This window comes from Streptomyces sp. WM4235 (genome assembly GCF_001279725.1).
Taxonomy (GTDB): domain Bacteria; phylum Actinomycetota; class Actinomycetes; order Streptomycetales; family Streptomycetaceae; genus Streptomyces.
In genome coordinates, this window is the sequence record NZ_LGDE01000349.1 from 1 (window position 1) to 57,671 (window position 57,671).

Below are 57,671 nucleotides of genomic sequence, written 5' to 3' on the forward strand. Positions count from 1 at the left end.
CCCGCCACGACCGCCTCGCACTTCGTGCCCCACCCCTTCGGTCCGCCCGGCTCGCGCCTCTACCGCACCGGCGACCAGGCCCACTGGGACACCACCGGAAACATGCACTACACGGGACGCACCGACACCCAGATCAAGATCCGCGGCTTCCGCATCGAACCCACCGAGATCGAAACCGTCCTCACCACCCACCCCCTCATCGCGCAGGCGACCCTCGCGACCCACCCGGACCACCGCAACACCCCGCAGCTGACGGCCTATGTGGTGACGACGGGGGAGCTGACCGCGCAGGACGTGCGCCTGTGGCTGCGCACGCTTCTGCCCGACCACATGGTCCCGGCCTTCGTCGTGCCGCTCGACCGGCTGCCGCTGACCCCCAACGGGAAGATCGACAAGACCGCGCTGCCCAAGCCCCAGGCCGTGACCACGCCCGGTGGACGGGCCCCGCGTACAGCGCTCGAAGAGTCCGTGCGGAACTGGTTCGGCGAGGCCCTCGGTACTCCCTCCCCGCTGTCCATCGACGACAACTTCTTCGACCACGGCGGCCACTCGCTCCTCGCCGCCCGCCTCACCAACCGGATCGGCGCAGCCCACGGGGTCACCCTCACCCTGCGCGACATCTTCCAGCACCCCACTCCCGCAGCCCTCGCCCAGCACGTCGAGGCCCTGAAGGCCCCGGCGGGGCCCGCAGCCGCGCCGCGGCGCGGCCGGCCCGCCCTGCGGCGGCGCACCCCCGATCAGGAACGGACTTCCTCATGAACGGCGTGAACGACATGAGCGGCGTGAACGACATCAACGAGGTGTACGACATGCGCGGCACGCACGACGACGACCCGTCGCCGGCCTTCACCCCCGCACCCGACGACGTGGTCTGGGACCTGCCCGGCGAGGGCGAGCAACGGGTCTCGCTGCTGGTGCTCCCGCACGCCGGCGGCAACGCGCACGCGTACGCCGAGTGGCGCGCGTACCTGCCGGCCGACGTACGTCTGCTGATCGGCCAGTACCCGGGGCGCGGCGCCCGCTTCGCGGAGGACCTCCCGCGCGACGTCGCCGATCTCGCCGGCCCGGTGGTGGCGGCCCTGCCGGCCGGGGCCACCGACGAGCTGGTGGTACTGGGGCACAGCATGGGGTCGCTCGTCGCCTTCGAGGTGGTACGCGCCCTCCAGGCGGCCGGCCGCACCCCGCGGGCGCTGGTCGCGTCGGCCTGCCGGGCGCCGTTCCTCGCGAACCCGGCGGCCGTGCACCCCGAACTCCTGGACGACGACGCTTTGGTGGCCGCCATCAAGCAGCGCGGTGGCACCGACGACGGAATCCTCGACGAGCCGGAGCTCCGGGAGATCATCCTGCCGGCCATCCGGGCCGACTTCGCGATCGACGACGTGTACCGCTGCGAGGAGGCGGCGGCCCGGGTGGACTGCCCGGTGACGGTGATCGGCGGCGACGCCGACCCGGTCGCGCCGGCCGCGGCGCTGGGCGACTGGGCGCGGATCACCGACCGGGGGTTCACCTCGTACGTGTTGCCGGGCGGCCACTTCTACTTCCAGACGCGGTTGCCGGAGTTCTTCGCCGTGCTGGCCTCGGTCGTCGGCGGGCACGTGCAGGCCCCGACCGCCGTCTGACCCGCGCCCCGCCTCCGCGCAACCGAGCCCGTCGCCGGCTCCGGCCCGTGCCCCGCCCTTCCCCCGTTCTTTCGTTCCGCACCCTTGAAGGACTCCTCATGACCTTGACCACCGTGGCCCAAGCGCAGGTCTCCGCCGGGATCACCCCGGTCCGCGAGCCCGGCAGGCCCGTCGTCGTCCACACCCCCGCCGGCGCCGACCTGGACGCCTCCGTCGCCTGGCTGACCACCCACCGGGATTCGATACAGGCCGAGTTGCACCGCTCGGGCGCCGTCCTGCTGCGCGGGTTGCCCGTCACCGACGCGGCCTCGTTCGCCGTCGCGCGGGATGCCCTGATCCGGCAGCGGGCCGGCTACAAGGAGAAGGCCACCCCGCGCACCGACTTCGGCGAGGGCGTGTTCTCCTCCACCGATCTGCCGGCGGTGCAGCCGATCCGACTGCACAACGAGAACAGCTACACCCTCGACTTCCCCGGCGTGCTGCTGTTCGGTTGCGTGATCGCCCCCGAGGAGGGTGGCGCGACCACGGTCGGGGACATGCGCGAGGCGCTGCGCCTGCTGCCGCCGGAGCTGGTCGAGCGGTTCGAGCGGGCCGGCTGGCTGCTGGTGCGCAACTACTCCGAACTGGCGGGCCTGCCCTGGTACAAGACCTTCGCGACCGAGGACAAGGCCGTGGCGGAGGCGTACTGCGAGGAGAACACGGTCGGCTACGAGTGGGTCGACGACGGGGACTCGATGATCACCCGGCAGCGGCGTTCGGCGATCGTCACGCACCCGGTGACCGGTGAGCGCACCTGGTTCAACCACTTCGCGTTCTGGAACAGCCGGACCCTGGACCCCGATGTCCGCGAGGTGCTGGTGGAGACGTACGGCGAGGACGGGCTGCCCTTCAACACCTACCTGGGGGACGGGTCCCGGCTGACCGACGCCGAGGTGGACGCGATCAACGCCGTCTACGACCGGGTGACCGTACGGGAGACCTGGCAGGCGGGCGATCTGATGATCGTCGACAACATCCTGTGCGCTCACGGCCGCGAGGCCTTCAAGGGAGACCGGAAGATCCTCGTCGCGATGGGCGAGCCGGTCGCGCTCGCCGACTGCGCCCCGGCCACCCGGCCGTCCACCACCGTCCACAGCGCGCCCGCCGGGGAGTGATCACCGTGACCGCCGTCCTTCCCGAGCGCCCGAGCACCCTCGCGGCGCCTCCCGTGCGGTTCGCCGCCCCCGATCTGCTGGACCGGCTGGCCCTGGTGCCCGCCGCGCGGACCGCCGTCGTCGCGGGCGACCGGGCGCTGAGTTTCGCCGCCCTGCGCGCCCAGGCGATGCGGGTCGCCGGCCGGCTCGCCGAGCGGGGCATCGGCCCGGAGAGCGTGGTCGCGCTGTGCCTGCCGCGCGGCACGGAGCTGGTCGCCGCGCTGCTCGGCACCCTGTGCGCGGGGGCCGCGTACCTTCCCGTGGACCCGAGGCTGCCCGCCGAGCGGCGCCGGTACCTCGTCAAGGACGCGGGGGCCGACCTGGTGGTCACCACGTCCGACCTGGAGCCGCTCGTCGAGGGGATCCCGCACCTGGCGGTGGCCGCCCTGACGGCGCCCGGCCCCCGGGACCGCCCGTTCGCGCCGGTCGCCGTGTCCCCCGAGACCCTCGCCTACGTCATCTACACCTCGGGTTCCACGGGCCGGCCCAAGGGAGTCGAGATCGTCCGGGGCGCGGCGTCCGCGCTGCTGGCCGAGCTGGAGGACGCGGGCATCGCGGTCACCGAGGGCGGGCGGGTCGGTTGGAACGCCTCGCCGTCCTTCGACGCCTCCGTGCAGCAGTGGGTGCGGGTCTGCCGCGGCGACACCCTGGTCATGATCGACGAGGAGACGCGTGCGGACCCGGCGCTGCTGGCCCGGCTGATCGACGAGCAGGCCCTGACCGATCTCGACATCACGCCCTCGCACGCCGATCCGCTGCTGGACCTGCTCACGGCGGACGGCGGACCGCGCCCGTTGACCCTGCTCGTGGGCGGCGAGGCGATCGGCCCCGCGCTGTGGCGTCGGCTCGCCGAGCGCGGTGCGGCCGGGGTGCTGCGGACGGTGAACCTGTACGGGCCCACCGAGTGCACGGTGGACTCCACGGCGGGTTGGGTGGACGGGGCGGACGAGCCGCACATCGGGGCCGTCCTGCCCGGCCTGCGGATGCGGGTGCTCGACGGGCGACTGGAGCCGGTGGCCGAGGGCGAGAGCGGCGAACTGTACCTGGCGGGCCCCCGGGTGGGGCGCGGCTACCGGCACCGGCCGGGGTTGACGGCGGAGCGGTTCGTCGCCGACCCGGGGGGCTCGGGTGAGCGGATGTACCGCACGGGCGACCTGGTGCGACTGCTGCCGGACGGTCGGCTGGGCTACCTGGGCCGGGCCGACGGGCAGGTCAAGTTGCGCGGCCACCGGATCGAACTCCGTGAAGTGGAAGCGGTCTTGGCGGCCCTGCCGGGGATCGCGGAGGCCGTGGTGCTGCTGCGGGACGAGGTGCACGGGGCGCCGGGTCTGGTGGCCTACCACCGGAGCCTGGAGCCGGTCGCCGAGGCGGCGCTGCGCTTGGCGCTGGCCGCCGCGCTGCCCGCGTACATGGTTCCGTCGGCCTTCGTGCCCGTGGACCGCTTCCCGACCACGCCCAACGGGAAGATCGACCGGGTGGCGCTGCCGGCGCCCGCCGCGGCCTCCCCGCAGCCGTCGCCGGCCGCCGTCGGGTTGACCCGTTCGCAGGAGCTGATCGCGGGCGTCTGGGCGGCGGTGCTGGGCGCCTCGCGCATCGGCCCGGACGACAACTTCTTCAAGCTGGGCGGCCATTCACTGCTCGCGATCAAGCTGGTGTCGCGGGTCCGCGCGGAGCTGGGCGTCTCGCTCCCGGTGAAGGCCGTGTACGCCAACCCGCGCCTGCGGGACCTGGCCTCCCACATCGACACGCTCGTCGCGGCCGCCGCAGGTCCGGCCCCGTCGGGCCAGGACGGCTGAGGACATGACCGTGATCCCGTTGTCGTTCGCGCAGCGCCGGCTGTGGTTCCTGGGCCGGCTGCACGGACCGTCCGCCACCTACAACGCGCCGGTGGTGCTGCACCTGGACGCCGAGCCCGACGCCGACGCGCTCGGCCTGGCGCTGGTCGACGTGGTGGAGCGGCACGAGGTGCTGCGCACGGTGCTGCCGGCCGACGCCGACGCCTGGCCGCACCAGGTCGTGCGGGAGGCGGCGGCCGTGCCCCGGCTCACCGTCCGGTCCTGCGCGCCGGGCGGGGTGGAGGCGGCCGTGGCCGCGTTCGTCCGGCAGCCGATCGACATCACCCGCGAACCCCCTTTGCGGGCGCGGCTGTTGCGGCCCGGCGACGGGACCTCGGTCCTGGTCCTGCTGATCCATCACGTGGCGACCGACGGATGGTCCGTACGCCCCCTGCTGCGCGACCTGTCGCGGGCGTACGGTGCGCGCCTCGCGGGTCGGGAGCCGGGGTGGGAGCCGCTGCCCGTGCAGTACGCGGACTACAGCGCCTGGCAGCACGAGCTGCTCGGGGATCCGGCCGACCCGGACAGTCTGGCGGCCGAACAGCTGGCCCACTGGCGGACCGTGCTGGACGGCGCCCCACCGGTGATCGCACTGCCGGCGGACCGGCCGCGTCCCGCCGAGCCGTCAGGACGGGGGGCCATGGTGACGGCCCGGCTGGACGCGGCGTCGCACGAGGGGCTGCTCGCCCTGGCCCGTGCGCACCAGGCGAGTCTGACGATGGCGGCCGGAGCGGCGCTCGCGGCGGCCTTGGCCGCCGCCGGCGCGGGCGAGGACGTGGTGATCGGCACCCCGGTCGCGGGCCGGCCCGAGGAGGACCTGTACGAACTCGTGGGGTTCTTCGTGAACTCCCTCGCGCTGCGCACCGACCTGTCCGGTGATCCGACCGTCGGCGAACTGCTGGACCGGGCCCGGGACGCGAGCCTGGCGGCGTACGCGCACCAGGACCTGCCCTTCGACCTGCTGGTGGAGCGGCTCGCCCCGGAGCGGGCGCTGGGGCACCACCCGTTCTTCCAGGTGATGCTGACCGTGGACACGGGCGGCGAGGCGGCGGGGCCGGTGGAGTGGGCCGGCGGGATCCGCGGGCGGCTCGCGGACGTGGCGTTGGAGGCGGCCAAGTTCGACCTGACCTGGTACTGCGTGGAGCGGCGGACCTCCGAGGGGCGGCCCGGGGGGCTGGAGGTGGCCCTCCAGTACGCGACGGACCTGTTCGACGAGGACACGGCCCGGCTGCTGCTGGACGTGTACGTACGGGCGCTGGCCGGCTTCGCGGCCCGGCCGGCGACCCGGTTGGGCGGGCTGGGCCTGGTGTCGCCGGAGGAGGCGGGCGGGTTGGCCGCCCGGAGCGCGCGGCGCGCGATCGACGCGACGCCGCCGGTCCCCGGGTCGGGCCGGCGGGACGTGCTGTCCCCGCGCGAGGAGATCCTGTGCGGGCTGTTCGCGGAGGTGCTCGGCCGGGAGATGGTCTCCGTCGACGCGAACTTCTTCCGCAGCGGCGGGCATTCGCTGCTGGCGAGCAAGCTCGTCAACCGGATCCGGGGCGCGCTCGGAGTCGACGCGGGCATCCGCGACCTGTTCCTGGCGCCGACGCCGGGCGCCCTGCACCGCCGGCTGACCGACCGGGGCGACGCTGCGGCGGCCCGGCCGGCGCCGGTGCCCGTCGCGGACCGGCCCGAGCGGGTCCCGCTGTCGGCGGCGCAGCGGGCCCTGTGGCTGGTGGGCCGGATCGAGGGCCCGTCGGCGGCCTACAACGCGCCGCTGGTGATCCGCTGGGACGGCGTCCCGGAGCGGGTCGCGCTCGCGGACGCGCTGGGGGACGTGCTGGAGCGGCACGAGGTGCTGCGCACGGTGTACGGGTCCGAGGGCGGGGAGCCGTACCAGCGGGTCCTGACCGCCTGGGAGGCCCCGTTGGAGGTGGTGGACTGCCCGCCGGGCGAGCTGGACGCGCTCGTGGACCGCTTCGGCCGCGAGGTCTTCGACCTGGAGAGCGAACTCCCTTTGCGGGCGCGCCTGTTCCTGCCCGGGGACGGTTCGTCGGTGCTGGTGCTGCTCGTCCACCACATCGCCACCGACGGGTGGTCGATCGCGCCGCTGCTGCGGGATCTGGGCGAGGCCTACGAGGCCCGGCGCGCGGGCGGGGCGCCGCGGTGGACGCCGCTTCCGGTGCAGTACGCCGACTACGCGCTCTGGCAGCGGGCGTTGACGGCGGAGCCGGACCGGCTCCTCGACTTCTGGCGGGAGGCCCTGGACGGGATGCCGGCCCGCACCGCCCTGCCGGCCGACCGGCCACGCCCCGCCGAACCGTCCGGCCGGGGGGCCACGCTCTCCGCGACCCTGTCGGCATCGGAGCACCGGGCGCTGGCCGGGCTGGCCCGCTCGGGCCGGGCGAGCCTGTTCATGGTGGCCCGCTCCGCGTTGGCGGTGGCCCTGTCGGCCACCGGGGCCGGGGAGGACCTGGCGATCGGCACCCCGGTGGCGGGACGCGCGGACCAGAACCTCCACGAGCTGGTCGGCTGCTTCGTCAACTCCCTGGTGCTGCGCACCGATCTGTCCGGTGAGCCGACCGTCGCCGAGCTGGTGGAACGGGTGCGCGACGCCGACCTGGCCGCCTTCGACCACCAGGACCTGCCGTTCGACGTCCTCGTCGAGCAACTCGCCCCGCCGACACGCGTCTTGGGCGAGCACCCCTTCTTCCAGGTGATGCTGACCGTGCGGGAAGCGGCCGACGACCGGGTGCGGCTGGGACCGATCGCGGGCCGGGCCGGCAGCACGGACCTGGGCGCGGCCAAGTTCGACCTGAGCTTCCACTGCGCCGAGCGGCGGGACCCGCGCGGCGGAGCCGACGGCCTGGACGTACACGTGCAGTACGCCGAGGACCTGTTCGACGAGTCCACGGCGCGGCTGCTGCTGGAGGTGTACGTACGGACGTTGCGCGCGTTCGCGGCGGCTCCCCGGGCACGAACCGCCGAACTGGAGCTGCTGTCGGCGGGCGAGCGGCGGGCGCTTCAGGAGCGTCGGGACGGGCTGGAGCGGGCCGCCGCGGCGGCGGCCGTACGGGAGCCGGCGCCGGTCGTCCCCGCGGCGCTCTCGCCCCGCGAGGAGATCCTGTGCGGGCTGTTCGCGGAGGTCCTGGGCCGCGACGGCCTCGCGGCGGACGCCAACTTCTTCAAGTCGGGCGGGCACTCGCTGCTCGCGAGCCGGCTGGTCAACCGGATCCGGGCCGTGCTGGGCGTGGAGGCGGGCATCCGCGACCTGTTCCTGGCGCCGACGCCGAGCGCCCTGCACCGGCGGCTGGGCACGGCCGCGGGGTCGACGCGACCCGCGCCGGCGCCCGTACCGGACGCGGAGCGGCCCGCGCGGCTGCCGCTGTCGTACGCCCAACGCCGGCTGTGGTTCATCGACCAGTTGGAGGGCCCCTCGGCCGCGTACAACATCGCCCTGGTGCGACGCCTGGACCGGCCGCTGGACCCGGCGGCGCTCGCCGAGGCGCTGGCCGACGTCGCCGAGCGGCACGAGGTGCTGCGCACGGTGTACGGGATCGAGGACGGGGAGCCGTACCAGCGGGTGTTGGAGGGGGCGAGGCCGCCGCTGGTGCTCGGCCGGCCGGTCGACGTGACGGCGGCCGTGGACGAGGCCGCCGGGCACGTCTTCGACCTGACGCGCGAACTGCCGTTCCGTGCCTGGCTGTTCCTGCCTGCCGGGGACGGTCCGCAGACCCTGGTGCTGTTGCTGCACCACATAGCGGCCGACGGCCGGTCGACGGGTCCGCTGCTCGCGGACCTGTCCGCGGCCTACGACGCCCGGTGCGCGGGCGGCGCGCCGCGCCGGGAGCCGCTCCCGGTGCAGTACGCGGACTACACGCTGTGGCAGCGGGCCCTGTTGGCGGACGCGGACGCCGAGGTGGAGCACTGGCGGGCCGCGCTGGCGGGGCTGGCGCCGCTGATCGACCTGCCGACGGACCGGCGCCGGCCGGCCGAGCCGTCGGGGCGCGGGGCGGTCACCGGTTTCCCGGTGTCCGCCGTGACGCACCGGAGGCTGACCCGGATCGCGCACACGGGCGGGGCCACGCTGTTCATGGTGGTGCAGGCCGCGCTCGCGGCGGCCCTGTCCCGGTGCGGCGCGGGAACGGACCTGGCGCTCGGCACCTCGGTCGCGGGGCGGGACGACGAGGCCCTGTCGGGGCTGGTCGGGTTCTTCGTGAACACGCTGGTGCTGCGGACGGACACGTCCGGGGATCCGACGTTCGAGGAGTTGCTGACCCGGGTGCGGGAGGCCGACCTGGCGGCGTACGAGCACCAGGACCTGCCGTTCGACCGGCTGGTCGAGACCCTCAACCCGCACCGCTCGTCGGCGCACCATCCGCTGGTGCAGGTGATGCTCCAGGTGAATCCGGCGGAGGCGGACCCGGCCGACGGCGGCCCGCTCGCCGGCGCCTCGTTGCCGTACGGGGCCGGGTCGGCGAAGGCGGACCTCACGTTCGCGTTGACGGAGGACGCGGGCGGCGGGATGAGCGGGGTGTTGGAGTACGCGAGCGACCTGTACGGCCCCTCGGGCGCGGCGCGGCTCGCATCGCTGCTGGTGGGCGCGCTGGAGCTGTTCGCCGCCGACCCCGCGCGGCGGATCGGCGAGCTGCCGGCGCCGCCGGACCGGCGCCCCGATCGGGTCCTGGTCGGCGGCTACCGGGTCGACACGGCGCACGTCGGGGCGGTCCTGGCGGAGCATCCGTCGGTGGTCCGCGCGGAGGTGCGGTTGGAGGACGGCCGGCTGGTCGCGTACGCGTCGGGCGGCGTGACGGAGGGCGAGCTCCAGGCGTGGGCGGCGGAGCGGCTGCCGGAGTACGAGGTCCCGTCGGCCGTTCTCCTGGCGGCCAACCCGGCGAACCCGGCTGACCCGGCTGACCCGGCGGGGCCTGCGGCCGCCCGGACACCCTCGACGCCCGAAGCCCCCGGCGCGGACGCGGAGGACGGACCGGTGGCGGCGCTGGTCCGGCTCTTCGGGGAGGTGTTGGGACGCGAGCGGATCGGCGCGCAGGACAACTTCTTCAAGTCCGGCGGACACTCGCTGCTCGCGGTACGACTGGTGAACCGGGTCCGTGCGGAGCTGGGCCGTGAGCTCACCCTGCGCGAGGTGTTCCGGCATCCGACGCCGGCCGGCCTGGCCGCCCTGCTGGCCGCCGGCGCCCTCGGCGGCGGTTCCGGCCCGTCGCCGACGTTGCGCCGCCGCACCCGGGGCGGCGCCCGCGTCCCGCAGGCGTAGGGGGCCGGCCGTCGAACCCCCGGCGCGGGCCTCCGGGGGTTCGACGGCAGTCGGGCGGCAGTCCGGGGCGGCAGCGCGCCCGGCCCGAGCTGCCCCGGGGACTGCCCGCCGGGCCCGGGGGCGCTGCCTAGCGTGGGGGTCACGGACTCCGCTCCGCATCCCACCCCTCGCCTGGAGGCCCCGCGATGCCCTCGACCGCCCCCACCGCCTCCGCCGTCCTGGACGGCGGCCCGGCGATCACCCCGGCGCCCGCAGTGCTCGACCGGATCGCCGCCCAGAGCCCCGAACGGGTCGCGCTGGTGCACGGCGAGCGCCGGATGACCTACGGACAACTGGCCCTCGCGGTGGCGTTCCGCGCCGACGAACTGGCCGGCTCCGGGGCGGGCCCGGGACGCCTGGTGGCCGTCCACCGGCCCCGGGGCGCGGACGCCGTGGTGGGCCTGCTGGCCGCCCTGCGGACCGGGGCCGCCTACCTGCCGCTGGACCCCGGGGCGCCCGCCGCCCGCAACGCCGCGATCCTCGCCGACTGCACGGGCGTCGACGTCCCCTTGGTCGAGGGCGAGTTCCCGCTTCCGGGCGCGGGGGTTCCCGAGGGTTCCGCGTACGTGATCTACACCTCCGGCTCCACGGGCACGCCCAACGGCGTCGTCGTCGGGCACGGGGCGTTGGCCCGGTTCGTGGCCGGCGCGGGCGCCCGGTACGCGATCACCGCCGAGGACCGGGTGTTGCAGTTCGCCCCGCTGCACTTCGACGCCAGCGTGGAGGAGATCTTCCTGACCCTGGGCGCGGGCGCCACGCTCGTGCTGCGGGACGAGGAGATGCTCGACGTGCCGGGGCTGCTGGCCGGGTGCGCGGCGCACGGCATCACGGTGCTGGACCTGCCCACCGCCTACTGGCACGAGCTGGCCCACGCCCTGGCCTGCGGGGTCGCCCGCCTGCCGGACACCCTGCGCACGGTCGTCATCGGTGGTGAGGCCGCGCTGCCCGAGCGGGTGGCGCAGTGGTGCCGGAGCGTGGACCCGAGGCGGGTGCGGCTGCTGAACACGTACGGGCCCACCGAGGCGACCGTCGTGGCCACCGTCGCCGACCTGTCGCGGTACACGGGCGGGCCGGTGCCCATCGGGCAGCCGCTGCCGGGCGTCCGGGCGGCCGTGGTGGACGGTGAACTGTGGCTGCTCGGGGACGCGTTGGCGACCGGGTACCTCGGCCGGCCCGAGCTGACGGCCGCCCGGTTCGCCACGCTGGGCGGGGACCGCGCGTACCGCACCGGCGACCTGGTGTTCGTCCGGCCGGACGGGCAGTTGGGCTTCCGGGGCCGGGCCGACGACGAGGTGAAGATCAACGGGCACCGGGTGGACCCCGCCTCCGCGGAGGCCGTGTTGACGGCGCACCCCGGGGTGCGGGAGGCCGCCGTGGTACCGCGGGAGACCGCCGACGGGGTGCGCCGGCTGGCCGCGTTCGTGGTCGCGGACGAGGGGGTGGACGCCGCCGCGCTGCGGGATCGGGTCGCGGCGGAGCTGCCGGCCGCGGCGGTGCCCGGCACGGTGACCCTCGTGGAGCGCCTGCCCCGAACCTCCTCCGGGAAGATCGACCGCAAGGCCCTGCGCGGCCCGGCGGCCGGCGGCGGCGCCGAGTCCCCCGCCGACTCCACCGCCGGCGTCGTGTTCGACGGGGTGGTGCTGCCCCCCGAGGAGCGGGTCCCGCTCTCCTTCGCCCAGCGCCGGTTGTGGTTCCTGGCCGGGCTGGAGGGGCCGTCGGCGACGTACAACCTGCCCGTCGTGCTGCGGCTGGACTCCGTGCCCGACACGGCCGCGCTGGCGGCGGCGCTGGCCGATGTGGTGGAGCGGCACGAGGTGCTGCGCACCGTCTGCCCGGCGGTGGACTCCGAGCCGTACCAGCACGTGCTCCAAGGGCCGCCGGTGCCGTTCGAGGTGACCGGGTGCGCGCCGCCGGAGGTGGCCGCGCTCGTGGCCCGGTTCACCGCCGGAACCTTCGACCTGGGCACCCAACTGCCCTTCAGGGCACGACTGTTCGTGCCCGGTGACGGATCGGCGACGCTGGCGCTGCTGATGCACCACATCGCGGCCGACGGCTGGTCGGTCGGACCGCTGCTGCGCGACCTCGGGGAGGCGTACGCGGCCCGGGCGGCCGGGCGGGCACCCGTCCGGGAGCCGCTGGCGTTGCAGTACGCGGACTACACGCTGTGGCAGCACGAGCTGCTGGAGCGGCCGGCGCGGGCGCTGGAGCATTGGCGGGCCGCCCTGGACGGCATGCCGACGCTGCTGGACCTGCCGCTGGACCGGCCCCGGCCCGCCGAGCCGACCGGCGCCGCCGCCACGCTGGTGGCCCGCCTCGACGCCGACACGCACCGCCGGCTGACCGCGATCGGCACGGAACGCGGGGCGAGCCTGCTGATGGTGCTCCAGCCCGCGTTGGCGCTGGCCCTGGCCGCGGTCGGGGCGGGGACGGACATCGCGATCGGCACCCCGGTCGCGGGGCGGGACGACGAGGCCCTGGACGAGCTGGTCGGCCTCTTCGTGAACACGCTGGTGCTGCGCACCGACGTCTCGGGCGACGCCCCGTACGGCGAGTTGGTCGAGCGGGCCCGGGACACGGACCTGGCCGCGTACGCCCGTCAGGAACTCCCCTTCGACCTGCTGGTGGAAGCCCTCAACCCGCGGCGGGAGTTCGCCGTCAACCCCTTCTTCCAGGTGATGCTGACCGCGCAGGCCCAGGACGGGGAGCGGATCTCGCTCGGCGACGGCGCGCTGAGCGGGCGGTACGTCGAACCGGGCCTGGAGGTCGCCAAGTTCGACCTCAGCGCCTCCTGCGTGGAGCTGCCGGGCGGCGGCCTGGAGGTGTGGTGGCAGTACGCGACGGACCTCTTCGAGCCGCGGACGGCCCGGTTGCTGCTGGACGTGTTCACCCGGGCCCTCGCGCACGCGGCGGCCGACCCCGACGCGCGGCCCTCCGCGTGGCCGCTGCTCGACGAGGAGGAGCGTCGGGGGATCACGGAACGCCGGGCGCGGGCGGCCCTCGACGCGTCGGCCGTGGGGACGGCCGTACCCGCCGGCCGCAGGCCCCCCGCCGAGCAGGTGCTGTGCGCGCTGTTCGGTGAGGTGATCGGGCTCGACGGACCGGTGGCCCCCGACGCCAACTTCTTCTCTGCGGGCGGCCATTCGATGATGGGGGTGCGGCTCGTCAACCGGATCCGGGCCACGCTCGGGGTGGAGGCGCGCATCCGGGACCTGTTCCTCGCGCCGACCCCCGCCGAGCTCGCGGTCCGCCTGGTGCGGGAGGCCGCGCCGGCCGGCCGGCCCGCTCTGGTCCCCGTACCGGCGGCGGACCGACCGGAGCGGATCCCGCTGTCCTCCGCGCAGCGCCGGCTGTGGTTCGTGGACCAGTTGGAGGGGCCGAGCGCCTCGTACAACATCCCGTTCGCGCTGCGCCTGGACCGGCCGCTGGACCCGGCCGTGCTGGCCTCGGCGCTGGCTGACGTCTCGGACCGGCACGAGGTGCTGCGGACCGTGTACCCGGCGGTGGACGGGGAGCCGCACCAGCGGATCCTGGAGGCGGTGCGACCCGAACCGGTACGGGTGACCGTGCCGGAGGGACACGGCGGGGCGGCGGTCCACGCCGCCGCGGGCCACGTCTTCGACCTCGCGACGGAGCCTCCGCTGCGGGCGACGCTGATCGACGCCGGGACCGAACGGTTCCTGGTGCTGGTGGTGCACCACATCGCCGCCGACGGCTGGTCCGCCGGACCGCTCCTCGCCGACCTGGCGCGGGCGTACGAGGCCCGGGAGGCCGGCCGGGCGCCCGACGTGGAGGCCCTGCCGGTGCAGTACGCGGACTACGCGCTGTGGGAACGCGCGGCCCTGGAGGACGGCGCCGCGGCGGACGGGGACACCGCGTTCGCGCGGCAGGCCGCGTACTGGCGGGCGACCCTGGCCGACGCCCCGCCGGTACTGGAGCTGACCGCGGCCCGCACCCGGCCCGCGGAGGCCTCGCACCGGGGGGCCGCCACACCGGTCGCCCTGGACGCCGACACGCACGCCCGGCTGGAGCGGCTCGCGCTGGACCACGGCACCACCGTCCTGACGGTGGTGCAGGCGGCCCTGGCCGCCACCTTGACCCGGCACGGGGCGGGCACCGACCTGCCGCTGGGGACGGTGACCGCGGGCCGGGACGACGAGGCCCTGGACGAGCTGGTGGGCTTCTTCGTCAACACGCTCGTCCTGCGCTGCGACACCTCCGGCGACCCGTCCTTCGCGGAGTTGCTGGAGCGGGTCCGGGACACCGGGCTCGGCGCCTACGCCCACCAGGAACTCCCCTTCGACTTGGTGGTCGAGCAACTGAATCCGGTGCGCTCCACCGCCCACCACCCCCTGACGCAGGTGATCGCGCAGGTGCAGCCGGACGAGCCGCGGACGGCGCCGGACGGCGCGCTGACGGGGGTCCCGCTGGGATCGGAGTCGGGGTTCACCAAGTTCGACCTCACGCTGTCGCTGCGCGAACTCCGGGGCGAGCAGGGGGGGCCGGGCGGGCTGAGCGGTGTACTGGAGTACGCGACGGACCTCTTCGACGAGCCGACCGCCGCGGTCCTGGCGGAGCACCTGGCGCGGACCCTGCGGGCGGTGGCCGAGGATCCGGGGCAGCGGATCGGGGACGTCCGGCTCCTGTCGGAGCGGGAGGAGTCCCGGTTGGCCCGGTACAACGACACGGGCGCGCCGGGCGTCGCGGGCGGGCCGATCCACGAACGGTTCGCGGAGCAGGCCCGCAGGACGCCGGACCGGATCGCCGTCTCGTACGAGGAGGAGGAGCTGTCGTACGCGGCGCTGGACGCGCGGGCCGACGCCCTCGCCCACCGGCTCGTCGCCGCGGGCGTGCCTCGTGACGGGGCGGTCGGGGTCCTGCTGGACCGGACGCCGCACCTCCTGGTCGCCGTACTGGCCGTGCTCAAGTGCGGGGCGGCGTACGTCCCGCTGGACCCGCGGCTGCCGGAGGCCCGGATCCGCATGATCATGGAGGATGTGTCGGCGCGGGTCCTGGTAACGGGGTCGGCGCACCTCGACGCGGCGTCGGTCGGACGGGAGCGGGCGGCGGGTGTGCGCGTCCTGTCCGTGGACGACACCGCCGACCAGGGGTCGGACGCGGTCGCCTCGAATCCCGGCGTGGTCGTGGGCGAGGACGCGTTGGCGTACGTGATGTTCACCTCGGGCTCCACGGGTCGGCCCAAGGGCGTCGGAGTCACCCACCGCAACGTGGTCGAGCTGGCCGGCGACCGCTGCTGGGACCCGGTCAACCACCGCCGGATGCTGGTCCATTCCGCGATCGGCTTCGACGCCTCGACCTACGAGCTGTGGGTGCCGCTGCTGAACGGCGGGCAGTTGGTCATCGCCCCCGGCGACGGCACCGACGTCGCGGAACTCGACCACACCATCCGCACGCACGACGTCACCGCCGCCTACTTCACCATGGGTCTGTTCCACATCATGGCGGACGAGGGCCTCGACACCCTGAAGCTGCTGGACGAGGTGTGGACCGGCGGCGACGTCGCCTCCCCCAGCGCCCTCCAGCGAGTCCTGGACCAGTGCCCGGACACCGTCCTCGTCCACTCCTACGGGCCGACCGAGACCACCTTCGCCTCCCATCACCAGCGCCTCCCCCTCACCGTGCGCACCCTGCCGGGCGTGTACCTGGGGGCCGCGCTCGACAACACCCGCGTCCACGTCCTGGACGCGCGGCTGCGGCCGGTCCCGGTGGGGGTTCCCGGCGAGATGTACATCGCGGGCACGCAGGTGGCGCGCGGCTACGTCGGCCGGCCGGGTCTGACGGCCGAACGCTTCGTCCCCGACCCGTTCGGCGGCGACGGCGGGCGGATGTACCGCACCGGGGACCTGGCGCACTGGACGCCCGACGGGGAGCTGCGGTTCATCGGAAGGGCCGACGGCCAGATCAAACTGCGCGGCTTCCGCATCGAGCCGGGCGAGATCGAGAAGACCCTGGCCCGGCATCCGGGCGTGGGGCAGGTCGCGGTGGTGGTCTTCGAGGACGGACCGGGCGGCAAGCGGCTCGTCGCGTACGTCGTGCCCCGCGCCGGCCACACCCTGACCGACACCGAGCTGCTGCGCTGGGCCGGCGGCGAGCTTCCCGAGCACATGGTCCCCGCCGCGGCGGTGGTGGTCGAGGGCATTCCGCTCACCGTCAACGGCAAGCCGGACCGGGCGGCCCTGCCGGCGCCCGCGCCCGTGGTGCGCGGTACGGGCCGGGAGCCGCGCACCCCGCGCGAGGAGGTGCTCTGCGGGCTCTTCTCCGAGGTGCTGGGGGTCCCGGACGTCGGCATCGACGACAACTTCTTCGGCCTGGGCGGGCATTCGCTGCTCGGGGTACGGCTGATCAGCCGGATGCGGACCGTGCTGGGGCTGGACCTCGGGGTCCGCGACCTGTTCCGCACGCCGACCGTGGCGGGGCTGCTGGGCGACGAACCGACCGGTTTCGACCCGATGGGGGTGATGCTGCCCCTGGCCACCCGGGGTGCGCAACGGCCGTTGTTCTGCGTCCACCCCGGTACCGGGGTGGGGTGGCCGTACGCGGGGCTCGCCCGGCACCTGGGGCCCGACCAGCCGTTGTACGCGATCCAGGCGCGGGCGTTGAGCGAGCTGGGCCACTCCCCCGGGACGGTCGAGGAGATGGTGGCGGACTACCTCCCGCTGATCCGGGAGGTCCAACCGCACGGCCCGTACCGCTTCCTCGGCTGGTCCTTCGGCGGCACGGTCGCGCACGCCCTCGCCGTCGCACTGGCCGAACTCGGCGAACGCACCGAGCTGCTGGCCATGATGGACGTCCACCTGCTGCCGACCGAGCCGGAGCGGCGCGCGATGACTCCCGCCCAGAAGCGGGACATGCTCGTCGGCGACGCCGCGGACGAGCCGGCGGACGCCCCCTTCGACGTGGACGCCCTCATCGGCCTGGTCCGGCTGAAGGATCCGGTGCTCGGCGCGTTCTCCGACGAGGAGATCCGCTCGGTGATCGGGGCGTCCATCAACCACGCGGAAATCATGAACCTGTACGCGCCGCGCCCGGTGGCCACCGATCTGTTGTTCCTGGCGGCCCTTGAGGACGGCGAAACGGAAAACACTCTCGCACGGCACTGGATTCCCTACATCGAGGGCCGCGTCGAGAATCACGTCATCGGGGTCCCGCACACCCGCATGGGAGAGCCGGCCCCGCTCGCCCTGATCGGCCGCATCCTTTCCGAGAAATTGAGGAGTCTGTCATGACCAATCCTTTCGACGACACCGAGGGCACGTTCCACGTCGTGGTGAACGCCGAGGGACAACACGCCCTGTGGCCCGCGTTCGCCGCCGTGCCCGAGGGCTGGGATTCGGTGTGGGGCGCGGGAACCAGGGCGGACGCCCTGGCGTACGTGGAGGAGAACTGGACGGACATCCGCCCGAAGAGCCTCATCGCCCAGTACGTGTGAACCAGCCCCCACCGAACGTCTGAATTCTTCCCGAATTCAGGGAGAGCCGTGACCCGCACCGCGGGTCACGGCTCTCCGCGTCCACCGCATTCCCCGCGCCGGGATTCCGCACGATCGAGCGCCCCGAATTCCCCGATACTGCCGCCTCGACTTCCCCTCGCCGAGGGCGCCCGTTCCTATATTTGTCGGCATGCGACGACGGAATGTGAACATCCTGCTGACGGGTACCGCATCGGACTCCCATACGTGGAATCTCGTCTATCTCCAGCTTTTCCTGGAGGAGCAGGGCCACCGGGTGCGCAATCTGGGGCCCTGCGTGACCGACGACCTGCTGACCGCCGCGTGCGCGGCCGACGCGCCCGACCTGGTGGTCATCAGCAGTGTGAACGGCCACGGATACCGCGACGGCCTGAGCGCCGTCCGGGCCGTGCGGCGCGCCGGCCTGACCCTTCCCGTGGTGATCGGCGGCAAGCTGGGGGTGGCGGGCCGGGCCGATCCGCACGCCCGGGGCCTGCTTCTCGACGCGGGCTGTGACGCCGTGTTCGACGACGGGGACGTCGAGGCCCTGCGCCGCTACCTGAGCCCTGTGACCGCCATCGACGCCACCGCCGCCGCCGCGCGGGCCGTGGCATGACCGCCGCCACGCTCGCCGCACCGATCGTGGCCCGACCCACCACCACGGCCCCCTCGTTCGGGGCCTTCGTCGCGCGGGCGGCGGCCGCCGGGCAGCTCGTCGTCCAGCCCCGGATGGGGTTCGGCGAGCCGCGCCGGATGCGGGCCGGCCTGGAGCGCACCAAGTCCGCCGTCGCCACCACCGTGGGCACCCTCACCATCGACAGCTACACCCGGGTCGGCGATCAGGACGCCGCCCGGGCCGCGCTCGCCGAGGGTCTCGCGCTCAACGGCTATCCGATCGCCACCCACCCCGTCGACCTGACCCGCGCCCTGCTGGACGGGGTGCTGGACCCGGGGTTCCCGGTCCAGGTGCGGCACGGCTCCTCCCGGCCCGAGTCGATCGTGCGGGCCCTCGCCGCCGCCGGGCTCGACGCCACCGAGGGCGGGCCCGTCTCGTACTGCCTGCCCTACGGGCGGACCCCGCTGTCGGAGTCCGTGGAGAACTGGGCCCGCTGCTGCGAGTTGCTGGCCGAGCTGGTCCCGGCGCCGCGGGTGCCGCACCTGGAGAGCTTCGGCGGCTGCATGCTCGGCCAGCTCTGCCCTCCCGGGCTGCTGGTGGCGCTCAGCCTGCTGGAAGGGCTGTTCTTCGCCCGGCACGGCATCGGCAGCGTCTCCCTCAGCTACGCCCAGCAGAGCGACCCCGGACAGGACACCGAGGCGATACGGGCGTTGCACCGGCTCGCCGGGGAGTTCCTGCCGGCCGGCGTGGACCGACACGTCGTCCTCTACACCTACATGGGGGTGTTCCCCCGTACCGAGCCGGGCGCCACCCGGCTGCTGGAGGCCTCGGCACGGCTGGCCGTGCGGGCCGGGGCGCAGCGGCTGATCGTGAAGACCGCCGCCGAGGCACACCGCATCCCGACGGTGACGGAGAACGTGCGCGCCCTGGAGACGGCCGCGGCGAGCGCGGCCCTGGCGGAGGCGGAGGCCGGGCCGGCCGGCGGGCCCGCCGACAGCGAGGTGTACCGGGAGGCCCTGGCCTTCGTGGAGGCCGTGCTGGACCTCGACGAGGACCTCGGGCGGGCGCTGCGGAAGGCCTTCGCGCGGGGCTTGTTGGACGTCCCGTACTGCCTGCACCCGGACAACGCGGGCCGCTCGCGCAGCTTCGTCGACGGGGCGGGCCGGCTGCGCTGGTCCGAGGTCGGGGCGATGCCGGTCGCGCCGTACGCGGCCCCGGCCGGCCGCAGGCGCGCCTTGACCTCGGACGGGCTGCTGGTGGCCCTGGGGGCGGTGGCCCGGAGGTACGACGACGTCGGCGAGGTGGACCGCCCCGGCTGACGGGTTCGAGCACGCGGCCGGTTCGAGCACGCGGCCGGTTCGAGCACACACGGACACGAGACAGGAGTCGACAGCATGGAAACGACGCACGGCACGGAACCCGCGGACACTGCGGGGACGACAGTGACGACAGTGACGACAGTGACGACGGGGACGACGCCCCCGACCCCGCCACCGCTCGGCGAGCACCTGCGCTCGCCCGAGCTGCGGTCGGCGATGCTGGTGCAACAGGAAGTCCTCTTCGCGGCGCGGGAGTTCCTGCGCGGCAGGGAGTTCGTCGAGCTGCTCCCGCCGCTGGTGGGTCCGGTGACGGACCCGGGCGGCCGGGGCGCGAAGGCGCTGGACGTGGACTACTACGGCCGGCCGTACAAGCTCATGACGAGCGCGATCCTCTACAAGCAGGCCTCGCTGAAGGGGTTCCCCCGGCTGTTCTACATCGCGCCGAACGTCCGCGTGGAGCCGCCGGAGACGGCGTCCACCGGCCGGCACCTGGTGGAGTTCCACCAGATCGACGTGGAGTTGGCGGGCGGTACGCGCCGTGACGCGCAGGAGCTCGCGGCCGGGCTGCTGACACACGTCGTGGAGCACGTGTGGACGGCCGTGCCGCAGGTGTTGCGCGAACTGGGGCGGGACGAACTGGACTTCGCCGAGCTGCGGCAGGGCAAGTTCGACACCCGCACCCACGAGGAGGCGGTGGCCGCGCTGATCGGGCGGGGGCACCCGCAGAGCCCGGACGCCGAGATCGACTGGGCGGGCGAGAAGCTGCTCTCGCTGGAGGCCGACCGCCCGTTCTTCGTCAACGACTATCCCAAGGGCTCGCGCGGGTTCTACGACCGCGAGGATCCCGAACGGCCGGGCGTGCTGCGCAACTTCGACCTGATCGCGCACGGCGGCTTCGGCGAGCTCGTCAGCGGCAGCGAGCGCGAGTCCGCGTACGCGACGATCGTGACCCGGATGCGGGAGAGCGGGGAGAACCCCGCCAAGTACGCCTGGTACCTCGACCTGGCCCGCGAGGGCATCGAACCGAGCGCCGGTTTCGGGATGGGGCTGCAGCGCCTGGTCCGCTTCCTGACCGGACTGGACGCGCTGTGGCAGGTCAGCGCGTACCCGAAGCTGCCGGGGGTGATCGCGCCGTGAGCGGGCTCAGCGCCCCCGGGTTCCCCGAGGAGGCGGTACGGGCCCGGGCGCGGGCCGGGACGGCCGAGGTGTTCCCGGCGGCGGACGGGTACGGGTCCCGGCTCTTCGGGGCCGCCCCCGTCGAGCGGGACGGCCTGGACGCCTTGCGGCTCGTTCCGCCGGTGTTCATGCCGCGGCGGCTGGAGAAGCTGATCGACCTGGGCCGGGAGCCCTCGTACGAGGACGTGGACCTGCGCACCCGGGTCGGCGGTTTCGCCTCGCGGCTCCCGCTCTACCTCTCGGCGTTCGGTTCGACCCGGGCGGGTAGCGGGGACCTCGGCGTGGCCGCGGGCCGGCAGGCCGGGCGGCTCGGCATCCCGATGGTGATCGGGGAGAACATGGTGCCGGTCCACGGCTACGGCACGCGTTCGGCGTTGCTGGAGCGGGTGGCGGCGTACGCCGAGACCGTCGCGGACGGGGTCGGCGGGGTGGTGGTGCAGCAGTCGACCGAGGACGCCGACTCCGAGGTGTGGAACCTGCTGTACAGCGACCCGGGGACGCGCGCCCTGCGGGACTCCGGCCGGCTCGGGTTCGAGCTGAAGGTGGGCCAGGGAGCGAAGCCGGGGCTCGGCGGGATGACCGTGGTCGGGGCGGCCGATGCCGAGCGACTGGCCGAACAGTTCGCGGTGCGGGACCTGTTGGGGGATTCCGGTCGGCGGCTGCGCTGCGCGACCCCCGGCACGTTCACCGAGGAGATCGTCCGCCGGCAACTGGGGTTCATGCGGAACAACTTCCCGCTGGCCCGGACCTGGGTGAAGTTCCACCCGGGCCGGGACGTGGGCCGGGCCGCCGCCGTCGCCTGGACGGCGGGCGCCGACGCCGTCACGGTGGACGGCGCCGAGGGCGGCACCGGTTGGGCGCCGCGGGCCTTCCTGGAGGGCGTCGGCCTGCCCCTCGACGAGTGCCTGCGCCGTGTCGGCACCCCGGCCGGGGACCTGCTCGCCTCGGGGCGGATCTGGGAGGGCGGTCGCGCGGTGCGGGTGCTCGCCCTGGGCGCGAGGGCGGTGGGCCTGGGCCGGGCGGCGTTGCTCGCCGTGGACGAGGACCCCGGCGCGGGCCTGGTGCGGCTGGTCGAGGCACTGGCCCTGGAGACCCGGCTGCTGGTCAGCGCCCTCGGCAAGTACCACGTCGGCGACCTCGACCCGGCCGACCTGTGGGCTCCGGACCGTCCCGGCGCGTCCGCCCCCGCCACACCGCTCCCCGACCCGACCGCGCCCGCGCCCGCGCCCGCCACGACGCATCCGGCTGCGGCGACGGCGGTCGGTGGGGCGTCGTGAGGCGGGGCGTCGTGAGGCGGGGCGTCGTGAGGCGGAGCCGGCGCGGCGGCCGGTCCGCGCCGCCCGGTTGTCCGGGCCGCCGCCGTCGACCCGGCTTCGCCCGGGCCCGGTTCCGGCTCTCCGAGCTCCCCGGGGTCACGGTCACACCCACCGCCGGCGGGGGCGCGGCCGGGGCCGCCGCCTCCCGGGTCCTGACCGGGGCCGGCCTCGGCCACCTCGGCGGGCACCTGGAACTGCGGAGTTTCGGTTCGCCCGGCCCGGCCGCCCGGGCCCGCGCGGCGGAACACGCCGTCCGGGCAGCGCTGCGCACCGGCTGACCCCCGCCCCCCGCCCGTCCCTCCCCCTCCCACGTCGCCTCCCCGCCCGCCTTCCACAAGGAACAGGTGCACCTGATGGACACCCCCGCACGTCTCGACACCGAACGCCCCGACCCCGCCCGGCCGGACCCCTCGAAGGTCCTGTGGGGTCGCGTCGGCAGCCTCGTCGGCGGTCAGGCCGCCGTCCAACTGGGCAGTTTCGCCCTGCTGATCGCCATGAACTGGACCGCCGTACAGATCGGCGGGACCCGCGCCGTCACACTGTTGATGCTCGCCGCGACCGTGCCCCGCGCCCTCATGTTGATCTTCGGCGGGGCGGTCGCCGACACCCTCGGTCCGCGCTTCGTCCTGCTGCGCACCACCGCCGCCCGGGTCGTGTTGCTCGGCGTCGGCGCCGTGGTCACGGCGAACAGCGGACAGCTGTGGCCCCTGGTGGTGATCGCCCTGGTCGAGGGCGTGCTGCTCGGGCTGGCCGGACCGGCGTCCGGGGTGCTGCTGCCCCTGTTCGCCCGCGGCGACCAACTGGCCCGCGCGAACTCCCTGTACGCCATGGTCCTGCGGGTCGCGCCGATCCTCGGCGCGCCGGCCGGCGCCTTCCTGATCACCGTCGGGGAGTTGTGGGTGGCGATGTTGGTCGGCGCGCTCACCGGCGCGATCTGGCTCGGCTGCCTGCTCCACGTCACGCACGGGTTCGTCCGGCCGGAGCCGGAGCCCGGGGTCTCCCTGGTGAAGCGGTCCGGGGACGGTTTCCGGCTGCTGGCCCGGCATCCGAGGCTGCGCTGGATGTTCGTCGCGGCGCTGTGCCTGGACATGGCGTTCAGTTGGCCGGCCGAGGTGGCGCTGCCCCTGCTGGTGTCCGAGCGGGGCTGGGGCGTCGGCGCGGTCGGCGTGGTCCTGGCGGCGTTCAGCGTGGGGGCGCTCGGCTCCAGCGCGGTGGGCGCGGCGTTCGCGCACCGCATCCCGATGTTCGTGCGGCTCGTCGTGACGGGCGCCGGACTGGCCGCCGGCATTCTCGTCATGGCGCTGATGCCGTCGGTGGTCTCGCTGACCGCCGTCGCCGCGGGGGTCGGGCTGCTGTCCGGGCTGAACGGCCCGGCGATCGTCACCCTGTACCAACAGTCCGCCCCCGAGGACCGGATGGGCGCCGCGATGTCCACCCTCTCGCTCGCCGGGATCGGCACCGCGCCCGTCTCCATCGCCGTCTTCAGTTCGCTCTCGCTGGTCCTCGGTGTCCAGAGCACCTGGCTGTTGTGCGGTGCCATCGCGTTCGTCTCCCCCTTCGCGGCGGTGATGGCCCTGCGCCAACCGGCCCGCGCCGAGGAGCCGGCGCCGGTGGAGCCGCCCGTACCGGCCGCGGTGTGAGGGGGGTCCCGTGACATCCCTCGCCACCCCGGCCCGCGGCCGGGCCCCCGGGAGGCTCCTGGTTCCGGAGCCGCTGTCGGACCCGGGGCCGGAGCGGGCCGCGCTGGTGGCCGCGACCCCGCAGCTGTGGCTCGTGGACACCACGGCGTACCGGGCGCACGCGGCGCGGCACGCCCCGGGGACCCTGGACGCCCTGGAGTTGGCGCGGGCCGCGGAGTTCGCGCGGGCGGCCGACCGGGACGCGTACGTCTGCGCGCACGTGGCGCTGCGCCGGCTGCTCGGCGCGTACCTGGGGACGACGGCGCGCGAGGTGGTCGTCGAGCGGGCGCCCTGCTCGCACTGCGCGGAGCCGCACGGGCGTCCCGTGCTCCCTGGTGGGACCCTGCACTTCTCGCTCTCGCACTGCACCGGGATCAGCCTGTTGGCCTTCGCCTCCGCGCCCGTCGGGGTGGACGTGGAGGAGGTGGTGCGGCCCGACGTGATCGCCGACACGGCGGACGTGCTGCACCCCAGGGAGGCGGCGGAGCTCGCCGCCCTCCCGGCCGGCGAACGCGCCCGCGCCTTCACCCGGGTGTGGACCCGCAAGGAGGCCTACCTCAAGGGCCTCGGGGTGGGGTTGTCGGAGAACCCGGCCGCGGACTACGTGGGGTCGGGGCCGGAGCCGGCGCGGCTGCCGGGGTGGACGCTGACCGACGTACGGGTCCCCGAGGGCCACCGGGCGGCGCTGGCGCTGAACACGGGGCGCGCGGAGCCCGCGGGGGAACGTGCCGGGGCGGGCGAGGGCGGCAGGGCGAAGTCCGGGCCGGGCGAGGGCGCGGTGCTCACGCCGCCTCGACGGCCGCCCGCGGGTTGAGCGCGGCGTACTCCAGCGGCGCCGACGGGTCGATCGTCAGCTCGTACGGGGCCGGCTCCGTGCCCGCGCGGACCAGCAGGTCGCCGATGGCCGCGATCATCGCGCCGTTGTCGGTGCACAGGGTCATCGGTGGAACCCTCAGTTCGATCCCGGCGGAGGCGCAGCGCCGCTCCGCGAGGTCGCGCACGCGGGAGTTGGCCGCCACTCCGCCGACCACCACCAGGGTCCGGACCCCGTACTCCTTGCAGGCCGCGACCGCCTTGCGGGTCAGTACGTCGGCCACCGCCTCCTGGAGCGAGGCCGCGCCGTCGGCGACCGGCGGTTCCTCGCCGCGCAGCCGGTGGCCCTCGGCCCAGCGGGCGGCGGCGGTCTTGAGCCCCGAGAAGGAGAAGGAGTAGGCGTACGGATCGCCGGCGCGGGGTCCGCCGGTGAGCGGACGGGGGAAGGCGACGGCCTTCGGGTCGCCGCCCCGGGCGGCACGGTCGATGGCCGGCCCGCCCGGGTAGGGCAGGCCGAGGACCCGGGCGACCTTGTCGAAGCACTCGCCGGCCGCGTCGTCGAGGGTGTCCCCGAGGTGCAGGATCGGTTCGCGCACGAGGTCGCGCACCAGCAGCAGCGAGGTGTGGCCGCCCGAGACGATCAGGACCATGCAGGGCTCGGGCAGCGGCCCGTGCTCCAGGGTGTCGGCGGCGACGTGTCCGGCCAGGTGGTGGACCCCGTACAGCGGCAGGTCCAGGGCGTAGGCGAGGGTCTTGGCGCCCGCGAGCCCGACCTGGAGCGCGCCGGAGAGGCCGGGCCCGGTGGTGACGGCGATGGCGTCGAGCTGCGACATCCGCAGGCCGGCCTGGTCGAGGGCCTGGCGGACGACCGGGTTGAAGGCGTGCAGGTGGGCGCGGGCCGCGATCTCGGGCACCACTCCGCCGAAGCGGGCGTGTTCGTCCATGCTCGACGCGACGACGTGCGCGAGGAGCTTTCCGTCGCGGACGATTCCCGCGCCCGTCTCGTCGCAGGACGATTCGATGCCGAGCACCAACGGAGATCCCACGACGACACCTTCAACCCTTGTTGCGAATGGTTCGCAACAAGGGTAGCGGCGTCGGCCGCCCGACCTCGCACGGGCTGTGAGGACGGACACGTCCCCTTTCGGGAACCCTCGGCACCTCGCACCCGTCGGACGGGACGTCGAAGGATCTTCGGGAACGGGAGCGGGAGCGGGAGCGCCACATGGTCGGCAAGGCGGGGGGCGGGGCGAGACGCGTCCGCTTCGTGCTGCTCGGGATCGTTCTCGCCCTGCTGGGAGCCGGTTCCTGGGTCGTGTGGGAGCTGCGTGTCGTCGCCGCGCACCTCGCGGACGGGGACCCGGCACAGGGCACCTACCTCCAGGATCCCGAACGCGCCGACCGGACGGCCTCGGCGGTCCTGGACGGTCTCGTGGTGGAGGTCGAGGCACCGCGCGACGACACCCCGACCCCCGCCGGTTCCGAGGCGACCGCCGAGTCCGCCGGATCCGCGACCCCGGTGCGGTCGCGGCGGGAGGGCGACTGGCGCCCCTCCTCGCCCCTGGAGGCCCGGAGCACGGCGCCCGAGCCCGCGATCGGCGCACTGTTCTCCCCCGGCGGCGACTGGGACGGCGACCACCACTGCTCCGCCGGCGTGGTGCACTCCCCCGACGGGGATCTGATCGTCACCGCCGCCCACTGCGTGTACCAGGGCGGCTTCCGCACCAATCTCGCCTTCGTTCCGGGCTACCGGGGCGGCGTGGCCCCGTACGGCGTCTGGGTGCCCACCCGGATCGACGTGGACCCCCGCTGGACGGAGTCCGCCGACCCCGATCACGACGTGGCCTTCGTCCGGGTGCGCCGCCCCGGACACCCCGGGGAGCGACTGGAGGACGTCACCGGCGCTCCCGCGATCCGGTTCCGGCCCCAACTGCCTCTGCCCGCACGGGTGGTGGGCTATCCGAATGACGCCGAACAGCCGGTGGACTGCTACAACACGGCCCGCGCGGAAGGGCCCGCGCAGTTGCGGCTGGACTGCGCGGGCGTACCGAACGGGACCAGCGGCGGCCCGATCCTGACCGACGGACCCACCCTGATCGGGGTGGTCGGCGGCCGTGACGGCGGCGGCGACGAGAGGACCTCGTACAGCAGTTGGTTCGACGACGGCACCCGCGCCCTCTACGCGCGGGCGATCGGATCCCCCTGAGGCGGCTCCCGGGATCCGCTCCGGGTGCGCCTGTGCCTCGGGGGGAGCCCGGGTCCTGGGTGGTTGTCCGCAGCGTCGTCTTCCATGCCGCCGAGTGTCCGGGACGGCGGGGCCCGGTTCAGTGCCCGCCCGGGGCGCCCGGAGGCGTCCCGGGGGCGGACGGGCTCACTTCGGGGCGCCCGCGCCGGCGGATCCGACGTGCGTCAAGAGCCTGAAGGGGGCGGGTGTCGGCCCTCCACCCCCGGGGCATCGGCCGGTCAGCGCGCCGGCGCCGGGTACGACACCCCGGTCAGTTTCTCGGAGGCGCTCCACAGCCGCTCCCCGGACGCGTCGTCGAGGGTCCACTTGGCCCGCCAGGACCGGACGGGCGCCCCGCGCCAGCCGAGCCGCGGTCCGATGAACGCGTCGGGCCGGACCCCGGGGGCGGTGGCCGCGTACAGGGTGGGCAGCGCGCCGGCCTCGGCGGACTGCGCGACGACGGCGATGCCGACGGCGTTGACGGCGGCGTTCGCGGCGACGGCGATCCGTGACGTGAGGGTGCGCCCGGCCCGGGGGGCCGCCCCGACGTGCAGGTTGGTGGAGGCGTAGCCGGGGTGGGCGGCGGCCGTGACGATCCCGGAGCCGGCGGCCGCCAGGCGCCGGGACAGTTCGTGGGTGAAGAGGAGGTTGGCGGTCTTCGAGCGCCCGTAGGCCATCCACCGCCGGTATCCGCGTTCGGCGTTCAGGTCGTCGTGGTCGAGGTCGCCGAGGACGTGGAAGGCGCTGGAGAGGTTGACGATCCGGGCCCCGTCGCCGGCGGCGAGGAGACGGGGCAGGAGCAGCCCGGTCAGGGCGAAGTGACCGAGGTGGTTGATCCCGAACTGAGCCTCGAAGCCGTCGGCGGTGCGACCGTACGGCAGGGCCATCACGCCCGCGTTGTTGACGAGCAGGTCGAGGGTGTCGTGGCGCCGCGACCAGGCCCGGGCGAACTCCCGCACGGAGGCGAGGTCGGCGAGGTCGCGCGGCATGAACTCCACGTCCGCGCCCGGCACCTCGGTCCGCAGGCGTACCGCCGCGGCGCGGCCCCGGGCCGCGCTGCGGCAGGCCAGGACGACCCCGGCCCCGGCGCGGGCCAGCTCACGGGCGGCGACCAGCCCGATGCCGCTGTTGGCGCCGGTCACGACGGCGGTGCGGCCACTCTGGTCGGGGATGTTCCTGATGTTCCAGCCGGGCATCTCGACTCCCTCACGACGACGTGGTTACTGAGGGTAACATCCCGTGTTTCCGGGCGGTCGGCGCGGGGGTCCGCACAGGGGCTCACGTGGGTCCCGTCACCCCGGGGACCGGGCACAGGCGCAGGCCAGTAGGCTGCGGGTCCATCCGCTTCCCCTCCCCCGAGGTCCCGCAGTGAGCTCCGCACCCCCCACCCTCCCCGTGACGGTCGTCGGCCTCGGCGCCGACGGCTGGGCCGGGCTCACCGCCGCCGCGCGGACCGCGCTGACCTCCGCCGAGGTGCTGATCGGCGGGCCCCGCCAGCTGGACCTGCTGCCGGCCGACGTCTGCCCCGGCGAACGGATCGCCTGGCCCAGCCCACTGCGCCCCGCCGTGCCGAAACTGACCGCCGAGCACGCGGGCCGCCGGATCGCGGTGCTGGCCAGCGGCGACCCCATGTTCTACGGGATCGGCCGCGCCCTCTGCGAGGAGCTCGGGCCGCACGCCCTGCACGTCCTTCCGCACCCCTCGTCGGTGTCCTACGCCTGCGCCCGGCTCGGCTGGCCGGTGGAGGACACCGAGGTCGTCACCATCGTCGGCCGCCCCGTGGCCCAGCTCGCCGCCGCCCTGTACGAGGGCCGGCGGGTGTTGGTGCTCAGCGCGGGCGCCGGCTCGCCGGGCGAGATCGCCGCACTGCTGCGGGAACGGGGCTTCGGCCCGAGCCGCATGCGGGTGCTGGAGCGGCTCGGCTCCGAGCACGAGGACGCGTACGAGGGCCACGCGGACGGCTGGGACCGGGCGCCGGGCGACCCGTTGAACGTGGTGGCCGTGGACTGCCGCCGCGACCCGGCCGCCCCGACGCCCCGACTCGGCACCACCCCCGGCCTGCCCGACACCGCGTACGAGCACGACGGGCAGCTCACCAAGCGGCACGTGCGGGCCGCCACCCTGTGCGCCCTCGCCCCGGCCCCGGGCGAACTGCTGTGGGACATCGGCGGCGGTTCCGGTTCCATCGGCATCGAGTGGATGCGCAGCCATCCCTCCTGCCGGGCGGTGGCCGTGGAACGCGTCCCCGAGCGGGCCGAACGCATCACCCGCAACGCCGGCGCCCTCGGCGTGCCCGGCCTGCGGGTCGTCCTCGGCGCGGCCCCCGACGCGCTGATCGGACTGCCCGCCCCCGACGCGGTGTTCATCGGCGGCGGCCTGACCGCGCCCGGTCTCCTCGACGCGGCGTGGACGGCGCTGGCACCCGGCGGCCGGCTGGTGGTCAACACGGTCACCCTGGAATCGGAGGCCGTGCTCGGCGACCACTACCGGCGCCGCGGTGGCGAACTGGTCAAACTGGCCGTCGCGCACGCGGTGCCGGTCGGCGGCTTCACCGGCTGGCGGCAGGCGATGGCGGTCACCCAGTGGTCGGTCACCAAACCGCACCCGACGACGGACCGGACGACCGAGAACGAGAACGACAAGGACCAGACATGACCGTGTACTTCATCGGAGCGGGCCCCGGCGCCGCCGACCTGATCACCGTGCGCGGTGCCCGGACGCTGGCCGCCGCCCCCGTCTGCCTGTACGCGGGCAGCCTGGTGCCGCGCGAGCTGCTGGCCGAATGCCCGGCCGACGCCCGCCTGATCGACACCTCCCGGCTCAACCTGGACGAGATCGTCGCGGAGTTCACCCGGGCGCACGCGGCGGGCCTGGACGTGGCACGGCTGCACTCCGGCGACCCGTCGATCTTCAGCGCGGTCGCCGAACAGATGCGGCGCCTCGACGCCGCCGGCATCCCCTACGAGGTGGTCCCGGGCGTGCCGGCGTTCGCCGCGGCGGCCGCCGCGCTGAAGCGGGAGTTGACCGTGCCCACCGTCGGGCAGACCGTGATCCTGACCCGGATCGCCCAGCAGGCCACCCCGATGCCGCCCGGGGAGGACCTGGCGACGCTCGGCCGCAGCGGCGCGCTGCTGGTCCTGCACCTGGCGACGCGGTACGTCGACCGGGTCGTCGAGGAACTGCTGCCGCACTACGGGGCCGAGTGCCCCGTCGCGGTGGTCGCGATGGCCAGCCGCCCCGACGAGCTGATCCTGCGCGGCACCCTGACCGACATCGCGGAGCAGGTGAAGGCGGCCGGGCTGGTGCGCACCGCGGTGATCGTGGTGGGTCGCACGCTGGGCGCGGAGCAGTTCCGCGACAGTCACCTGTACTCCGCCGAACGCGACCGGCATGCCTGCTGAAGGGGACCCGGGTCACCTGCTGATCCTGGGCGGCACGACGGAGGCCCGCCGGCTCGCGGAGGCGCTGGAGCGGACCCCGCTTCGGGTGACGACCTCCCTGGCCGGCCGGGTCGGCGCGCCGGTGCTGCCGCCGGGCGGGACCCGGATCGGCGGCTTCGGCGGCGTCGAGGGCCTGGCGGCCTGGGTGACCGCCCACCGGGTCACGCACCTGGTGGACGCCACCCACCCCTTCGCGGAGCGGATGAGTTTCCACGCGGCGCGGGCCGCGGAGCTCACCGGCGTACCGCTGCTCGCGTTGCGCCGTCCCGGCTGGGTCCCGGGGCCCGGCGACGACTGGACGTTCGTCGAATCCCTCGACGCGGCGGCAGCCCTGCTCCCGGAGCGGGGCCGCCGGGTGTTCCTGACCACGGGCCGGATGGGCCTGCACCGCTTCGCGCACCTCACCGAGCCCTGGTTCCTGGTGCGTTCCGTGGACCCGCCGGCCGGGGAGCGGCCGCCGTGCCTCGAAGTGCTGCTCGCGCGGGGGCCGTTCGGCCTCGCCGACGAGCGGGAGCTGTTGGCCCGGCACCGGATCGACGTCCTGGTGACCAAGGACAGCGGCGGCGACGCCACCGCGCCCAAGCTCGTCGCGGCCCGGGAGGCGGGGATCGCGGTGCTGGTCGTACGGCGACCGCCGGTGCCCGAGGGGGTGCCGGAGGCGGACTCGGTCGAGGCGGCGCTGGCCCGGCTGACCGGCTTCCGGGCCTGAACCGCCCGCGCGGCCACGGCCGTACCGCCCGCGCGGCCGGGTCCCGGGGCCGTCACCGCCCCGGGGCCCGGCTCTCGCGTCGACCGGTCGGACCGGTCGGACCGGTCGGACCGGTCAGGCGTAGCGGCGCGGGGTCCACGTGACCCGGGAGCCGTCGGCCCGCTCGGTGACCCGGGTCTGCGAGGAACCGATCAGCAGGATCGTGCGCATGTCCACCTCGGCCGGCTCCAGTTCGGCGAGGGTCACGATCCGCACCGACTGCTCCGGTCCGCCGACGTCCCGTGCGACGACCACCGGGGTCTGCGGGGAGCGCAGTTCCAGCAGGAGTTCCCTGGCCTGGGCGACCTGCCAGGTGCGGCTGCGCGAGCCCGGGTTGTACAGGGCGAGCACCAGATCCGCCGCGGCGGCGGCGCGCAGCCGCTCGGCGATGACCTCCCACGGCTTGAGCCGGTCGGAGAGCGACACGGTGGCGTAGTCGTGGCCGAGCGGCGCCCCGGCCGCCGCGGCAGCGGCGTTGGCGGCGGTCACGCCCGGCAGGACCCGTACCGGCACGTCCTTGTAGGCGTCCTGGTCGGCGACCTCCAGGACGGCCGTGGCCATCGCGAAGACGCCGGGGTCGCCGCCGGAGACCACGACGACCCGCTTGCCGCGGCGGGCGAGGTCCAGGGCGAACTCGGCGCGCTCCGACTCCACCTTGTTGTCGGAGCCGTGCCGGACCTGCCCCGGCTTGACCGGGACGCGGTCCAGGTAGGTGGTGTACCCGACCAGCACCTCGGCGTCGGCCAGTGCCCGCCGGGTCTCGGCGGTCAGCCACAGCGGGCCGGCCGGTCCGGTGCCGACCACGGCGACCTCGCCGGGGCCGGACGGCACGCTGCCCGGGTTGCCGATCCGGCTGGGCACCACGGCGACGGCGAAGTACGGGACGCTGTCGGGGTCGGTGTCGGCGAGCAGGCCCGTGCGCTCGCCCGCCATGGTGGCGCGCTCGACGTAGCGGGCCTCGGCGAGCCGGCCGCTGTTCTCCATGGCCCGGCGCACCGCGGGGAAGGTGCGGCCGAGCTTCATCACGACCGCCGAGTCGGTGGCGGCGAGCCGGGCGGTGAGCTCCTCCTCGGGCAGGGTGCCGGGCAGGATGGTCAGCACCTCCTCGCCCTCCACGAGCGGGGTTCCCAGGCGTGCGGCGGCGGCGCTCACCGAGGTCACGCCGGGGATCACCTCGGCCGGGTAGCGGTCCGCGAGGCGCTTGTGCATGTGCATGTACGAGCCGTAGAAGAGCGGGTCGCCCTCGGCGAGCACGGCGACGGTCCGGCCGGCGTCGAGGTGCGCGGCCAGCCGGGCGGCGGAGGCCTCGTAGAACTCCTCCATCGCGCCCTGGTAGCCGCCGGGGTGGTCGGTGGTCTCGGTGGTGACCGGGTAGACCAGCGGTTCCTCGACGTGGTCGGCGCGCAGGTGCTTCGCGGCGATCGAGCGGGCGATCGAGCGGCCGTGGCGGGCGGAGTGGTAGGCGACGACGTCCGCCTCCGCGATCACCTCGACGGCGCGCAGGGTCATCAGGGAGGGGTCGCCGGGGCCGAGGCCGACGCCGTAGAGCCGTCCGGGGGTCACGTCGGCGGCGCTCATTCGGCCACGCTCGCGATGGCGTTGACGGCCGCGGCGGCGATGGCGCTGCCGCCCCGCCGGCCCCGCACGATCAGGTGGTCGAGGCCCGAGGGGTGGGCGGCGAGCGCGTCCTTGGACTCGGCCGCGCCGATGAAGCCGACGGGGACGCCGATGACGGCGGCGGGGCGCGGCGCGCCCTCCTCGATCATCTCCAGCAGGCGAAAGAGGGCGGTCGGGGCGTTGCCGACGGCGATGACCGAGCCCTCCAACAGGCCTCGGTCGCGCCAGACTTCGAGGGCGGCGGCGCTGCGCGTGGTGCCCATCCGCGCGGCGAGTTCCGGCACGGTCGGGTCGGAGAGGGTGCAGATCACCTCGTTGTCGGCGGGCAGCCGCTTGCGGGTGACCCCGCTCGCGACCATCTGTACGTCGCACAGGATCGGCGCGCCGGCCTCCAGCGCGGCGCGCGCCCGCAGGACGACGTCCGGGGTGTACCCGAGGTCCTGGGGCAGGTCGGTCATCCCGCAGGCGTGAATCATGCGCACCGCGACCTGGGCGACCGAGGCGGGCAGCCCGGAGAGGTCCGCCTCGGCGCGGATCGTGGCAAAGGACTGGCGGTAGATCGCCGCGCCGTCCTTCTCGTACTCGAACACGGGGCACTCGCTCATTTCTTCACTGCGGGGTCGGGGGCAGGTGGGGTACTGCGGGCGTCCGCGAGGGCCGCGGCAAGTTCGGTGGGGGTGTCCGGCACATGGTGCCGTGCGGGGCGGCCCGGTGCGGCGAGCCGGTAGCCGGTCGGGCCGGCGACCAGGTCCACCCAGGCGGTGCCGCGCGGGTGCCCGCAGCGTCGTTCGCAGCCCGACCAGTGCACGGGCAGCGGGCCGCGCGCGCGGTCCACGACGGCTCGCGCGTCGGCGCGCACGTCCGCGAGGGATTTCGCGCAACCCGGCCGTCCGGTACAGGCGGTGACGGACTGCCAGGGACCGTCGGGGGTGAGCACCAGTGCGGCGTCCTCGATGCGGGCCGTGACGGAGGCGGCGGGCCAGGGGGCGTCGCCCGGGGGCAGCACGACGCCGCGCCACGGGGTGACGCGCAGCTCTCCGCGCCCCTGTTCCGCGATCTCGACGAGGACCCGCCACTGCGCGGTGCTCGCCCGGCCCAGCGGGGGCAGGACGCACAGGGCGCCGAGGCCGTCGGCGTCCGGCCCCGCGGGCGCGGGTGGCGGCGCGTACGGCCAGGTCGGCGTGTCGGCGTCCACCGCCTCGATCCCGGCGGCCCTCAGGCGTCGGGCCAACTCGGCGGCCCTCAGGGGGTGTTCGGGGGGCAGTTCGGAGACCCGCCAGGCGCGGGTGCCGGCCGCGGTGGCGGTGTCGAGGAAGTACGCGGCGGCCAGCAGCGCCGCCCGGGGAGCGTCCGGCGCGGCCACGTCCACGGCGTCGGCGGCCCCGCCGAGCCGGACCAGCGCCCGTCCGTCGGGCCTGCCGAGGACGGTCACGTCGGGGCCGAGGGCGGCGACGTCCCCGCGTCCGTCGTCGAAGGCGAACAGGAACCGTCCGGACAGGGCGGTGGCCCCGGCGCTCGCGCAGAGCAGCCGGTCGAAGGCCAGGGCCCAGGCGAGCGCGTCGGGCCGGTGCGGCCCCTCCAGCCCCGACATGGGGGTCGCCACGATGTTCCGTACCCGCTCGTGGGCCGGCGCGGGCAGCAGCCCGGCGGCGTCCAGCAGCTCCGCGGGGCCCGCGCCGCAGTCCTCGGCCAGGCCGCGGAGCTGCACGTTCCCGCGCGAGGTGATCTCCAGGTGGCCGTCCCCGAAGCGGTCCGCGGCGAGCGCCAGGGCCTCGGCCTGCGGGGCCGTGAGCAGCCCCGCCGGGATCCGCACCCGGGCCAGGAAGCCGTCGTCCGCCGCGTGCAGCCGCAGCGCGCCGGGGCAGGCGTCACCGCGGTCCCGTATGACGGGTTTCTCCCGCGATGCGGCGGAGGGGGGCGTGGGCATGGCCGCGAGCATACCCAGGATTGCCGCCCCCCGACCTGTGTCCGTCACCACCCCCGGGGCCCGGGCCGCCCCGCCCCGCGCCCACCGTCCTCTCCGCCCCCACCAGCCACTTTCCGGCCCGAGGGGGTTTGGGACACCCCGGCCGTGGGGCAGGGCCCCCGGCAACGGAGCCGCGCACGCCGCCCCCCTAAGATGACCACCGGCGGACCGCACGGCCCGCCGTCGCCGAGGACGGCGACATGGGAGGAAGCCCGGTGAGATTCCGGCGCGGTCCCGCCACTGTGAACCCCGGGGAGCGATCCGCGGGGTGAGTCAGGAACTCCCGCTGTCCTCACTGCCCGGGGCGCGGAAACCCCGAGGAAGGCTGCCGCCGCATGATCCTGCTGCTGTCGACGTCCGACACCGATCTGCTCAGCGCCCGCGCCGCGGACGGCCCCGTCCCGTACCGGTTCGCGAACCCCTCCCGCCTTCCCCTGGACGACCTGCCGGGCCTCCTCGACGGCGCCGACCTGGTCGTCGTACGCCTCCTGGGCGGTCTGCGGGCCTGGCAGGACGGCCTCGACCTGCTGCTGGCCCCGGACCAGACCCGTCCCGTGGTGGTGCTGACCGGCGAACAGGCCCCGGACGCCCAGCTGATGGAGGCCTCCACGGTCCCGATCGGCATCGCCGCCGAGGCGCACGGTTACCTCGCGCACGGCGGCCCCGCCAACCTGGACCAGCTGGCCCGGTTCCTCTCCGACACCGTGCTGCTCACCGGTCACGGCTTCGAGCCGCCGGCCGCGGCGCCCACCTGGGGCCCGCTGGAGCGCACCCCGCAGCGCACCGAGGGCCCCAAGGTCGCGGTGCTCTACTACCGCGCCCACCAGATGAGCGGCAACACCTCCTTCGTGCACGCCCTGTGCGAGGCCGTCGAGGCGCAGGGCGCCCAGGCGCTCCCGCTGTACGTCTCCTCGCTGCGCACGCCCGAGCCGGGCCTGATCGCCGAGCTGGAGTCCGTCGACGCGGTCGTCACCACCGTCCTCGCGGCGGGTGGCACCAAGCCCGCCACCGCCTCGGCGGGCGGTGACGACGAGTCCTGGGACGCGGGCGCGCTGGCCGGGCTCGGCGTGCCGATCCTCCAGGCCCTGTGCCTGACCGGATCGCGCAGCGCCTGGGAGGAGAACGACGAGGGCCTGTCCCCGCTCGACGCGGCGACGCAGGTCGCGGTGCCGGAGTTCGACGGCCGTCTGATCACCGTCCCGTTCTCCTTCAAGGAGCTCGACGAGGACGGGCTGCCCGCCTACGTGGCCGACCCCGAGCGGGCCGCCCGGGTCGCGGGGATCGCCGTGCGCCACGCCCGGCTGCGGCACATCGAGCGCCGTGACAAGAGGATCGCGCTGGTGCTGTCGGCGTACCCGACGAAGCACTCCCGCATCGGCAACGCGGTCGGCCTGGACACCCCGGCGAGCGCCGTGGAACTGCTGCGCACGCTGATCGCGGGCGGCTACGACTTCGGCCCCGTCGAGGAGATCCCGGGCCTGGTCTCGGGTGACGGCGACGACCTGATCCGGGCCCTGATCGAAGCCGGCGGCCACGACCAGGACTGGCTCACCGAGGAGCAGTTGGCCCGCAACCCCGTCCGCATCCCGGCCGCCGACTACAAGCGGTGGTTCGCGGAGCTTCCGGCCGACCTGCGCGCGAGCGTCGAGGAGCACTGGGGCGAGGCGCCCGGCAACATGTTCGTGGACCGCTCCGCGAACCCGGAGGGCGACATCGTCCTCGCGGCCCTGCGCCGCGGGAACCTGCTGATCCTGATCCAGCCGCCGCGCGGTTTCGGCGAGAACCCGATCGCGATCTACCACGACCCGGACCTGCCGCCCTCGCACCACTACCTGGCCGCGTACCGCTGGATCCAGGCGCGCGCCGAGGACGGCGGCTTCGGCGCCGACGCCATGATCCACCTGGGCAAGCACGGCAACCTGGAGTGGCTGCCGGGCAAGAACGCGGGCCTGTCCGCGTCCTGCGCCCCGGACGCCGCCCTCGGTGACCTGCCGCTGATCTACCCGTTCCTGGTCAACGACCCGGGCGAGGGCACCCAGGCCAAGCGCCGGGTGCACGCCACCCTGGTCGACCACCTGGTGCCGCCGATGGCCCGCGCGGAGTCCTACGGCGACATCGCGCGCCTGGAACAGCACCTGGACGAGTACGCGCAGATCTCGGCGATGGACCCGGCGAAGCTGCCGGCGATCCGCGCGCAGATCTGGACCCTGATCCAGGCCGCGAAGCTGGACCACGACCTGGGGTTGGAGGCGCGCCCCGACGACGACGGCTTCGACGACTTCCTGCTGCACGTCGACGGCTGGCTGTGTGAGGTCAAGGACGCCCAGATCCGCGACGGTCTGCACGTCCTGGGCGGCGCCCCGACCGGCACGGCCCGGGTCAACCTGGTGCTCGCCATCCTGCGCGCCCGTCAGATCTGGGGCGGTACGACGGCCCTGCCGGGCCTGCGCGAGGCGCTCGGCCTGGACGAGTCCGCGGCCACCCGCACCTCCGCCGACGAGGCGGAGGAGACGGCCCGCGCGCTGGTCCAGGCGATGGAGGACGCCGGCTGGGCCCCGGAGGCGGTGGCCTCGGTCGCCGCCGGTCACTCGGCGGACGTGGCGGCGGTGCTGGACTTCGCGGCCCGCGAGGTCGTCCCGCGGCTGGCCGGCACCACCGACGAGATCGCCCACGTGGTCAGCGCCCTGGACGGTTCCTTCGTCCCGGCGGGCCCCTCCGGCTCGCCGCTGCGCGGCCTGGTCAACGTGCTGCCGACCGGCCGGAACTTCTACTCCGTCGACCCGAAGGCCGTCCCGTCGCGGCTGGCGTGGGAGACGGGTCAGGCGCTCGCCGACTCCCTCCTGAACCGCTACCGCACGGACAACGGCGAGTGGCCGCCGTCCGTCGGCCTGTCGCTGTGGGGCACCAGCGCGATGCGCACCTCCGGCGACGACGTGGCGGAGGCCATGGCGCTGCTGGGCGTGCGTCCGGTCTGGGACGAGGCCTCGCGCCGGGTCACCGGCCTGGAGCCGATCCCGCTCGACGAGCTGGGCCGGCCGCGCATCGATGTCACCCTGCGCATCTCGGGCTTCTTCCGGGACGCGTTCCCGCACGTCATCGGCCTGCTGGACGACGCGGTGCGGCTCGCGGCCTCGCTGGACGAGCCGGCCGACCGGAACTTCGTCCGGGCCCACGCCCAGGCCGACCTGGCCGAGCACGGCGACGAGCGGCGCGCGACGACCCGTATCTTCGGCTCGCGCCCGGGCACGTACGGCGCCGGCATCCTCCAACTGATCGACTCGCGCGACTGGCGCACGGACGCCGACCTCGCCGAGGTCTACACGGTGTGGGGCGGATACGCGTACGGCCGCGGCCTGGAGGGCCGTCCGGCGCGCGCCGAGATGGAGACGGCGTACAAGCGGATCACCGTCGCCGCGAAGAACACCGACACCCGCGAGCACGACATCGCGGACTCGGACGACTACTTCCAGTACCACGGCGGCATGGTCGCCACCGTGCGCGCCCTGCGGGGCACGGCGCCCGAGGCGTACATCGGGGACTCCACCCGCCCGGAGACGGTCAAGACCCGCACGCTGGTGGAGGAGACCTCCCGGGTCTTCCGCGCCCGGGTGGTCAACCCGAAGTGGATCGAGGCGATGCGTCGCCACGGCTACAAGGGTGCCTTCGAGCTCGCGGCGACGGTGGACTACCTCTTCGGGTACGACGCCACGACGGGCGTCGTCGCGGACTGGATGTACGACAAGCTGACCGAGACGTACGTCCTGGACCCGGAGAACCGCGCCTTCCTGGAGGAGGCCAACCCCTGGGCCCTGCACGGCATCGCCGAGCGCCTCCTGGAGGCGGAGTCGCGCGGCATGTGGGAGAAGCCGGACGCGCGGATCCTCGAAGAGCTGCGCCAGGTGTACCTGGACACCGAGGGCAACCTGGAGGGCGACGCCGAGTAGGGCCGGGCGGTCGCCGGGGAGTCCCGGACCGCCCTCGCGCCACCGGAGCGACGAACGTCCTCCCCGCTCCCCGTAGGGGCGGGGAGGACGCGCTCGTTTCCGGCCGCCCGACGCCCGCCCGCCCGGACCACCCCACGCCGCCCGGGCGCGGACCGGCCGCCTACTTGGTCGTGGTGTTCAGCGCGACGAGCGCCGCCGCCCACCGGGCGTACTTCAGTTGGCCGAGGTCGGCGACGGTCTTGACCCCGAACGCCTCCTGGAGCAGTTCGCCGTCCCGGTCGGTGACGCCCTTCAGCGCCGCCACCGGCGCCGCGAGGACGTCCGCGAGCGGCTTGTCCTCCCACGCCTTGTCCAGCACCTTGCTCAGATCGATCGAAGACATCGCCGCTTCCTCCCGTGTGGGATTTACATAGGGGAGGAAATCTAGATGAAAAGGACATCGGCCCGGAGGTTCGACACGACGGACCGGATCTCTATCCCCCGTCGGGTCCCCATGTCGCGGAACGTCACTTCCGTCACCTGAAGCAGTGAACTCCCCCTTGTCCCTCCCGCACCAGGGGTAAAGGCCTGCTGATCTCGTGCGGGGGGCCACTGCCGAAGGCCTCCGCACCCTCGGACCGAAAGGCCTGCCCCGCCGTGACACAGCCGTTTCAACTCCCGGACTTCTATGTGCCGTATCCGGCGCGACTGAATCCCCATCTGGAGGCCGCGCGCGTCCACACCAGGCAGTGGGCCCGCGACTTCGAGATGCTGGAGGGGTCCGGCGTCTGGGAGGAGAGCGACCTCGAATCGCACGACTACGCCCTGCTGTGCTCCTACACGCACCCCGACTGCGACGTCGACGCGCTGAACCTGGTCACCGACTGGTACGTGTGGGTCTTCTTCTTCGACGACCACTTCCTGGAGATGTACAAGCGCTCCCAGGACCGGGACGGCGCCAAGGCGTACCTCGACCGGCTCGCCGCCTTCATGCCGATGGACCTCTCCGACGGATTCCCCGAGACGACGAACCCGGTGGAGGCGGGCCTGAAGGACCTGTGGCTGCGGACCGTCCCCGCCATGTCGGCGGACTGGCGGGAACGGTTCTCCGAGTCGACCCGCAACCTCCTCAACGAGTCGATGTGGGAGCTCGCCAACATCAACATCGGGCGGGTGGCGAACCCCCTCGAATACATCGAGATGCGCCGCAAGGTGGGCGGCGCCCCCTGGTCGGCCGGCCTCATCGAGTACGTCTCCGCGGAGGTCCCGGCGCGCGTCGCCCACTCGCGGCCGCTCGCGGTGCTGCGCGACGCGTTCTCCGACGCCGTGCACATCAGGAACGACATCTTCTCCTACGAGCGCGAAGTCGCCGACGAGGGCGAACTCTCCAACGCCATCCTCGTGTTGGAGACCTTTCTCGGATGCTCCACCCAGGAGGCGGCCGAGGCCTCCAACGACCTTCTCACGTCCCGGCTCCACCAGTTCGAGCAGACCGCCCTCTCCGAGCTGCCCCAACTCTTCGTCGACCACGCGATGAACCCGGCGGAGATCGCCGCCGTCCTCGCCTACGCGAAGGGCCTCCAGGACTGGCAGTCCGGCGGCCACGAGTGGCACATGGTCTCCAGCCGCTACATGAACAAGGAGGCGCGGGCCACCGCCCCGCTCAGCCTGCCCTTCATGCCCGGCGGGCTCGGCACCACCGCGCTCGACGTCCGGTCCCTGTTCACGCAGCGCTCGATGGACCTGCGACGCCGCTCCTTCACCCACGTGCCGTTCGAGAAGACCGGGCCGTCGGTCATCCCCGACATCTACATGCCGCACCGGCTCTCGCTGAGCCCGCACCTGTCACACGCCCGCGAGGAGTCGGTCGCCTGGTGCAAGGCCATGGGGATGCTGGACCCGCAGCCGGGCGATCCCGGTTCGGCGATCTGGTCCGAACGCAAGCTGCGCGGCTACGACTTCGCCGTCTGCTCGGCCGGGATCGACCCCGACGCCACCCCGGAGGCCCTGGCCCTCAACGCGTGCTGGCTGAGCTGGGGCACTTACGGGGACGACTACTACCCGGTGGTGTTCGCCCAGGCGAAGAACCTCACCGCGGCCAAGGCCACCACGGCCCGACTGATCGCCATGATCCCCGTCGACCACGCGGAGCAGGCGGAGCCGGTGACGGCGATGGAGCGCGGGCTCGGCGACCTGTGGGTGCGCACCAGCGCGGGCATGTCGCGCGAGCAGCGCACGGAGTTCCGCACGACGCTGGTGAGCATGTTGAAGAGCTGGCTGTGGGAGGTGGAGAACCAGGTCCTGAACCGCATCCCCGACCCGGTGGACTACGCGGAGATGCGCCGTCACACCTTCGGCTCCCACCTCACCATGTACCTGTGCCGGCTCGGCCACCAGAACCGCGGCATCCCCGACGAGATCTACGCCTCGGGCACCATCCGGTCGCTGGAGAACGCCGTCGCCGACGCCGCCTGCATGATCAACGACGTCTACTCCTACCAGAAGGAGGTGGAGGTCGAGGGCGAGGTGCACAACTACATCCTCGTCACCCGGAACTTCTTCGACATCGGCTACCCGGAGGCCCTGCACATCTGCCACGCGCTGATGACGCAGCGGACCGAGGAGTTCGAACACATCGTCGCGAGCCAGATGCCGCTGCTCTACGACGACTGGAAGTTGGGCGAGGAGGCCCGGGCCGCGCTCGACGCGTACGTCGCCGAACTCAAGGACTGGCACGCGGGCATCCTCAACTGGCACGAGAAGATCGCCCGTTACCGGCCCGAGGACCTGTACGAGCTGCCGGTCGGCCTGGGCGCGGGCGCCTGGAGCGACGGCTTCGGGATGTCCGCCGCCCGGATCTCGCTGCCCCGCTGACCCGGCGGGCGGGGGCGGTCCGCTCGCCCGCCCCCGCGCGCCGCCGCGAAACCGCCGCCGGAGCGCCCCCGCGCCCGCTCAGAACTCGTCGGCGGTGTGCGGGAGCAGTTCGGTCCGCAGCGCCGCGTCCAGCGCGGCCGCCGCGCCCGGGACCCGTTCCTCCACCAGCCCGGCGGCGACCAGCTCGGCGACCCGGGTCCCGCCCAGGTAGCAGGCGGCCAGCTCGCGCACGTCCAGCACCAGGTCGGGTTCGGCCCGGGCTGGCTCGCAGGCGGCTCCGTCCGGTCCCGCCTTGAGCCGGTACCGTCCCGCGTTCGCGGGCAGACGTACGTCGGACAGCTCCAGCACCAGTTCCACCGGCGCGCCCCACGCCCGGGCGGTCAGCGCCGCCGGGACGTCCACCAGGCGCAGCCACAGCGCCGGGAACTGGGCGGTGACCCGTACCTGGTCCCGGTCGGCGGCGAAGTGCAGCAGCGGGTCGTCGACCGGGCGGCCCCAGGCGGTGACCTTGCCCGTCAGATCGAGGGAGGACACGCACTCCCACAGGGCCGCGGCGACCGCCGGGGTGTCGGCCTCCAGTTCGTCCACGCGCACCAGGCCCACACCGCGCGGCCGGCCGTCCCCCGCCGCCGAGGCGGACTTGGTGCGGTAGAGCACGTACCCGGCGATCGGCTCGCCGGGCTCGCCCAGGACGACGGTCCGGGGCGGGCTCAACTCCTCGTCCTCCTCGTCGTGTTCGCCGAGCCATTCGTCGGCCCAGCGTTCAGCGCTGCGGCTCGGCCGGCCGGCCCGGGCGCCGCGGGCGGCCTCGTGGTAGGGACCGACCAGATCCGGTACGTCGGCGGGATCGACCAGGCGCAGCGGGCGCCGGTCCGGGGCGACGCGCAGGGCCAACGGTCGGGTGGAGTCGATCTCGATGGTGACGCCCTGGGTGGCGGCGCCGTAGCCGAAACGGCCGTAGATGACGGCCTCGGAGGCCCACAGGGCGGCGATCGGGCCGCCGGCCGCGGCGGTCCGGCGCAGTTGTTCGTCCATCAGGGCGGTGAGGACGCCGCGGCGGCGGTGCGTGGGGGCGACGCAGACGAAGGTCAGCCCGGGGCAGGCGAGGTCGGTCCCGGGCACCGAGAGCCGGAAGTCGTGCGCGGCCATGAATCCGACCAGCGCGTCCCCGTCGTAGGCGCCGATGCGGGCGCACCGGGTCAGCAGGGCGTGGTGAAGTGCCCGGCGGTCGTGGTCGGGGCGGTCGTGGAAAACCAGGTAGGCGAGCTCCAGAGCGCGGTCGATCTCGGCCTCGGGTACCTCGCGGATGTCCACCATGATCGGGAGACTAATCGGTCATCGCGGACCGGTCACCCCATAGTGGCCGGATCCGTACGGCCGCCCGGGGGCACGCCCCGCGTGCGGGGCGGGGGTGCGGCCGCCCGGCGCGAGGTGGGGGCGGCTCTTCAAGCGACGGAACCTATCCGTCCGACCACGGTGTTCGATCCGTCGTGGTGGATCGGGATGCGCGCGCCGGTCAGGGCGGCGCCGGTGCCGCCGCGGCGGTTCGCGACGATCTCGGCGGCGATGGACAGCGCGGTCTCCTCCGGGGAGCGGGCGCCGAGGTCCAGGCCGATCGGGGAGCGCAGGCGGGCGAGTTCGAGTTCGCTCACGCCGACCTCGCGGAGCCGCTCGTTGCGGTCCTCGTGGGTGCGGCGGGAGCCCATGGCGCCGACGTAGGCGACGGGAAGTCGCAGGGCCAGTTCGAGGAGCGGGACGTCGAACTTGGCGTCGTGGGTGAGCACGCACAGGACGGTCCGGGCGTCGACGGCTGCGGCGTCGACCTGGGCCTCCAGGTAGCGGTGCGGCCAGTCGACCACGATGTCGTCCGCCTCGGGGAAACGGTTCTTCGTGGCGAACACGGGCCGGGCGTCACACAGGGTGACGTGGTAGCCGAGGAACTTGCCGATGCGCACGAGGGCGGAGGCGAAGTCGATGGCACCGAAGACGATCATCCGCGGGGGCGGGACGCTGGACTCGACCAGCACCTTGAGCGGCTCCCCGCACAGCCGGCCGTCCGCGCCGACCTCCAGCACGCCGGTCCGGCCGGCGTCCAGCATGGCGCGGGCCTCCTCGGCGAGGGTGCGGTCGAGCTCGGGGTGTCCACCGAAGCCGCCCTCGTGGGAGCCGTCGGCCCGGACGACCAGGGCGCGGCCCATCAGCTCGGCCGGGCCCTCGGCGATCCGGGCCACCGCCGCCGCCTCCCCGCGGGCGGCGGCGGCCAGCGCCGCCGCGAACACCTCCCGGACGGGAGCGTCCACGGCGACCGGGGTGACGAGGATGTCGATGATTCCGCCGCAGGTCAGACCCACGGCGAAGGCATCGTCGTCGCTGTACCCGAAGCGCTCCAGGACGGGCTCCCCGTCCTCCAGCGCCTGCCGGCACAGTTCGTACACCGCACCCTCCACGCATCCGCCGGAGACCGAGCCGATGGCCGTCCCCTCGCCGTCGACGGCGAGGGCGGCTCCGGGCTGCCGGGGCGCGCTCCCGCCGACCGCCACGACCGTGGCGACTGCGAAGTCACGTCCCTGCTCGACCCACCGGTTCAATTCCTCGGCGATGTCCAGCATGCGGGCCTCCTCGGAGAGGTTCGGTTTCCAGTATCGGATACGTGGGGAATGCGGCTCGGTGCGCGGGCGTCCGGGTCGGCTAGCCGACGCCGAGCCAGCCCTCGATCGGGTGGAGCGCGAAGTAGACCAGGAAGATGCCGGTCAGCGCCCACATGAAGGCACCGATCTCGCGGGCCTTGCCCTGGGCGACCTTGATCGCCACGTAGGAGATGACGCCCGCGGCGACACCGGCGGTGATCTGGTAGGTGAACGGCATGATCACGACGGTCAGGAAGACCGGGATCGCGGTGGCCGTGTCGGCCCAGTCCACGTGGCGGGCGTTCTGCATCATCATCGCGCCGATGACGACCAGGGCCGCGGAGGCGACCTCGCCGGGCACGATCTGCGTGATCGGGGTGAAGAAGAGGCAGGCGGCGAAGAAGAGGCCGGTGACGACGGAGGCGAGACCCGTACGGGCGCCCTCGCCGACGCCGGTGGCGGACTCGACGAAGACGGTCTGACCGGAGCCGCCCGCGATGCCACCGATGGCGCCACCGGCGCCGTCGATGAACAGCGCCTTCGACAGACCCGGCATGCGGCCCTGGTCGTCGGCGAGCTTGGCCTCGGTGCCGACGCCGATGATGGTGGCCATCGCGTCGAAGAAGCCGGCGAGCACGAGGGTGAAGACGATCATGCCGATCGTCATGACGCCGACGTCGCCCCAGCCGCCGAACTCGACCTTGCCGAACAGCGAGAAGTCGGGCATCGAGACCGCGGAGCCGGAGAGCTCCGGGGGACCGTTCTTCCAGGCCTTCGGGTCGATGTCCACGATGGCGTTCAGGATCGCGGCGAGGACGGTGCCGCCCACGATGCCGATCAGGATGGCGCCGGGGACCTTGCGGGCCTGCAGCATGAAGATGGCGAGCAGGGTGACGCAGAAGAGCAGGACGGGCCAGCCGGCGAGCTCACCGACGGCGCCGAGCTGGACCGGGGGGCCGAACTGCGGGCCCGCGCCGACGAAGCCGGCCTTCACGAGTCCGATCAGGGCGACGAAGAGGCCGATGCCCATGGTGATGGCGTGCTTGAGCGCGAGGGGGATCGCGTTCATGATCATCTCGCGGAGGCCGGTGACGACCAGGAGACAGATCACCACGCCGTACATGACGCACATGCCCATGGCCTGCGGCCAGGTCATCTGCGGCGCCACCTGCGAGGCGAGGACACCCGAAACGGAGAGCCCCGCCGCGAGGGCGAGCGGCACCTTGCCGACGAAGCCCATGAGCAGCGTGGTCAGGGCCGCCGCGAACGCGGTGGCCGTGATCAGGGCCGCGGGGGCCATGGTGTTTCCGGCGACGTCCTTGCCGGAGAGGATCAGGGGGTTGAGCAGGAGGATGTACGCCATGGCCATGAAGGTCGTGATACCGCCACGGACCTCGTTGCCGACGTTGGATCCTCTGTGCGTTATGTGGAAGTACCGATCGAGCCAAGAACGCCCGGCGGGGGTGCGAGAGCCGTCGCCGGCCTCTTCCGCGGTGGTCTTGGGCTCCACAGACGATTGGGTCATGGTGCCTAACTCCCAAGGTTCAAAGGGGCACCCGCTTGGAGATTGGAGATGCGGGATTTGGGATGGTGCGTTTGGCTGCACGACCCGGGGTGACGGCCCGAGGCGACGCGAAAAGTGCACTGCGTGAACTGCGGGTACTGCGGGTTTCGCGGTACTGCCGGTGGCTCCGGGGTGGTGGTGCCTTCCGGGGGGTGGTGCGTGGGGGTACTGCCGGTGGAACGGACCGCGAGCGGAGCGGCTTTTCGTATTCCGGACTTCGAGCTCCGGGCGGTGCGGTCGGCAAGTGTGACGTTCCCGTGTCACACCGCCCGGAGAGCTGGGGGTCCGGGGGCCTCGCGGCCCCCGGAGCACGCCGTCCTAGAGGGTGCCGGTGAGGGCTTCCGGACGGATCGGCGTCTTGTTGAGCTCCAGACCGGTCGCCGCCCGGATCGCCGCGAGGACGGCCGGGGTGGACGACAGGGTGGGGGCCTCGCCCATGCCGCGCAGCCCGTAGGGCGCGTTCGGGTCGGCGAGTTCCAGGACGTCGACCGGGATGGTCGGGGTGTCGAGGATGGTCGGGATCAGGTAGTCCGTGAAGGAGGGGTTGCGCACCTTCGCGGTCTTCGGGTCGACGATGATCTCTTCCATGATCGCCACGCCGAGGCCCTGGGTGGTGCCACCCTGGATCTGACCGACGACGGAGAGCATGTTCAGCGCCTTGCCGACGTCCTGGGCGGTGGCGAGCTCGACGACCTTGACGAGGCCGAGCTCGGTGTCCACCTCGACCACCGCGCGGTGCGCGGCGAACGTGTACTGGACGTGGCCGTCGCCCTGGCCGGTCTTCAGGTCGAACGCGACGGTCGGCCGGTGCCGGAACTCCAGCTCCAGGTCGATCGCGTCCTCGCCCTCCAGGATGTCCGCCAGCTCGGCGAGCACCTCCCCGCCGTCGGTGACGACCTTGCCGCCCTCCAGGAGCAGTTCGGCGGTCGCCCACGCGGGGTGGTACGAGCCGTTCTTGCGGCGGCCGATCTCCAGGACGGCCTCGCGGACGGCCTCGCAGGTGTTCTTCACGGCGCCACCGGTCATGTACGTCTGCCGCGAGGCGGACGTGGAACCGGCGGAGCCGACCTGCGTGTCGGCCGGGTGGATGGTCACCTGCGTGACACCCAGCTCCGTGCGGGCGATCTGGGCGTGCACGGTGACACCGCCCTGGCCGACCTCCGCCATGGCCGTGTGGACCATCGCGACGGGCTCGCCGTTGATGACCTCCAGGCGCACGCGGGCGGTGGAGTAGTCGTCGAAGCCCTCGGAGAAGCCGACGTTCTTGATGCCGACCGCGTAGCCGACACCGCGGACGACGCCCTCGCCGTGGGTGGTGTTGGACAGGCCGCCGGGCAGCGCGCGGACGTCCGCGCCCTCGCCGGCGGTCTCCCACTGGCGCTCCGGCGGGAGCGGGCGGGCCTTGACCCGGCGCAGCAGTTCGGCGACGGGCGCCGGGGAGTCCACGACCTGGCCGGTGGGCATGATCGTGCCCATCTCCATGGCGTTCAGCTGGCGGAACTCGACCGGGTCCATGCCCAGCTTCGCCGCGAGCTTGTCCATCTGGGCCTCGTAGGCGAAGCAGGCCTGGACGGCGCCGAAGCCGCGCATCGCGCCACAGGGCGGGTTGTTCGAGTAGAGGGCGATGGCCTCGATCTCGACGTCGTCGATCACGTACGGGCCGACGGACAGCGAGGAGGCGTTGCCCACGACCGCCGGCGAGGCCGACGCGTACGCGCCGCCGTCCAGGACGATCTTGCACTTCATGTGCGTGAGCTTGCCGTCCTTGGTGGCGCCGTGCTCGTAGTAGAGCTTCGCCGGGTGACGGTGCACGTGGCCGAAGAAGGACTCGAACCGGTTGTAGACGATCTTGACCGGCTTGTTCGTGGCCAGGGCCAGGAGGCAGGCGTGGATCTGCATCGAGATGTCCTCGCGGCCACCGAAGGCACCGCCGACGCCCGAGAGCGTCATGCGGACCTTCTCCGGCGGGAGGCCCAGGACCGGGGCGATCTGCTGGAGGTCCGAGTGCAGCCACTGGGTGGCGACGTACAGGTCGACGCCGCCGTCCTCGGACGGCACGGCCAGACCGGACTCCGGGCCGAGGAAGGCCTGGTCCTGCATGCCGAAGGTGTACTCGCCCTTGACGATGACGTCGGCGCGCTTGGCCGCCTCGTCCGCGTTGCCGCGGATGATCGGCTGGCGGTGCACGATGTTCGGGTGCGGGACATGACCGGAGTGGTGGTCGTCGCGGCCCGGGTGGATCAGCGGCGCGTCGGGGGCGATGGCCGAGGCCTCGTCCGTGACGAGCGGCAGCTCCTTGTAGTCGATCTTGATCTTGGCGGCCGCACGGCGGGCGGTCTCCGGGTGGTCGGCGGCCACGAGGGCGACCGGCTCACCGTGGTGGCGTACCCGCCCGTTGGCGAGCACCGGGGTGTCCTGGATCTCCAGGCCGTAGTTCTTCATCTCGGCCGGCAGGTCGTCGTACGTGAGCACCGAGTACACGCCGGGCAGCGCGAGGGCCTCGGAGATGTCGATCGAGACGATCTCGGCGTGGGCCACGGTGCTGCGGAGCGTCTGGCCCCACAGCATGTCCTCGTGCCACATGTCGGAGGAGTACGCGAACTCGCCGGTCACCTTGAGGGTGCCGTCGGGGCGCAGCGTGGATTCGCCGATGCCGCCCTTGGCGTGCTTCTGCGTGACGTTGGTCGGCGTGCCCGCCGGAACCGTGCGCGTGTTCTGAGCCATGGTCAGACCGCCTCTCCCTGACGGGCGGCCGCGAGGCGGACCGCGTCGAGGATCTTCTCGTAGCCCGTGCAGCGGCAGAGGTTGCCGGACAGGGCCTCACGGATGTCCTGGTCGGACGGGGAGGAGTTCTCCTCCAGCAGCGCGTCGGCCTGGACCAGCAGACCCGGGGTGCAGAAACCGCACTGCACGGCGCCGGCGTCGATGAACGCCTGCTGGATGTTGGAGAGCTCGACGCCCTCGCCGGTCTGCGAGTCGCCGGGCTTGGACTGCCACCGCCTGGCCGCGTCCAGGGAGACGCCGCCCTTGGCGCCGCAGCCGCCGCCGGTGCCGCAGGCACCGCCGTGGCCGTGCTCCTCGCGCTGCTTGGCGAACTCCGCCAGGCCCTCGACGGTCACGACGTCGCGACCCTCGACCTGGCCGGCGGCCACGAGGCAGGAACACACGGGCACGCCGTCGAGGCGGACGGTGCAGGAACCGCACTCGCCCTGCTCACAGGCGTTCTTCGAACCGGGCAGGCCCAGGCGCTCGCGCAGGACGTAGAGGAGGGACTCGCCCTCCCAGACGTCGTCGGCTTCCTGCTGACGGCCGTTGACAGTGAAATTGACGCGCATGATTACGCAGCCCCTTCAAGCGAGCGGCCGTTTTCGGTGCCGCGGTACTGCTCCCAGGTCCAGACGAGCTGGCGGCGAGCCATGATGCCGACCGCGTGACGGCGGTACTTCGCCGTGCCGCGGACGTCGTCGATCGGGTTGGCCGCGCCGGAGGCGAGGTCACCGAACTGCTTGGCGATCGACGGGGTGATGACCTTGCCGGACTCCCAGAACCCGCCCTCTTCGAGCGCGGCGTTCAGGAACTCCTCGGCGGCCTTCGCGCGGATCGGGGTCGGCGCGGCCGACCCGATGCCGGTGCGGACCGTGCGGGTCTCGGGGTGCAGCGCCAGGCCGAACGCGCAGACCGCGATGACCATCGCGTTGCGGGAGCCGACCTTGGAGTACTGCTGGGGGCCGTCCGCCTTCTTGACGTGGACGGTCTTGATGAGCTCGTCGGCGGCCAGCGCGTTGCGCTTCACACCCGTGTAGAACTCGTCGATCGGGATGAGGCGGGAGCCGCGTACGGACTCCACCTCGACCTCGGCGCCCGCCGCGAGCAGCGCGGGGTGGGAGTCACCGGCCGGCGAGGCGCAACCGAGGTTGCCGCCGACGCCGCCGCGGTTGCGGATCTGCGGGGACGCGACCGTGTGCGAGGCGAGCGCGAGACCGGGCAGCTCCGTGCGGAGGTTCTCCATGATCTGCGTGTACGGGACGGAGGCGCCGAGCCGGACCACATCCTCGCCGACCTCCCACTCCCGCAGCAGACCGATGCGGTTCAGGTCCAGGAGGTACTCCGGCCGACGGTGGTCGAAGTTGATCTCGACCATCACATCGGTGCCACCCGCAATCGGCACAGCTGTGGGGAACTCGGCCTTAGCGGCGAGCGCCTCCTCCCAGCTGGCGGGGCGAAGGAAGTCCATGTGCGGCTCTCTTCTTCTTCATCGTGTCGTTCACTTCAAGCCAGGAGGCCCAATGGCCCTCGACTGGTCGTTCACGTGCTGTTAACGCGGTGTGGAGTCAGTACACAAGCCGCGCGTCCCCCGGGTGCAGTCACCGAAACCATGAAGGAGTTGGCTGGGGACCTCCCTCGTCTTGTAGATTCGTATGAAAGGCAGGATGCGACGACCTGCCCGATTTCCAACGGCAACATCGAGACAGATCGGCGGCGACATCATGCGGCTGCGCGCACTGCTGGAAACCGAGGCGCTGGGGCTGCGGCTGCTGGGCGGCGAGGAGGAGCTGGACCGGACGGTCCGCGGGGTCATGACGACCGACCTGCGCGATCCCAGCCGGTACCTCTCCGGAGGGGAACTCGTCCTCACCGGCCTGGCCTGGCGAAGGAATTCGGCCGACTCCGAGCCGTTCGTACGAATCCTCGCGAGCGCGGGGGTCGCCGGGCTGGCGGCGGGCGAGGCGGAGCTCGGCGACATCCCCGACGATCTGGTCTCGGCCTGTCTGCGCAACCGGCTGCCCCTCTTCGCCGTGAACGAGGACGTTGCATTCGCCACCATCACGGAGTACGTGGTGCGGCAGGTCTCCGGGGAGCGCGCGGGCGACCTCGCGGCCGTGGTCGACCGCCACCGTCGACTCATGACGTCCGGGCCCGCCGGTGGTGGCCCCGACGTGGTGCTGGATCTGCTCACCACCGACCTCGATCTCCGGGCCTGGGTGCTCTCGCCCACGGGCCGGCAGATCGCCGGCGCGGGCGAACCGCTGGCACCGGGCGTCTGCGCGGCACTGGCGGGCGAGCACCTCGCGGCGGTCCGGACGGGCCGCAGGGGACCGCACCGGATCTCGATTCAGGGTATTACGTACTCGCTCTTCCCGATCAGGGGACACGGCCGCGGCGCCGGACCCGCGGCCCGTGACGTGCGCGAGAGCGTGCTCTCCGACTGGCTGCTGGCCGTCGAGGCCGACGCGGGCGACTGGCCGGCCGAGCGGCTGGACCTGCTCCAGGGCGTCACCCAGCTCATCGCCGTCGAGCGGGACCGCCGGGACGCGGCCCGCACGGTGCGCCGCCGGCTGGCCCAGGAGGTGCTGGAGCTGGTGCAGACGGGCGCCCCGCCGGCGGAGATCGCCGCCCGCCTGCGGGTGGCCGCCCCGGTGCTGCTGCCCGGGCTGGGCGCGGCCCCGCACTGGCAGGTCGTGGTGGCCCGGGTGGACTGGGAGGGCGGCGACATCGCCGGCGGGCCGGTGGCCCAGTCGCTGCTGGAGGAGATCCTGGTCGACCCGTCCCTGTCGGGGCCGGAGCCCTCCGACCGGATCGCGGTGGCCCACGCGGGCGACGAGGCCATCGCCCTCGTGCCGCTGCCCGCGCTCTCCGGGGACACGGGCGAGGACAAGGGCCCCGACCCGGCCCTGCACGCCGACGTGCTCCTGACGACCGTACGGGAGCCCCTGGCGGCCGGCCTCGCCGACGACGGCCGGGTCACCCTGGGCGTCAGCGCCGCCGTGCACTCCGCCGAGGGCCTGCGCGGGGCGTTGGAGGAGGCCCGGCACGCCCGCCGGGTCGCCGCCGCCCGCCCGGGCCGGGTGTGCGCCGCCGGGCACCACGAGCTGGCCTCGCACGTCCTGCTGCTGCCGTTCGTTCCGGACGACGTGCGCCGCGCCTTCACGGCCCGGCTGCTGGACCCGCTGCGGGACTACGACCGGCGCCACCGGGCGGAGCTGATCCCGACCCTGGAGGCGTTCCTGGACTGCGACGGGTCGTGGACGCGCTGCGCGACGCGGTTGCACCTGCACGTCAACACGCTGCGGTACCGGGTCGGGCGAATCGAGCAGTTGACGGGACGGGACCTGTCGCGGCTGGAGGACAAGCTCGATTTCTTCCTCGCACTGCGCATGAGCTGAGGAATCACGCCAAGGGGTCGTCGCGGGCCACTGACGAGCCGTCCGGACTTTGTGAAAGAGTTCACCCGACCCCTTGGCCGAAGCCGCCGATCCGTGCTCTCATTTCGCCCCAGGGCTCAAAGACGTGCTGCTTGGTTGCTTTGGGGAGGGCAATGTGGCGGATACCGCCATGTCCGGTGCCGGTTCTACAGGGGGGGACGACCCTCTCCAGCGGGCGATATGGCGGCTGCGCTCGCGCGGCTGTTGGACCGACGCGGCGGCCCTGCTGACACCACACGTACACGACGCGGGCGCCGCCGTTCAGCGCACCGCGCTCCTCGTCGAGCGCTGCCTGTTCACCGGCCAGGGCTGGGCGGAGGCCGAGGACGCCCTGCGGGTCGCGGAGGCCGTGGCGCACGACGACGGCGAACGCGGCGCGGCCGCCTGCGAGCGGGGCCATCTGGCCTACGCCGCGACGGTGTTGGGGGTGCGCGACCGGGCCGACGAGGCCCGTTCCGCCCTGGGTCGCGCGGCGGCCCTGCTCTCGCCGGGATCCCGGGCCCGGCCGCTCCTGGACTTCCGCCGGGGGCTGGTCGCGGAGCACTTGGCGGACGCCCCGCAGGCGGCCCTGCCGGCGTACCGGCGGGCGCACGCGGGCGCCGTGGCCCACAACGACACCCTGCTGCTGTCGTTCACGTGGCGCCACCTGGCCGCGCTGGCCCTGCGCGACGGCGAGGTCGCCGAGGCGCGCAAGGGGTTCGCGGAGTCCCTGCGGATCCGGGAGGACCTGGGCTTCCTGATCGGCACCGCTCCCGCGCTGGCCGCGCTGGCGGAGGCGGAACCCGAACCGGAGGCGGCCCGTCTGCGGGCGGAGGCCCGCCGCCTGTTCCACCTGTTGGGCGGCATCCCCACCTGGTTGGCGGACCAGCTCCACCCGAGTCCCGCCGCCTGACCCCGGCCCGGCCCCGTCCGCCCGGACCGGCGGCGGGGACCGGGACGCCGCGCGGTACCGCCTCGCCGTCCGGCGCGCGGCCCGGCCGTCAGACCGCGGCGCCCGCGAAGTGTTCCCGTACGAGTGACTCGACCACGGCCAGGTCCCCCGCGATCAGGGCCTCCAGCAGCGCCACGTGCTCCGCCGCGTCCGCGACCAGGTCCGCGCGGCGCACCCGGGGGGCACCGGGCAGGGGCCACTGGGACCGGCGGTGGAGGTCCTCCGCCACCTGGAGCAACTGCTCGTTGCCGGCGAGGGACAGCACCGCCCGGTGGAAGGCCCGGTCCGCGTCCGCGTAGCCGGGCAGGTCGCCGACCACCGCCGCGTCCGCGGTGGCCGCCGCGGCCGGTCGCAGGGAGTCCCAGACCGAGGCCGGCAGGGTCCTGGCCAACCTCAACATCACCGGGACCTCCAGCAGGGCGCGCACCTCGGCCAGCTCCGCCAGCGCCCGCGGGGTACGGGTGAGCACACGGAAGCCCCGGTTCGGGAGGCATTCCACCGCCCCCTCCAGCGCCAACTGCTGCATCGCCTCGCGTACCGGGGTCGCCGAGACCCCGAACCGCTCGCCGAGTGCCGGGCCCGAGTAGATCTCCCCCGGCGCCAGTTCCCCGTCGACCAGTGCCGCGCGCAGGGCGTCCAGGATCTGACCGCGCACCGAATGGCGCAGTACCTTTCGTGGCGCGATGGTGGACTTCTCCGACACCCCGGTGTGGGCCGCTTCCTGCACTCGGTCCCTCCCGGGCGGTCGACGTGCCTTCGAGAATAGGCGACACGGCGGGGGCGCCGATGATACGGATCCCGACCGATCGGGTAAGGTAAGGCTAACCTTCTGACGATCGCTCGATTCGGTGGTCCGCGATGCCCGTCCAGACCTTGGCACCCGCCCCGGCCGGCTCTCCGGTGGCGGACGCCTACCAACGCCTGGCCGAGGTGTACGACGGCCTGCGGATCACTGAGCTCGCGGCGCACGAACCCGGACCTCGCGGTGTGGGATGGGTCGGCGCCGACGAGCTCGCGGCGGGCGGGGCGCCTCTCGACGCCTTCCTCGCCTGGGACAACGCCCAGGTGCTCCGGGACTACGGCCACCAGGGCCGGCCCGACGTCGTCGCGGGCTTCGGCCTGCACCGGTACGCCTGGCCGGCCTGTCTGCTGATCACCGTTCCGTGGCTGCTGCACCGGCGGGTCCCCCGGCCGTCCCCCGAACAGGTGGCCTTCCACCGGGCCACGGGCCGGATGGCGGTGCGCGTCGACGGTTTCGCCTGCCTGCCGGACGATCCGGCGGCCGCTCTCCCCGGGGCCCGGGTCGTGCCCGACGAGGAGGCGCTGCGCGGGGAGGTCCGGGCCGCGGTGGCCCGACACCTCGAACCGGTGCTGGAAGGTTTCGGCCCGCGCATGCGGCGCGGTCGGCGCGCCCTGTGGGGCATGGTGACGGACGACGTGGTCGAGAGCCTCTGGTACATCGGGGGGCTGCTCGGCGAGGAGTCGCGGGTCATGGCGGAGCTGGAGGCGCTGCTGCCCGGTTCCACGGCCCCGTACACGGGCGGCGCGGGCTTCCGCACCCTGGCGGGCCCCGACGGCGAGGAGCTCACCACCCGGGACCGGGCCGGCTGCTGCTTCTTCTACACGATCCGCCCGGAGGACACCTGCGTGACCTGCCCCCGCACCTGCGACAGCGAGCGCGTGGCCAGGATGACGGCGACGGTCGAGGCACCCCCGGCCGACTGAACCCACCCGCGTGGGTGAACACGATTCGAACCCAACCCCACCCGCACGCGCGGGCGTTCGAACCACAACACCCTATCCGACGGGCCCGGCCCCCCGTTGGCGTCCACTTGCCCCGAAACCCGCGTGTGCGGCGGACCGACTGCGCCACTATGGCGCCCGGAAAGCCGCATACGCGAGGCAAGGGACATCCGCATGAGACTGACCGACATATCGCTGGACTGGCTGCTGCCCGGCAGCCTCCTGATCCTGGGCGTACTTGCGGCAGTGGCGGTACTGGCCCGGGGCAAGCGGGAGAGCGAGAAGGCAGCGGCCGACGACAGTTGGGAACGCAGCGAGGAGCGGCGCCGGCGCAAGGAAGCCGTGTACGGAACCGCCTCGTACGTCCTGCTCTTCTGCTGCGCGGCGGTGGCCGCCGCCCTCTCCTTCCACGGCCTGGTCGGCTTCGGCCGACAGAACCTGAACCTCTCCGGCGGCTGGGAGTACCTGGTCCCGTTCGGTCTCGACGGCGCCGCGATGTTCTGTTCGGTGCTCGCCGTCCGCGAGGCCAGCCACGGCGACGCCGCCCTGGGCTCCCGCATGCTGGTCTGGCTGTTCGCGGGCGCGGCCGCCTGGTTCAACTGGGTGCACGCCCCGCGCGGCATGGGTCACGACGGCGCCCCGCAGTTCTTCTCCGGGATGTCTCTCTCCGCGGCGGTGCTCTTCGACCGGGCCCTGAAGCAGACCCGCCGGGCGGCGCTGCGCGAACAGGGCCTGATCCCGCGGCCGTTGCCGCAGATCCGGATGGTCCGCTGGCTGCGGGCCCCCCGCGAGACGTTCGGTGCCTGGTCGCTGATGCTGCTGGAGGGCGTACGCACCCTCGACGAGGCGGTGGACGAGGTGCGCGAGGACAAGAAGGAGAAGGAGCAGGACCGGCACCGCAGGCGGGAGCAACACCGCCTGGACCGCGCCCACATCAAGGCGTTGGGCCGGCAGAACCGGGCGTTCGGACGGGCCCGCGCCCGTCAGGTGGACGTTCCGGGGCTGGCTCCCGGAACGGGCTCCGCGCCGGTCGGCGCGGAGCCGGCCATACCGGAAGCGGGACAGCTTCCCCTGCGCCGCCGGCCCTCCCTGCAGGCCGTGAACGGAACGGACTCCCTTGAGGTGACCGGCCCCCGGACGGTGGACCTGACCGCCGAGGACGACACCCAGACCATTCCACGACTCGACTCCCTGGAGCGCAAACTCAAGGACCTGGAGCAGCAGTTCGGCTGATCCACCGCACCCCCGAGGGCCGTTCCGAGCGCCGCGCACCCGGAGCGGCTCTCACGCTTCCAGCTCGAACCAGACGACCTTGCCGGCGCCGCGCGCCAGGGTGTCCACGCCCCATTCGTCGGCCAGTTCCTGCACCAGCACCAGCCCTCTGCCGTGCGTACCGTCGTCGGCGGTCGGTACGTGCGGTCGGGGCCGGCGGGAGGCGTAGTCGCGGACCTCGACCCGCAAGCGGGTGGCGGCCAGGCTCGCGGACACCTCCGCGCCCTGTTCGGTGTGGACCAGGGCATTGGTCACCAGTTCGGTGATGAGCAGCTCCGCCACGTCGGCGGCGTCGGATCGGCACCGGTGGCGCATCAACTCCCGTAACGAACGGCGTATTTCGCCCACTGCCTTGAGGTCGGCCCGGCGCACGCTGCGGGTGATCCCCGACGTGTCCGCCGCGCCCCCGTCCTCGGCGGACGGTTCACGCGGCTCCGGCCGCCCTCTCTTCCACGGCTTTCCGATCTTCGCCCCCACCCGCACGGCGATGTACCTCCCCCGTGTCCATGTCTCTCGAACAGGCCTACGGGATGCATGCCCCTCAGGGGAATCCGCACTCCTTCGGGCTTACGGGCGCGGTACGTTGCGGAGATTGGATCGAGCCATCTGGATCATGCGGCCCACTCCGCCGTCCAGCACGATCTTGCCGGCGGAAAGCGCGAAACCGGTCACCATGTCGGCGCTGATCTTCGGCGGAATCGACAGGGCGTTGGGGTCGGTCACCACGTCCACCAAAGCGGGTCCCTTGTGCCGGAACGCGTCCTTCAAAGCACTCGTGAGCTGCTTGGGCTTCTCCACCCGCACCCCGAAGGCGCCGGCCGCGCGGGCGATGGCCGCGAAGTCGGGATTGCGGTTCGTGGTTCCGTACGAGGGCAGGCCGGAAACCAACATCTCCAACTCCACCATTCCGAGGGCGGAGTTGTTGAAGAGGACCACTTTGACGGGTAGGTCGTACTGCACGAGGGTGAGGAAATCTCCCATCAGCATCGAGAAACCGCCATCACCCGACATGGAGACCACTTGACGGTTGCGATCGGTGAACTGTGCGCCGATGGCCTGGGGCAGTGCGTTGGCCATGGAGCCGTGGCTGAAGGAGCCGATGATGCGCCGCTTGCCGTTCGGGGAAAGATAGCGCGCGGCCCACACATTGCACATGCCCGTATCCACGGTGAACACCGCATCCTCGTCGGCGAGTTCGTCGAGGACCGCGGCGACGTACTCGGGGTGGATGGGGGTGTGCTTCTCCACCTTCCGGGTGTACGCCTTGACGACGCCCTCCAGCGCGTCCGCGTGCTTCTTGAGCATCCGGTCGAGGAAACGGCGGTCGGTCTTGACCTTCACCCGGCTGTTCAGGGCCCGCAGGGTCTCGCGCGCGTCCCCCCAGACGGCGAGGTCCAACTTGGAGCGCTGCCCGAGGTGTTCGGGGCGGATGTCCACCTGGACGATCTTCACGTCGTCGGGGAGAAAGGCGTTGTAGGGGAAGTCCGTGCCGAGCAGGATCAGCAGGTCGCACTCGTGGGTGGCCTCGTAGGCCGCTCCGTATCCGAGCAGCCCGCTCATACCGACGTCGTACGGGCTGTCGTACTGGATCCATTCCTTGCCGCGCAGCGCGTGGCCGACGGGGGCCTTGACCCGGCCGGCGAACTCCATGACCTCGGCGTGCGCGCCGGCCGTGCCGCTGCCGCAGAAGAGCGCCACCTTGTCGGCCTCGTCGATCAGCCGGACCAGCTTCTCGATCTCCCCGTCGCCGGGCCGCACGGTCGGCCGCGCGGTCATCAGGGCGTGCTCGACGCTCTTCTCCGGGGCGGGGAGGGAGGCGATGTCCCCGGGGAGCGCGATCACCCCGACGCCGCTGCGGCCGATGGCGTGCTGGATGGCGGTCTGGAGCACCCGGGGCATCTGCTGCGGGTTGGAGATCAGTTCGCTGTAGTGGCTGCACTCGGTGAACAGCCGGTCGGGGTGGGTCTCCTGGAAGAAGCCGAGGCCGATCTCGCCGGAGGGGATGTGCGAGGCGAGGGCGAGCACCGGGGCCATCGAACGGTGGGCGTCGTAGAGCCCGTTGATCAGGTGGAGGTTGCCGGGGCCGCAGGACCCGGCGCAGGCGGCCAGCCTGCCGGTGATCTGGGCCTCGGCTCCGGCCGCGAAGGCGGCCGTCTCCTCGTGTCGTACCTGGATCCACTCGATGCCGTCCGTCCGGCGGATGGCGTCGACGACC

39 protein-coding genes and 1 riboswitch (1 of these 40 running past the window's edge) are annotated in these 57,671 nt (G+C 73.8%); of the genes, 24 read left to right on the forward strand and 15 right to left on the reverse strand.

Annotated features, from left to right (window positions below):
• The 14 genes from ADK55_RS22105 to ADK55_RS22170 form a co-directional block, all read left to right on the forward strand.
• Positions 1-759, forward strand: a 759-nt coding sequence (locus ADK55_RS22105; RefSeq protein ID WP_159041513.1) for a phosphopantetheine-binding protein, incomplete at its 5' end; no start/stop codon positions are given.
• Between the two features lie 50 nt (positions 760-809).
• Positions 810-1,619: a thioesterase II family protein gene (locus tag ADK55_RS22110; protein ID WP_053681417.1), complete on the forward strand. Its 810-nt coding sequence runs from the start codon at positions 810-812 to the stop codon at positions 1,617-1,619.
• Positions 1,620-1,717: 98 nt separating this feature from the next.
• Positions 1,718-2,773, forward strand: coding sequence for a TauD/TfdA family dioxygenase (locus ADK55_RS22115; protein ID WP_420713676.1), 1,056 nt, complete (start codon positions 1,718-1,720; stop codon positions 2,771-2,773).
• 5 nt (positions 2,774-2,778) lie between these two features.
• A complete protein-coding gene (locus ADK55_RS22120; protein ID WP_053681356.1) occupies positions 2,779-4,608 on the forward strand; it encodes a non-ribosomal peptide synthetase in 1,830 nt (609 codons plus the stop codon).
• A gap of 4 nt (positions 4,609-4,612) precedes the next feature.
• Complete coding sequence (locus tag ADK55_RS22125) at positions 4,613-9,901, forward strand: condensation domain-containing protein (RefSeq protein ID WP_234350196.1); 5,289 nt, start codon at positions 4,613-4,615, stop codon at positions 9,899-9,901.
• A gap of 185 nt (positions 9,902-10,086) precedes the next feature.
• A complete protein-coding gene (locus ADK55_RS40510; RefSeq protein ID WP_053681358.1) occupies positions 10,087-17,184 on the forward strand; it encodes a non-ribosomal peptide synthetase in 7,098 nt (2,365 codons plus the stop codon).
• Positions 17,181-17,387: an MbtH family protein gene (locus ADK55_RS22135; RefSeq protein ID WP_107089273.1), complete on the forward strand. Its 207-nt coding sequence runs from the start codon at positions 17,181-17,183 to the stop codon at positions 17,385-17,387. Before ADK55_RS40510 ends, ADK55_RS22135 begins: the two co-directional genes overlap by 4 nt.
• 190 nt (positions 17,388-17,577) lie before the next feature.
• Positions 17,578-18,021: a cobalamin B12-binding domain-containing protein gene (locus ADK55_RS22140; protein WP_323178911.1), complete on the forward strand. Its 444-nt coding sequence runs from the start codon at positions 17,578-17,580 to the stop codon at positions 18,019-18,021.
• Positions 18,018-19,340, forward strand: coding sequence for a methylaspartate mutase (locus tag ADK55_RS22145; protein ID WP_078999275.1), 1,323 nt, complete (start codon positions 18,018-18,020; stop codon positions 19,338-19,340). The genes ADK55_RS22140 and ADK55_RS22145 overlap by 4 nt, the downstream gene beginning before the upstream one ends.
• Before the next feature lie 216 nt (positions 19,341-19,556).
• On the forward strand, positions 19,557-20,477 hold the full coding sequence (locus tag ADK55_RS22150) for an asparagine synthetase A (protein ID WP_078999283.1): 921 nt from the start codon (positions 19,557-19,559) through the stop codon (positions 20,475-20,477).
• Positions 20,474-21,793: a glutamate synthase-related protein gene (locus ADK55_RS22155; protein ID WP_078999276.1), complete on the forward strand. Its 1,320-nt coding sequence runs from the start codon at positions 20,474-20,476 to the stop codon at positions 21,791-21,793. Before ADK55_RS22150 ends, ADK55_RS22155 begins: the two co-directional genes overlap by 4 nt.
• A 26-nt stretch (positions 21,794-21,819) precedes the next feature.
• Entirely contained in the window at positions 21,820-22,110 is a 291-nt protein-coding gene (locus ADK55_RS22160; RefSeq protein WP_053681366.1) for a hypothetical protein, read from the forward strand.
• Positions 22,111-22,185: 75 nt separating this feature from the next.
• Positions 22,186-23,472 (forward strand): MFS transporter, encoded by a 1,287-nt coding sequence (locus ADK55_RS22165; protein ID WP_078999285.1) that lies wholly within the window; start codon positions 22,186-22,188, stop codon positions 23,470-23,472.
• A gap of 10 nt (positions 23,473-23,482) precedes the next feature.
• A complete protein-coding gene (locus ADK55_RS22170; protein ID WP_078999278.1) occupies positions 23,483-24,325 on the forward strand; it encodes a 4'-phosphopantetheinyl transferase family protein in 843 nt (280 codons plus the stop codon).
• Here the strand turns inward: ADK55_RS22170 and tsaD are convergent.
• Positions 24,294-25,370, reverse strand: a complete 1,077-nt coding sequence (gene tsaD / locus ADK55_RS22175) for a tRNA (adenosine(37)-N6)-threonylcarbamoyltransferase complex transferase subunit TsaD (RefSeq protein ID WP_234350197.1) — start codon at positions 25,368-25,370, stop codon at positions 24,294-24,296. The two genes, ADK55_RS22170 and tsaD, sit on opposite strands and share 32 nt — an antisense overlap.
• 179 nt (positions 25,371-25,549) lie before the next feature.
• On the opposite strand from tsaD, the gene ADK55_RS22180 reads away from it, so the two are divergent.
• Positions 25,550-26,530: a trypsin-like serine peptidase gene (locus tag ADK55_RS22180; protein ID WP_053681370.1), complete on the forward strand. Its 981-nt coding sequence runs from the start codon at positions 25,550-25,552 to the stop codon at positions 26,528-26,530.
• Positions 26,531-26,787: 257 nt separating this feature from the next.
• On the opposite strand, the gene ADK55_RS22185 is transcribed toward ADK55_RS22180, so the two are convergent.
• The gene (locus tag ADK55_RS22185) at positions 26,788-27,744 is read right to left on the reverse strand and encodes an oxidoreductase (RefSeq protein WP_053681372.1); all 957 of its coding nucleotides are present in this window, start codon (positions 27,742-27,744) and stop codon (positions 26,788-26,790) included.
• A 172-nt stretch (positions 27,745-27,916) separates the two neighbouring features.
• Here ADK55_RS22185 and ADK55_RS22190 point away from each other — a divergent pair, with 172 nt between their 5' ends.
• Genes ADK55_RS22190 through ADK55_RS22200 form a run of 3 tightly spaced genes read left to right on the forward strand, consistent with a single transcriptional unit; the run spans position 27,917 to position 30,697 of the window.
• On the forward strand, positions 27,917-29,203 hold the full coding sequence (locus ADK55_RS22190; protein WP_053681373.1) for a bifunctional cobalt-precorrin-7 (C(5))-methyltransferase/cobalt-precorrin-6B (C(15))-methyltransferase: 1,287 nt from the start codon (positions 27,917-27,919) through the stop codon (positions 29,201-29,203).
• On the forward strand, positions 29,200-29,949 hold the full coding sequence (gene cobM, locus ADK55_RS22195) for a precorrin-4 C(11)-methyltransferase (protein WP_053681375.1): 750 nt from the start codon (positions 29,200-29,202) through the stop codon (positions 29,947-29,949). The genes ADK55_RS22190 and cobM overlap by 4 nt, the downstream gene beginning before the upstream one ends.
• On the forward strand, positions 29,939-30,697 hold the full coding sequence (locus ADK55_RS22200) for a cobalt-precorrin-6A reductase (protein ID WP_053681378.1): 759 nt from the start codon (positions 29,939-29,941) through the stop codon (positions 30,695-30,697). The genes cobM and ADK55_RS22200 overlap by 11 nt, the downstream gene beginning before the upstream one ends.
• 114 nt (positions 30,698-30,811) lie before the next feature.
• Here ADK55_RS22200 and ADK55_RS22205 read toward each other — a convergent pair whose 3' ends face one another.
• Genes ADK55_RS22205 through ADK55_RS22215 form a run of 3 tightly spaced genes read right to left on the reverse strand, consistent with a single transcriptional unit; the run spans position 30,812 to position 34,280 of the window.
• Positions 30,812-32,314, reverse strand: coding sequence for a precorrin-2 C(20)-methyltransferase (locus tag ADK55_RS22205; protein WP_053681380.1), 1,503 nt, complete (start codon positions 32,312-32,314; stop codon positions 30,812-30,814).
• Positions 32,311-32,958 (reverse strand): precorrin-8X methylmutase, encoded by a 648-nt coding sequence (locus ADK55_RS22210; protein WP_053681382.1) that lies wholly within the window; start codon positions 32,956-32,958, stop codon positions 32,311-32,313. The genes ADK55_RS22205 and ADK55_RS22210 overlap by 4 nt, the downstream gene beginning before the upstream one ends.
• On the reverse strand, positions 32,955-34,280 hold the full coding sequence (locus ADK55_RS22215) for a cobalamin biosynthesis protein CobG (RefSeq protein WP_053681425.1): 1,326 nt from the start codon (positions 34,278-34,280) through the stop codon (positions 32,955-32,957). Before ADK55_RS22215 ends, ADK55_RS22210 begins: the two co-directional genes overlap by 4 nt.
• 243 nt (positions 34,281-34,523) lie before the next feature.
• Positions 34,524-34,602: riboswitch (cobalamin riboswitch) on the forward strand.
• Between the two features lie 52 nt (positions 34,603-34,654).
• On the opposite strand from ADK55_RS22215, the gene cobN reads away from it, so the two are divergent.
• Positions 34,655-38,263 (forward strand): cobaltochelatase subunit CobN, encoded by a 3,609-nt coding sequence (cobN, locus tag ADK55_RS22220; RefSeq protein ID WP_053681384.1) that lies wholly within the window; start codon positions 34,655-34,657, stop codon positions 38,261-38,263.
• 160 nt (positions 38,264-38,423) lie between these two features.
• On the opposite strand, the gene ADK55_RS22225 is transcribed toward cobN, so the two are convergent.
• On the reverse strand, positions 38,424-38,645 hold the full coding sequence (locus ADK55_RS22225; RefSeq protein ID WP_053681386.1) for a hypothetical protein: 222 nt from the start codon (positions 38,643-38,645) through the stop codon (positions 38,424-38,426).
• 254 nt (positions 38,646-38,899) lie between these two features.
• On the opposite strand from ADK55_RS22225, the gene ADK55_RS22230 reads away from it, so the two are divergent.
• Complete coding sequence (locus ADK55_RS22230; protein ID WP_053681388.1) at positions 38,900-41,116, forward strand: terpene synthase family protein; 2,217 nt, start codon at positions 38,900-38,902, stop codon at positions 41,114-41,116.
• 78 nt (positions 41,117-41,194) lie between these two features.
• Here ADK55_RS22230 and ADK55_RS22235 read toward each other — a convergent pair whose 3' ends face one another.
• The 6 genes from ADK55_RS22235 to ADK55_RS22260 all read right to left on the reverse strand — a co-directional run bounded on the left by ADK55_RS22235 (position 41,195) and on the right by ADK55_RS22260 (position 49,541).
• Positions 41,195-42,433, reverse strand: coding sequence for a GNAT family N-acetyltransferase (locus ADK55_RS22235; protein WP_053681390.1), 1,239 nt, complete (start codon positions 42,431-42,433; stop codon positions 41,195-41,197).
• A 128-nt stretch (positions 42,434-42,561) separates the two neighbouring features.
• On the reverse strand, positions 42,562-43,725 hold the full coding sequence (locus ADK55_RS22240; RefSeq protein WP_053681392.1) for an XdhC family protein: 1,164 nt from the start codon (positions 43,723-43,725) through the stop codon (positions 42,562-42,564).
• 79 nt (positions 43,726-43,804) lie between these two features.
• Complete coding sequence (locus tag ADK55_RS22245; RefSeq protein WP_053681393.1) at positions 43,805-45,268, reverse strand: NCS2 family permease; 1,464 nt, start codon at positions 45,266-45,268, stop codon at positions 43,805-43,807.
• Positions 45,269-45,625: 357 nt separating this feature from the next.
• Positions 45,626-48,031, reverse strand: coding sequence for a xanthine dehydrogenase family protein molybdopterin-binding subunit (locus tag ADK55_RS22250; protein WP_053681396.1), 2,406 nt, complete (start codon positions 48,029-48,031; stop codon positions 45,626-45,628).
• A 2-nt stretch (positions 48,032-48,033) separates the two neighbouring features.
• Positions 48,034-48,642, reverse strand: coding sequence for a (2Fe-2S)-binding protein (locus ADK55_RS22255; RefSeq protein WP_053681398.1), 609 nt, complete (start codon positions 48,640-48,642; stop codon positions 48,034-48,036).
• 2 nt (positions 48,643-48,644) lie between these two features.
• Positions 48,645-49,541, reverse strand: coding sequence for an FAD binding domain-containing protein (locus ADK55_RS22260; protein ID WP_053681400.1), 897 nt, complete (start codon positions 49,539-49,541; stop codon positions 48,645-48,647).
• A 253-nt stretch (positions 49,542-49,794) separates the two neighbouring features.
• Between ADK55_RS22260 and ADK55_RS22265 the strand changes: the two genes are divergently transcribed.
• Both ADK55_RS22265 and ADK55_RS22270 read left to right on the forward strand, forming a co-directional pair.
• Positions 49,795-51,471: a PucR family transcriptional regulator gene (locus ADK55_RS22265; protein ID WP_053681403.1), complete on the forward strand. Its 1,677-nt coding sequence runs from the start codon at positions 49,795-49,797 to the stop codon at positions 51,469-51,471.
• A gap of 154 nt (positions 51,472-51,625) precedes the next feature.
• The gene (locus tag ADK55_RS22270; RefSeq protein ID WP_053681405.1) at positions 51,626-52,402 is read left to right on the forward strand and encodes a hypothetical protein; all 777 of its coding nucleotides are present in this window, start codon (positions 51,626-51,628) and stop codon (positions 52,400-52,402) included.
• Between the two features lie 88 nt (positions 52,403-52,490).
• Here ADK55_RS22270 and ADK55_RS22275 read toward each other — a convergent pair whose 3' ends face one another.
• Positions 52,491-53,144, reverse strand: coding sequence for a GntR family transcriptional regulator (locus tag ADK55_RS22275; protein WP_234350201.1), 654 nt, complete (start codon positions 53,142-53,144; stop codon positions 52,491-52,493).
• A gap of 155 nt (positions 53,145-53,299) precedes the next feature.
• On the opposite strand from ADK55_RS22275, the gene ADK55_RS22280 reads away from it, so the two are divergent.
• Both ADK55_RS22280 and ADK55_RS22285 read left to right on the forward strand, forming a co-directional pair.
• Complete coding sequence (locus ADK55_RS22280) at positions 53,300-54,166, forward strand: (2Fe-2S)-binding protein (protein ID WP_053681410.1); 867 nt, start codon at positions 53,300-53,302, stop codon at positions 54,164-54,166.
• A 192-nt stretch (positions 54,167-54,358) separates the two neighbouring features.
• On the forward strand, positions 54,359-55,417 hold the full coding sequence (locus ADK55_RS22285; protein WP_053681412.1) for a DUF2637 domain-containing protein: 1,059 nt from the start codon (positions 54,359-54,361) through the stop codon (positions 55,415-55,417).
• 51 nt (positions 55,418-55,468) lie between these two features.
• Here the strand turns inward: ADK55_RS22285 and ADK55_RS22290 are convergent, their stop codons facing one another.
• Together ADK55_RS22290 and ADK55_RS22295 are read right to left on the reverse strand one after the other, a co-directional pair.
• On the reverse strand, positions 55,469-55,771 hold the full coding sequence (locus ADK55_RS22290; RefSeq protein WP_371591608.1) for an ATP-binding protein: 303 nt from the start codon (positions 55,769-55,771) through the stop codon (positions 55,469-55,471).
• A 252-nt stretch (positions 55,772-56,023) separates the two neighbouring features.
• Positions 56,024-57,671, reverse strand: the 3' portion of a protein-coding gene (locus ADK55_RS22295; protein ID WP_053681414.1) for a pyruvate dehydrogenase. Its footprint extends 95 nt past the window's final position; 1,648 of the gene's 1,743 nt are visible here — the last part of the coding sequence; the start codon falls outside the window, past its right edge; the stop codon is at positions 56,024-56,026.

Coding starts and splice junctions, on each gene's coding strand:
- ADK55_RS22110 (WP_053681417.1), top strand. CDS start 810: ATGCGCGGCACGCACGACGACGACCCGTCGCCGGCCTTCACCCCCGCA.
- ADK55_RS22115 (WP_420713676.1), top strand. CDS start 1,718: ATGACCTTGACCACCGTGGCCCAAGCGCAGGTCTCCGCCGGGATCACC.
- ADK55_RS22125 (WP_234350196.1), top strand. CDS start 4,613: ATGACCGTGATCCCGTTGTCGTTCGCGCAGCGCCGGCTGTGGTTCCTG.
- ADK55_RS40510 (WP_053681358.1), top strand. CDS start 10,087: ATGCCCTCGACCGCCCCCACCGCCTCCGCCGTCCTGGACGGCGGCCCG.
- ADK55_RS22135 (WP_107089273.1), top strand. CDS start 17,181: ATGACCAATCCTTTCGACGACACCGAGGGCACGTTCCACGTCGTGGTG.
- ADK55_RS22140 (WP_323178911.1), top strand. CDS start 17,578: ATGCGACGACGGAATGTGAACATCCTGCTGACGGGTACCGCATCGGAC.
- ADK55_RS22145 (WP_078999275.1), top strand. CDS start 18,018: ATGACCGCCGCCACGCTCGCCGCACCGATCGTGGCCCGACCCACCACC.
- ADK55_RS22150 (WP_078999283.1), top strand. CDS start 19,557: ATGCTGGTGCAACAGGAAGTCCTCTTCGCGGCGCGGGAGTTCCTGCGC.
- ADK55_RS22165 (WP_078999285.1), top strand. CDS start 22,186: ATGGACACCCCCGCACGTCTCGACACCGAACGCCCCGACCCCGCCCGG.
- ADK55_RS22180 (WP_053681370.1), top strand. CDS start 25,550: ATGGTCGGCAAGGCGGGGGGCGGGGCGAGACGCGTCCGCTTCGTGCTG.
- ADK55_RS22185 (WP_053681372.1), bottom strand. CDS start 27,744: ATGCCCGGCTGGAACATCAGGAACATCCCCGACCAGAGTGGCCGCACC.
- cobM (WP_053681375.1), top strand. CDS start 29,200: ATGACCGTGTACTTCATCGGAGCGGGCCCCGGCGCCGCCGACCTGATC.
- ADK55_RS22200 (WP_053681378.1), top strand. CDS start 29,939: ATGCCTGCTGAAGGGGACCCGGGTCACCTGCTGATCCTGGGCGGCACG.
- ADK55_RS22205 (WP_053681380.1), bottom strand. CDS start 32,314: ATGAGCGCCGCCGACGTGACCCCCGGACGGCTCTACGGCGTCGGCCTC.
- ADK55_RS22210 (WP_053681382.1), bottom strand. CDS start 32,958: ATGAGCGAGTGCCCCGTGTTCGAGTACGAGAAGGACGGCGCGGCGATC.
- ADK55_RS22215 (WP_053681425.1), bottom strand. CDS start 34,280: ATGCCCACGCCCCCCTCCGCCGCATCGCGGGAGAAACCCGTCATACGG.
- cobN (WP_053681384.1), top strand. CDS start 34,655: ATGATCCTGCTGCTGTCGACGTCCGACACCGATCTGCTCAGCGCCCGC.
- ADK55_RS22225 (WP_053681386.1), bottom strand. CDS start 38,645: ATGTCTTCGATCGATCTGAGCAAGGTGCTGGACAAGGCGTGGGAGGAC.
- ADK55_RS22235 (WP_053681390.1), bottom strand. CDS start 42,433: ATGGTGGACATCCGCGAGGTACCCGAGGCCGAGATCGACCGCGCTCTG.
- ADK55_RS22240 (WP_053681392.1), bottom strand. CDS start 43,725: ATGCTGGACATCGCCGAGGAATTGAACCGGTGGGTCGAGCAGGGACGT.
- ADK55_RS22245 (WP_053681393.1), bottom strand. CDS start 45,268: ATGACCCAATCGTCTGTGGAGCCCAAGACCACCGCGGAAGAGGCCGGC.
- ADK55_RS22250 (WP_053681396.1), bottom strand. CDS start 48,031: ATGGCTCAGAACACGCGCACGGTTCCGGCGGGCACGCCGACCAACGTC.
- ADK55_RS22255 (WP_053681398.1), bottom strand. CDS start 48,642: ATGCGCGTCAATTTCACTGTCAACGGCCGTCAGCAGGAAGCCGACGAC.
- ADK55_RS22260 (WP_053681400.1), bottom strand. CDS start 49,541: ATGGACTTCCTTCGCCCCGCCAGCTGGGAGGAGGCGCTCGCCGCTAAG.
- ADK55_RS22265 (WP_053681403.1), top strand. CDS start 49,795: ATGCGGCTGCGCGCACTGCTGGAAACCGAGGCGCTGGGGCTGCGGCTG.
- ADK55_RS22280 (WP_053681410.1), top strand. CDS start 53,300: ATGCCCGTCCAGACCTTGGCACCCGCCCCGGCCGGCTCTCCGGTGGCG.
- ADK55_RS22285 (WP_053681412.1), top strand. CDS start 54,359: ATGAGACTGACCGACATATCGCTGGACTGGCTGCTGCCCGGCAGCCTC.
- ADK55_RS22290 (WP_371591608.1), bottom strand. CDS start 55,771: ATGCGCCACCGGTGCCGATCCGACGCCGCCGACGTGGCGGAGCTGCTC.